This is a genomic window from Streptomyces sp. NPDC002076, from assembly GCF_053593835.1.
The window spans coordinates 419,366-475,248 of sequence record NZ_JBSFDI010000004.1 but is presented as its reverse complement, the minus strand read 5'-3'; the positions used below and the strand labels follow the sequence as shown (position 1 = coordinate 475,248).

Annotated in this window: 54 protein-coding genes and 1 riboswitch (2 of these 55 running past the window's edge); of the genes, 29 read left to right on the top strand and 25 right to left on the bottom strand. The window is 72.5% G+C overall.

From position 1 onward, the window contains the following. The 3 genes from ACWCQS_RS11885 to fabG all read right to left on the bottom strand — a co-directional run. Positions 1 to 329: the 5' portion of a hypothetical protein gene (locus ACWCQS_RS11885; RefSeq protein ID WP_451004280.1), read on the bottom strand. 22 nt of this gene lie to the left of the window's left edge; the window shows 329 of its 351 coding nt (coding positions 1-329); it begins with the start codon at positions 327 to 329; its stop codon lies off the left edge, out of view. 154 nt (positions 330 to 483) lie between these two features. Then, entirely contained in the window at positions 484 to 1,251 is a 768-nt protein-coding gene (fabI, locus tag ACWCQS_RS11880) for an enoyl-ACP reductase FabI (RefSeq protein WP_365721999.1), read from the bottom strand. A gap of 5 nt (positions 1,252 to 1,256) precedes the next feature. Next, positions 1,257 to 1,976: a 3-oxoacyl-[acyl-carrier-protein] reductase gene (fabG, locus tag ACWCQS_RS11875; RefSeq protein WP_450984958.1), complete on the bottom strand. Its 720-nt coding sequence runs from the start codon at positions 1,974 to 1,976 to the stop codon at positions 1,257 to 1,259. A 247-nt stretch (positions 1,977 to 2,223) separates the two neighbouring features. Between fabG and ACWCQS_RS11870 the strand changes: the two genes are divergently transcribed. The 3 genes from ACWCQS_RS11870 (at position 2,224) to tyrS (ending at position 6,473) form a co-directional block, all read left to right on the top strand. After that, positions 2,224 to 3,747: a TldD/PmbA family protein gene (locus ACWCQS_RS11870; RefSeq protein ID WP_451004279.1), complete on the top strand. Its 1,524-nt coding sequence runs from the start codon at positions 2,224 to 2,226 to the stop codon at positions 3,745 to 3,747. After that, entirely contained in the window at positions 3,744 to 5,138 is a 1,395-nt protein-coding gene (locus ACWCQS_RS11865; RefSeq protein ID WP_451004278.1) for a metallopeptidase TldD-related protein, read from the top strand. Before ACWCQS_RS11870 ends, ACWCQS_RS11865 begins: the two co-directional genes overlap by 4 nt. A 66-nt stretch (positions 5,139 to 5,204) precedes the next feature. Next, positions 5,205 to 6,473, top strand: coding sequence for a tyrosine--tRNA ligase (tyrS, locus tag ACWCQS_RS11860; protein ID WP_451004277.1), 1,269 nt, complete (start codon positions 5,205 to 5,207; stop codon positions 6,471 to 6,473). A gap of 67 nt (positions 6,474 to 6,540) precedes the next feature. Here the strand turns inward: tyrS and ACWCQS_RS11855 are convergent, their stop codons facing one another. Beyond that, entirely contained in the window at positions 6,541 to 6,828 is a 288-nt protein-coding gene (locus tag ACWCQS_RS11855; protein WP_451004276.1) for a GlsB/YeaQ/YmgE family stress response membrane protein, read from the bottom strand. Positions 6,829 to 7,029: 201 nt separating this feature from the next. On the opposite strand from ACWCQS_RS11855, the gene ACWCQS_RS11850 reads away from it, so the two are divergent. Further along, complete coding sequence (locus ACWCQS_RS11850) at positions 7,030 to 7,422, top strand: DUF3099 domain-containing protein (protein ID WP_451004275.1); 393 nt, start codon at positions 7,030 to 7,032, stop codon at positions 7,420 to 7,422. 226 nt (positions 7,423 to 7,648) lie between these two features. Further along, on the top strand, positions 7,649 to 7,867 hold the full coding sequence (locus tag ACWCQS_RS11845) for a hypothetical protein (protein ID WP_388634825.1): 219 nt from the start codon (positions 7,649 to 7,651) through the stop codon (positions 7,865 to 7,867). Here the strand turns inward: ACWCQS_RS11845 and moaA are convergent. From moaA to ACWCQS_RS11830, 3 genes are all read right to left on the bottom strand, one after another. Continuing rightward, a complete protein-coding gene (gene moaA / locus ACWCQS_RS11840; RefSeq protein WP_451004274.1) occupies positions 7,864 to 8,853 on the bottom strand; it encodes a GTP 3',8-cyclase MoaA in 990 nt (329 codons plus the stop codon). The two genes, ACWCQS_RS11845 and moaA, sit on opposite strands and share 4 nt — an antisense overlap. A 155-nt stretch (positions 8,854 to 9,008) precedes the next feature. Beyond that, positions 9,009 to 10,628 (bottom strand): solute symporter family protein, encoded by a 1,620-nt coding sequence (locus ACWCQS_RS11835; protein WP_451004273.1) that lies wholly within the window; start codon positions 10,626 to 10,628, stop codon positions 9,009 to 9,011. Continuing rightward, positions 10,625 to 10,981, bottom strand: a complete 357-nt coding sequence (locus tag ACWCQS_RS11830; protein WP_451004272.1) for a DUF485 domain-containing protein — start codon at positions 10,979 to 10,981, stop codon at positions 10,625 to 10,627. Before ACWCQS_RS11830 ends, ACWCQS_RS11835 begins: the two co-directional genes overlap by 4 nt. A 260-nt stretch (positions 10,982 to 11,241) precedes the next feature. Between ACWCQS_RS11830 and ACWCQS_RS11825 the strand changes: the two genes are divergently transcribed. From ACWCQS_RS11825 to ACWCQS_RS11815, 3 genes are all read left to right on the top strand, one after another. Continuing rightward, the gene (locus tag ACWCQS_RS11825; RefSeq protein ID WP_451004271.1) at positions 11,242 to 12,771 is read left to right on the top strand and encodes a S8 family peptidase; all 1,530 of its coding nucleotides are present in this window, start codon (positions 11,242 to 11,244) and stop codon (positions 12,769 to 12,771) included. Between the two features lie 93 nt (positions 12,772 to 12,864). Further along, positions 12,865 to 14,244, top strand: a complete 1,380-nt coding sequence (locus ACWCQS_RS11820; protein ID WP_451004270.1) for a CoA transferase — start codon at positions 12,865 to 12,867, stop codon at positions 14,242 to 14,244. A gap of 124 nt (positions 14,245 to 14,368) precedes the next feature. Next, entirely contained in the window at positions 14,369 to 15,379 is a 1,011-nt protein-coding gene (locus ACWCQS_RS11815) for a CopD family protein (RefSeq protein WP_451004269.1), read from the top strand. 4 nt (positions 15,380 to 15,383) lie between these two features. On the opposite strand, the gene ACWCQS_RS11810 is transcribed toward ACWCQS_RS11815, so the two are convergent. From ACWCQS_RS11810 to ACWCQS_RS11785, 6 genes are all read right to left on the bottom strand, one after another. Next, positions 15,384 to 16,433, bottom strand: coding sequence for a zinc-dependent alcohol dehydrogenase family protein (locus ACWCQS_RS11810; RefSeq protein ID WP_450984947.1), 1,050 nt, complete (start codon positions 16,431 to 16,433; stop codon positions 15,384 to 15,386). 113 nt (positions 16,434 to 16,546) lie between these two features. Next, positions 16,547 to 17,257, bottom strand: coding sequence for a VIT1/CCC1 transporter family protein (locus ACWCQS_RS11805; protein WP_451004268.1), 711 nt, complete (start codon positions 17,255 to 17,257; stop codon positions 16,547 to 16,549). Between the two features lie 39 nt (positions 17,258 to 17,296). Then, entirely contained in the window at positions 17,297 to 18,526 is a 1,230-nt protein-coding gene (locus ACWCQS_RS11800; protein ID WP_451004267.1) for an amidohydrolase family protein, read from the bottom strand. Next, complete coding sequence (locus tag ACWCQS_RS11795; RefSeq protein ID WP_451004266.1) at positions 18,523 to 19,836, bottom strand: amidohydrolase family protein; 1,314 nt, start codon at positions 19,834 to 19,836, stop codon at positions 18,523 to 18,525. Before ACWCQS_RS11795 ends, ACWCQS_RS11800 begins: the two co-directional genes overlap by 4 nt. Before the next feature lie 17 nt (positions 19,837 to 19,853). Continuing rightward, a complete protein-coding gene (locus ACWCQS_RS11790) occupies positions 19,854 to 20,738 on the bottom strand; it encodes an SDR family NAD(P)-dependent oxidoreductase (protein WP_451004265.1) in 885 nt (294 codons plus the stop codon). Next, a complete protein-coding gene (locus ACWCQS_RS11785; protein WP_451004264.1) occupies positions 20,738 to 21,556 on the bottom strand; it encodes an acetoacetate decarboxylase family protein in 819 nt (272 codons plus the stop codon). The genes ACWCQS_RS11790 and ACWCQS_RS11785 overlap by 1 nt, the downstream gene beginning before the upstream one ends. 101 nt (positions 21,557 to 21,657) lie before the next feature. Here ACWCQS_RS11785 and ACWCQS_RS11780 point away from each other — a divergent pair, with 101 nt between their 5' ends. From ACWCQS_RS11780 to ACWCQS_RS11755, 6 genes are all read left to right on the top strand, one after another. Continuing rightward, a complete protein-coding gene (locus ACWCQS_RS11780; RefSeq protein WP_451004263.1) occupies positions 21,658 to 22,341 on the top strand; it encodes a TetR/AcrR family transcriptional regulator in 684 nt (227 codons plus the stop codon). Between the two features lie 71 nt (positions 22,342 to 22,412). After that, a complete protein-coding gene (locus ACWCQS_RS11775; RefSeq protein ID WP_451004262.1) occupies positions 22,413 to 23,405 on the top strand; it encodes a DEDDh family exonuclease in 993 nt (330 codons plus the stop codon). A 113-nt stretch (positions 23,406 to 23,518) separates the two neighbouring features. Then, complete coding sequence (locus ACWCQS_RS11770) at positions 23,519 to 23,752, top strand: hypothetical protein (RefSeq protein ID WP_055704294.1); 234 nt, start codon at positions 23,519 to 23,521, stop codon at positions 23,750 to 23,752. A 49-nt stretch (positions 23,753 to 23,801) separates the two neighbouring features. Beyond that, positions 23,802 to 24,596 carry an SURF1 family cytochrome oxidase biogenesis protein gene (locus ACWCQS_RS11765; protein WP_451004261.1) on the top strand — a complete coding sequence of 265 codons (795 nt, stop codon included), beginning with the start codon at positions 23,802 to 23,804 and terminating at the stop codon, positions 24,594 to 24,596. 103 nt (positions 24,597 to 24,699) lie between these two features. Next, positions 24,700 to 26,484, top strand: coding sequence for a glycoside hydrolase family 15 protein (locus tag ACWCQS_RS11760; protein WP_451004260.1), 1,785 nt, complete (start codon positions 24,700 to 24,702; stop codon positions 26,482 to 26,484). A 5-nt stretch (positions 26,485 to 26,489) separates the two neighbouring features. Beyond that, positions 26,490 to 27,245 carry an SDR family oxidoreductase gene (locus tag ACWCQS_RS11755; RefSeq protein WP_451004259.1) on the top strand — a complete coding sequence of 252 codons (756 nt, stop codon included), beginning with the start codon at positions 26,490 to 26,492 and terminating at the stop codon, positions 27,243 to 27,245. A gap of 15 nt (positions 27,246 to 27,260) precedes the next feature. Here ACWCQS_RS11755 and amaP read toward each other — a convergent pair whose 3' ends face one another. The 5 genes from amaP to ACWCQS_RS11730 are packed head-to-tail and all read right to left on the bottom strand — an operon-like array spanning position 27,261 to position 29,541. Beyond that, positions 27,261 to 27,842 carry an alkaline shock response membrane anchor protein AmaP gene (gene amaP, locus ACWCQS_RS11750; RefSeq protein WP_451004258.1) on the bottom strand — a complete coding sequence of 194 codons (582 nt, stop codon included), beginning with the start codon at positions 27,840 to 27,842 and terminating at the stop codon, positions 27,261 to 27,263. Between the two features lie 5 nt (positions 27,843 to 27,847). Continuing rightward, positions 27,848 to 28,462, bottom strand: coding sequence for a DUF6286 domain-containing protein (locus ACWCQS_RS11745; protein ID WP_451004257.1), 615 nt, complete (start codon positions 28,460 to 28,462; stop codon positions 27,848 to 27,850). Beyond that, complete coding sequence (locus tag ACWCQS_RS11740) at positions 28,462 to 28,818, bottom strand: Asp23/Gls24 family envelope stress response protein (protein ID WP_388634863.1); 357 nt, start codon at positions 28,816 to 28,818, stop codon at positions 28,462 to 28,464. Before ACWCQS_RS11740 ends, ACWCQS_RS11745 begins: the two co-directional genes overlap by 1 nt. 6 nt (positions 28,819 to 28,824) lie before the next feature. Further along, on the bottom strand, positions 28,825 to 29,019 hold the full coding sequence (locus tag ACWCQS_RS11735) for a hypothetical protein (RefSeq protein ID WP_388634865.1): 195 nt from the start codon (positions 29,017 to 29,019) through the stop codon (positions 28,825 to 28,827). A gap of 48 nt (positions 29,020 to 29,067) precedes the next feature. Continuing rightward, complete coding sequence (locus tag ACWCQS_RS11730; protein WP_451004256.1) at positions 29,068 to 29,541, bottom strand: Asp23/Gls24 family envelope stress response protein; 474 nt, start codon at positions 29,539 to 29,541, stop codon at positions 29,068 to 29,070. Between the two features lie 97 nt (positions 29,542 to 29,638). Between ACWCQS_RS11730 and ACWCQS_RS11725 the strand changes: the two genes are divergently transcribed. Beyond that, a complete protein-coding gene (locus ACWCQS_RS11725) occupies positions 29,639 to 30,358 on the top strand; it encodes a nucleopolyhedrovirus P10 family protein (RefSeq protein WP_451004255.1) in 720 nt (239 codons plus the stop codon). Positions 30,359 to 30,396: 38 nt separating this feature from the next. Here ACWCQS_RS11725 and ACWCQS_RS11720 read toward each other — a convergent pair whose 3' ends face one another. From ACWCQS_RS11720 to ACWCQS_RS11710, 3 genes are all read right to left on the bottom strand, one after another. Next, positions 30,397 to 31,200, bottom strand: coding sequence for an enoyl-CoA hydratase/isomerase family protein (locus tag ACWCQS_RS11720; protein ID WP_451004254.1), 804 nt, complete (start codon positions 31,198 to 31,200; stop codon positions 30,397 to 30,399). A 155-nt stretch (positions 31,201 to 31,355) separates the two neighbouring features. Continuing rightward, complete coding sequence (locus ACWCQS_RS11715; protein WP_017948860.1) at positions 31,356 to 31,577, bottom strand: helix-turn-helix domain-containing protein; 222 nt, start codon at positions 31,575 to 31,577, stop codon at positions 31,356 to 31,358. 323 nt (positions 31,578 to 31,900) lie between these two features. Then, entirely contained in the window at positions 31,901 to 33,499 is a 1,599-nt protein-coding gene (locus ACWCQS_RS11710; protein ID WP_388634873.1) for an ABC-F family ATP-binding cassette domain-containing protein, read from the bottom strand. A gap of 718 nt (positions 33,500 to 34,217) precedes the next feature. On the opposite strand from ACWCQS_RS11710, the gene ACWCQS_RS11705 reads away from it, so the two are divergent. Continuing rightward, positions 34,218 to 34,631, top strand: coding sequence for a VOC family protein (locus ACWCQS_RS11705; RefSeq protein ID WP_388634875.1), 414 nt, complete (start codon positions 34,218 to 34,220; stop codon positions 34,629 to 34,631). 16 nt (positions 34,632 to 34,647) lie between these two features. Here the strand turns inward: ACWCQS_RS11705 and ACWCQS_RS11700 are convergent, their stop codons facing one another. From ACWCQS_RS11700 to ACWCQS_RS11690, 3 genes are all read right to left on the bottom strand, one after another. Then, entirely contained in the window at positions 34,648 to 36,138 is a 1,491-nt protein-coding gene (locus ACWCQS_RS11700) for a hypothetical protein (protein ID WP_451004253.1), read from the bottom strand. Between the two features lie 267 nt (positions 36,139 to 36,405). Beyond that, positions 36,406 to 37,533, bottom strand: coding sequence for an alpha/beta hydrolase (locus ACWCQS_RS11695; protein WP_451004252.1), 1,128 nt, complete (start codon positions 37,531 to 37,533; stop codon positions 36,406 to 36,408). Between the two features lie 172 nt (positions 37,534 to 37,705). After that, on the bottom strand, positions 37,706 to 38,368 hold the full coding sequence (locus ACWCQS_RS11690) for a class II aldolase/adducin family protein (RefSeq protein ID WP_451004251.1): 663 nt from the start codon (positions 38,366 to 38,368) through the stop codon (positions 37,706 to 37,708). Between the two features lie 190 nt (positions 38,369 to 38,558). On the opposite strand from ACWCQS_RS11690, the gene ACWCQS_RS11685 reads away from it, so the two are divergent. The 10 genes from ACWCQS_RS11685 to cobI all read left to right on the top strand — a co-directional run bounded on the left by ACWCQS_RS11685 (position 38,559) and on the right by cobI (position 52,176). Further along, positions 38,559 to 39,317 carry a lysozyme gene (locus ACWCQS_RS11685; RefSeq protein WP_451004250.1) on the top strand — a complete coding sequence of 253 codons (759 nt, stop codon included), beginning with the start codon at positions 38,559 to 38,561 and terminating at the stop codon, positions 39,315 to 39,317. Between the two features lie 143 nt (positions 39,318 to 39,460). Further along, a complete protein-coding gene (locus ACWCQS_RS11680) occupies positions 39,461 to 40,711 on the top strand; it encodes an anion permease (protein ID WP_451004249.1) in 1,251 nt (416 codons plus the stop codon). Between the two features lie 34 nt (positions 40,712 to 40,745). Then, positions 40,746 to 40,973 (top strand): hypothetical protein, encoded by a 228-nt coding sequence (locus tag ACWCQS_RS11675; protein WP_451004248.1) that lies wholly within the window; start codon positions 40,746 to 40,748, stop codon positions 40,971 to 40,973. 141 nt (positions 40,974 to 41,114) lie between these two features. Next, positions 41,115 to 41,255, top strand: a riboswitch (cobalamin riboswitch). Positions 41,256 to 41,355: 100 nt separating this feature from the next. Next, positions 41,356 to 42,318, top strand: a complete 963-nt coding sequence (locus ACWCQS_RS11670) for a cobalamin biosynthesis protein (RefSeq protein ID WP_451004247.1) — start codon at positions 41,356 to 41,358, stop codon at positions 42,316 to 42,318. Then, positions 42,315 to 43,823 carry a cobyric acid synthase gene (locus ACWCQS_RS11665; protein ID WP_451004246.1) on the top strand — a complete coding sequence of 503 codons (1,509 nt, stop codon included), beginning with the start codon at positions 42,315 to 42,317 and terminating at the stop codon, positions 43,821 to 43,823. Before ACWCQS_RS11670 ends, ACWCQS_RS11665 begins: the two co-directional genes overlap by 4 nt. Beyond that, a complete protein-coding gene (cobN, locus tag ACWCQS_RS11660; protein ID WP_451004245.1) occupies positions 43,820 to 47,473 on the top strand; it encodes a cobaltochelatase subunit CobN in 3,654 nt (1,217 codons plus the stop codon). The genes ACWCQS_RS11665 and cobN overlap by 4 nt, the downstream gene beginning before the upstream one ends. Beyond that, a complete protein-coding gene (locus tag ACWCQS_RS11655; RefSeq protein WP_451004244.1) occupies positions 47,470 to 49,476 on the top strand; it encodes a putative cobaltochelatase in 2,007 nt (668 codons plus the stop codon). Before cobN ends, ACWCQS_RS11655 begins: the two co-directional genes overlap by 4 nt. Continuing rightward, positions 49,476 to 50,075, top strand: coding sequence for a cob(I)yrinic acid a,c-diamide adenosyltransferase (gene cobO, locus ACWCQS_RS11650; protein WP_388634897.1), 600 nt, complete (start codon positions 49,476 to 49,478; stop codon positions 50,073 to 50,075). Before ACWCQS_RS11655 ends, cobO begins: the two co-directional genes overlap by 1 nt. Continuing rightward, positions 50,072 to 51,448 (top strand): cobyrinate a,c-diamide synthase, encoded by a 1,377-nt coding sequence (locus ACWCQS_RS11645; protein WP_451004243.1) that lies wholly within the window; start codon positions 50,072 to 50,074, stop codon positions 51,446 to 51,448. Before cobO ends, ACWCQS_RS11645 begins: the two co-directional genes overlap by 4 nt. Continuing rightward, positions 51,445 to 52,176: a precorrin-2 C(20)-methyltransferase gene (gene cobI, locus ACWCQS_RS11640; RefSeq protein WP_451004242.1), complete on the top strand. Its 732-nt coding sequence runs from the start codon at positions 51,445 to 51,447 to the stop codon at positions 52,174 to 52,176. The genes ACWCQS_RS11645 and cobI overlap by 4 nt, the downstream gene beginning before the upstream one ends. A gap of 50 nt (positions 52,177 to 52,226) precedes the next feature. Here the strand turns inward: cobI and ACWCQS_RS11635 are convergent, their stop codons facing one another. Continuing rightward, positions 52,227 to 52,961: a ZIP family metal transporter gene (locus ACWCQS_RS11635; protein ID WP_451004241.1), complete on the bottom strand. Its 735-nt coding sequence runs from the start codon at positions 52,959 to 52,961 to the stop codon at positions 52,227 to 52,229. 117 nt (positions 52,962 to 53,078) lie between these two features. Here ACWCQS_RS11635 and cobM point away from each other — a divergent pair, with 117 nt between their 5' ends. The 3 genes in view from cobM to cobJ are tightly spaced (each overlapping or abutting the next) and all read left to right on the top strand, a layout consistent with a single transcriptional unit that may run on beyond the window. Beyond that, positions 53,079 to 53,897, top strand: coding sequence for a precorrin-4 C(11)-methyltransferase (gene cobM, locus ACWCQS_RS11630; RefSeq protein WP_451004240.1), 819 nt, complete (start codon positions 53,079 to 53,081; stop codon positions 53,895 to 53,897). After that, entirely contained in the window at positions 53,894 to 55,141 is a 1,248-nt protein-coding gene (gene cbiE, locus ACWCQS_RS11625) for a precorrin-6y C5,15-methyltransferase (decarboxylating) subunit CbiE (protein ID WP_451004239.1), read from the top strand. The genes cobM and cbiE overlap by 4 nt, the downstream gene beginning before the upstream one ends. Further along, positions 55,138 to 55,883 carry the start of a precorrin-3B C(17)-methyltransferase gene (cobJ, locus tag ACWCQS_RS11620; protein WP_451004238.1) on the top strand. Its footprint extends 949 nt past the window's final position, so 746 of the gene's 1,695 nt are visible here — the first part of the coding sequence; the start codon lies at positions 55,138 to 55,140; the stop codon falls past the right edge of the window. Before cbiE ends, cobJ begins: the two co-directional genes overlap by 4 nt.

The following is a 55,883-nucleotide window of genomic DNA, read 5'->3' as shown; positions in this document are numbered from 1 at the left end:
ATCCACACCGAGCGGACTTCCTTCCAGCACCGGCCCGTCAGCCGTACGGTCATGGCGGGTCCGGTGTCCACCGGTGCGCTGTCGGTGTCTATGTCCCACCAGCGGGCGCACTCGATGTGCAGACGCACGCGATCGGTGTCGACATAGGGATTGTGGCAGTACGCCACCACATGAGAGCCGTGGACGGTCGTACGGCAGGTGGCCCCGAAGAAGCTGGGCGCGGGGGGCTTTCCGTGGTCCACGCGCGCGTAGGGCATCGCGTCGTACGGCAGGAGGAGCACGAGGGCCACGGCCGCGGTCACCGGGGCCAGGCTTCGGGACAGGCGCACAACGGGACCTCCTCGGCCGGGCTGGGGAGGGACGCGTAGGGTGAACGCTCAATCCAGGGTGAGCCGCCCGGGCCGCGCGGCGCCCGGCAGGTGGGCCGAACGGGTGACGCCCCGCTCCCCGCGCTGCGGGAAACGGGGCGTCAGGGTACGAGGATCAGGCGCCGATGGCGTGCAGACCGCCGTCGACGTGGATGATCTCGCCGGTGGTCTTCGGGAACCAGTCGCTCAGCAGGGCGACGATGCCCTTGCCGGCCGGCTCCGGGTCCTTCAGGTCCCACTCCAGCGGGGCGCGGGTGTCCCAGACAGAGGCCAGCTCGCCGAAGCCCGGGATGGACTTGGCGGCCATGGAGCCGATCGGGCCCGCGGAGATCAGGTTGCAGCGGATGTTCTGCTTGCCCAGGTCACGGGCGATGTAGCGGCTGGTGGCCTCCAGGGCGGCCTTGGCCGGGCCCATCCAGTCGTACTGCGGCCAGGCGAACTGCGCGTCGAAGGTGAGGCCGACGACCGAGCCGCCGTTCTGCATCAGCGGCAGGCAGGCCATGGTGAGCGACTTCAGGGAGTACGCCGAGACGTGCATGGCGGTGGCCACCGACTCGAACGGCGTGTTGAGGAAGTTGCCGCCGAGCGCGTCCTGCGGCGCGAAGCCGATGGAGTGCACGACGCCGTCGAGACCGCCCAGCTCCTCGCCGACGACGTCGGCCAGCCGGCCCATGTGCTCGTCGTTGGTGACGTCCAGTTCGATGACCTTGGTGGGCTTCGGCAGCTTCTTGGCGATGCGCTCGGTCAGCGTGGGCCGCGGGAACGCCGTCAGGATGATCTCCGCGCCCTGCTCCTGGGCCAGCTTGGCCGCGTGGAAGGCGATGGAGGACTCCATCAGCACGCCGGTGATCAGGACGCGCTTGCCCTCGAGGATTCCGCTCATGGTGATCAGTGACCCATTCCCAGTCCGCCGTCAACGGGGATGACGGCTCCAGTGATGTACGAGGCGTCGTCCGAGGCGAGGAACCGCACCGTCGCGGCGATCTCCTCCGGCTGCGCGTAACGGCCGAGCGGCACCTGCGAGACGATGTTCTGGCGCTGCTCGTCGCTGAGCACCTTGGTCATGTCGGTGTCGACGAAACCGGGCGCGACGACGTTGAAGGTGATGTTGCGCGAGCCCAGCTCACGGGCGAGGGAGCGCGCGAAGCCGACCAGAGCGGCCTTGGAGGCGGCGTAGTTCGCCTGGCCCGCCGAGCCGAGCAGGCCGACGACGGACGAGATCAGGATGACGCGGCCCTTCTTGGCGCGGAGCATGCCGCGGTTGGCGCGCTTCACCACACGGAAGGTGCCGGTGAGGTTCGTGTCGATGACCGAGGTGAAGTCCTCCTCGGACATGCGCATCAGGAGCTGGTCCTTGGTCACGCCGGCGTTGGCGATCAGTATCTCGACCGGGCCGTGCTGCTCCTCGACCTCCTTGTAGGCCTGCTCCACCTGCTCCGGGTCGGTGATGTCGCACTTGACGGCCAGGCAGCCCAGTTCCGTCAGGGCGGCCGGCGGCTCACCCGAGCGGTACGTGATCGCGACCTTGTCGCCGGCGTCGGCGAACGCGCGGGCGATGGCGAGGCCGATGCCCCGGTTTCCTCCGGTGACGAGAACCGAGCGGCTCAACGGATCACCCTTTCGATAGCGGTCTGCAGATGTCGGACAACCCGCCCGGACACCTGGATGACAGGCGGCTTCATCGAAAACCTATCGGTACGGCGGGGCCCGTGGGCAATCGGGCACCGACAGTGGCGGGCGGGAGTCACTGTCGGATCCCTACAGAACCGCTCGGTCCGGGCGCGAAACGTGTGGTCCGCCGGGCCGCTCCCGCGACATGATCGGACCGACAGGCCACGACAGCAGGGAGACCTCCGTGCCTCATTCCATCGACGAAGCCTTCACGGCGCTTCCGCTAAGGTCCCTCGCCGACGCCGCTCTGGCACGCGCGCGTGCGCTCGGGGCCGAGCACGCGGACTTCCGGTTCGAGCGGGTGCGCAACGCGTCCTGGCGGCTGCGGGACGCCAAGCCCGCCGGGTCGTCGGACACCACCGACCTCGGGTACGCGGTGCGGGTCGTGCACAGCGGTACGTGGGGCTTCGCCTCCGGTGTGGACCTGACCATGGACGCGGCCGCCAAGGTGGCCTCGCAGGCGGTGGCCATGGCCAAGCTGTCCGCGCAGGTCATCAAGGCGGCCGGGTCGGATGAAAGGGTGGAGCTGGCCGACGAGCCGGTGCACGCGGACCGCACGTGGGTGTCGTCGTACGAGATCGACCCGTTCTCCGTGCCGGACGAGGAGAAGGCCGCGCTGCTGGCCGACTGGAGCACGCGTCTGCTGGCCGCGAAGGGCGTCAACCACGTGGACGCCTCCCTGCTCACCGTGCACGAGAACAAGTTCTACGCCGACACCGCCGGGACCGTGACGACCCAGCAGCGGGTGCGGCTGCATCCGCAGCTGACCGCGGTGTCGGTGGACGAGTCCAGCGGCGAGTTCGACTCGATGCGGACCCTCGCGCCGCCGGTCGGCCGGGGCTGGGAGTACCTGACCGGCACCGGCTGGGACTGGGACCAGGAGCTGGAGCGGATCCCGGAGCTGCTCGCCGAGAAGATGCGGGCGCCGAGCGTGCAGCCGGGCCTGTACGACCTGGTCGTCGACCCGTCCAACCTGTGGCTGACCATCCACGAGTCCATCGGGCACGCGACGGAGCTGGACCGGGCGCTCGGCTACGAGGCCGCCTACGCCGGCACCTCCTTCGCCACCTTCGACCAGCTGGGCAAGCTGCGTTACGGCTCCGAGCTGATGAACGTCACCGGCGACCGCACCGCCGAGCACGGCCTGGCGACCGTCGGGTACGACGACGAGGGCGTCGAGGCGCAGTCCTGGGACCTGGTGAAGGACGGCACGCTGGTCGGCTACCAGCTGGACCGGCGGATCGCCCGGCTCACCGGGTTCGACCGGTCCAACGGGTGTGCATACGCCGACTCCCCCGCGCATGTGCCGGTGCAGCGCATGGCCAACGTCTCGCTCCGGCCGGACCCGGCGGGGCTGTCCACGGAGGACCTGATCGGGAGTGTCGACCGGGGCATCTACGTGGTCGGCGACCGGTCCTGGTCGATCGACATGCAGCGGTACAACTTCCAGTTCACCGGGCAGCGCTTCTTCAGGATCGAGAACGGGCGGATCACCGGGCAGCTGAAGGACGTGGCGTACCAGGCGAACACGACCGACTTCTGGGGCTCGATGACCGCGGTCGGCGGTCCGCAGACCTACGTCCTCGGCGGCGCCTTCAACTGCGGCAAGGCCCAGCCGGGGCAGGTGGCCTCGGTGTCGCACGGGTGCCCGTCCGCCCTCTTCAAGGGCGTCAACATTCTGAACACCACGCAGGAGGCCGGTCGATGAGCGCCCGTACGAACAAGCCGCACGAGATCGTCGAGCAGGCGCTCGCGCTGTCCCGGGCCGACGGCTGTGTCGTCATCGCCGACGAGTACTCCACCGCCAACCTGCGCTGGGCGGGCAACGCGCTCACCACGAACGGCGTGACCCGCGGCCGTACGCTCACCGTGATCGCGACCGTGGACGGCAAGGAGGGCACCGCCTCCGGTGTGGTGTCGCGCTCGGCGGTCACCGCTCAGGAGCTGGAGCCGCTGGTGCGGGCCGCCGAGACCGCGGCGCGCGGAGCGGGGCCCGCCGAGGACGCGCAGCCGCTGGTCGGCGGGGTGGCGCAGTCGCCGGACTTCACGGACGCGCCCGCCGAGACCTCCTCCGCGGTGTTCGCCGACTTCGCCCCGGCGCTCGGCGAGGCGTTCGCACGCGCGCATGCGGGCGGCCGTGAGCTGTACGGCTTCGCCAACCACGAGCTGGTGTCGACGTACCTGGGCACGTCCACCGGGCTGCGTCTCAGGCACGACCAGCCCACCGGCACGCTGGAGGTGAACGCCAAGTCGCCCGACCGCACCCGCTCGGCGTGGGCGGGCCGCTCCACGCGGGACTTCAAGGACATCGACCCGGGTGCGCTCGACGCCGAGCTGGCGGTACGGCTCGGCTGGGCCGAGCGGCGCGTGGAGCTGCCCGCCGGCCGGTACGAGACGCTGCTGCCGCCCACGGCCGTCGCGGACCTGCTGATCTACCAGCTGTGGTCGGCGTCCGGCCGGGACGCGGCCGAGGGCCGGACGGTGTTCTCGAAGCCGGGCGGCGGCACGCGTGTCGGCGAGAGGCTCACCGAGCTGCCGCTGACCCTGCGCAGCGACCCGAACGAGCCGGGCCTGGAGTGCCCGCCCTTCGTGGTCGCCCACTCCTCCGGCGGGGACCAGTCCGTGTTCGACAACGGGCTGCCGACCCACACGACGGAGTGGATCGACGAGGGTGTGCTCAAGCACCTGACGACCACCCGGCACAGCGCGGACCTGACCGGGCTGCCGGTCGCCCCGGTCCTCGGGAACCTGATCCTGGACGGCGGGAACGACCGCTCTCTGGAGGACATGGTCGCGGGCACCGAGCGCGGGCTGCTGCTGACCTGCCTGTGGTACATCCGCGAGGTGGACCCGGCCACGCTGCTGCTCACCGGTCTGACCCGGGACGGCGTCTACCTCGTGGAGAACGGCGAGGTGACGGGACAGGTGAACAACTTCCGGTTCAACGAGTCGCCGGTCGACCTGCTGCGGCGGGCCACGGAGGCGGGCCGTACGGAGAAGACGCTGCCGCGCGAGTGGAGCGACTGGTTCACCCGGGCCGCGATGCCGGCGCTGCGGATCCCGGATTTCAACATGAGCTCTGTCAGTCAGGGCGTATAACCTCGTAGGCGTTCGTGGTCGGGTGTCACCCGGCTGCCCGAAGATCATCAAGGAGACACGAGAACCGTGACGGACATCGTCGACGAGCTGAAGTGGCGTGGGCTCATCGCCCTCTCCACGGACGAGGACGCACTGCGCAAGGCGTTCGCGGACGGCCCCGTCACGTTCTATTGCGGCTTCGACCCGACCGCGCCCAGCCTGCACCTCGGCAACCTGGTGCAGATCCTCACGATGCGTCGCATCCAGGAGGCCGGTAACCGGCCGCTGGCGCTGGTCGGCGGTGCCACGGGTCTCATCGGCGACCCGAAGCCGACGGCCGAGCGCACGCTGAACGCGCCGGAGACCGTAGCGGGCTGGGTGGACCGGCTGCGCGCCCAGATCGAGCCGCTGCTGCACTTCGACGGGCCGAACGCCGCTGTCATGGTCAACAACCTGGACTGGACCCAGGGCCTGTCGGCCATCGAGTTCCTGCGGGACATCGGCAAGCACTTCCGGGTCAACAAGATGATCGCCAAGGAGGCCGTCTCCCGGCGGCTGAACTCCGATGCGGGCATCAGCTACACCGAGTTCAGCTACCAGATCCTGCAGGGCATGGACTTCCTGCAGCTCTACCGGCGGTACGGCTGCGCCCTGCAGACGGGCGGCAGCGACCAGTGGGGCAACCTCACGTCGGGCACGGACCTCATCCACCGGGTCGAGCAGGACGCCGTGGTGCACGCGCTCGGTACGCCGCTGATCACCAAGGCGGACGGGACCAAGTTCGGCAAGACCGAGTCCGGCACGGTCTGGCTCGACCCCGAGATGACGACGCCGTACGCGTTCTACCAGTTCTGGGTGAACGCGGACGACCGTGACGTCTCGAAGTTCCTGCGCATCTTCAGCTTCAAGTCCCGGGAGGAGATCGAGGAGCTGGAGCGCCAGACGCAGGAGCGGCCGCAGGCCCGGGCCGCGCAGCGTGCGCTCGCCGAGGAGCTGACGACGCTGGTGCACGGCGCGGACCAGACGGCCGCGGTGATCGCCGCGTCGCGTGCCCTGTTCGGGCAGGGCGAGCTGTCGGAGCTGGACGGCCGGACGCTGGCGGCAGCGCTGTCCGAGGTCCCGCACATCCAGGTCGCCGAGCTGGGTCCGGTGGTCGACCTGTTCGCCGAGGTCGGGCTCGTCGCCAGCAAGTCCGCTGCGCGGCGGACCGTGAAGGAGGGCGGGGCCTACGTGAACAACGCGAAGGTCGGCTCCGAGGACGCGGTGCCCTCGTCCGAGGATCTGCTGGACGGGCGGTGGCTGGTGCTGCGGCGGGGGAAGAAGAACCTGGCCGCGGTGGAGGTCGTTTCCGTTTAGCGCCGTGGGGGCGGGGGGTGGAATACACCCCCGCGCCCCTTTCGGGGCGCCCCCACTCAGCGAGATCTCACGCCCCGGCCCTCTCCTGCTTCCGCTTGCCCAGCGTCGCCATGTACAGGGCGTCCACCGCTGCGACGATGATGATCGCCGCCACGAGCTGGAAGGCGTGCCGGGTCCAGTCGATGCCGGGGGTCGCGGCCACGCCGACGGCGCGGGCGACCGCGTTGCCCACGATGGCGCCGAGCATGCCGCAGATGGTGGTCAGCCAGAGCGGGCTGTGCTGCTTGCCCGGGATGACCGCCTTGGCGATCAGGCCCAGCACGAATCCCACGATGATCGCCCACAACCAGCCCATGGCTGCCTCCTCGTACGGCTCGACGTGAGCATTACGGCAAGTGTGGGTCGGTGGTCCGTACGGCGCATGTCGGGTTCCCCCGTGCGCGGTACGGCCGGTGGCGTTACCGCAGGCAGCGGGCGACCCGGTCTCGTGGGCTGCGCAGCCGCGGCGTAACGTAAAAGGCCGGGGCGAGCCGATGTGGGCGGATGGTGGAATGTGATGCGGAAACAGCACGGCGGCAACGTCCAGGTGTTCCGGATCACCGGCGCCCGGACGGGACTCGCCGAGGACGTACGGGGCCGGCAGCGCAGGTACGTCATCTCGATGACGATCCGCACGGTGTCGGTGATCCTCGCGGTCTCCCTGTGGAACGTCGAGCGGTACGTCGCCGTCGTGGCGCTCGTCGCCGGAGCGCTGCTCCCCTATATCGCCGTGGTGATCGCGAACGCCGGCCGGGAGCGGCCGCCGTCCCTGCCGTCCACGTTCATCACCGCGCCGACGCGGCCGATGATCACGCCGCCGCGGGCGGAGGAGGCGCAGGCGGAATCCGTTGCGGAGGATGCGGCGGCTCGTCCGACGGCGGCGGGCGGTGAGCGGTCGGACCCGATGTGACCGTTGCGGACCCGCCGGAAGCGGAACGCCGTCGCCCGTCAAGCTCAAGAAAAGCTCAGATGGATCGTGCAGTTCCAGTGCCGGGCGGCGGGGTGTCCGTGACATACTGCGTACGCGCTCCGCATCCCCCGTCGGAGCGACGGACCGACGCCGGGCAGCTCCCCCCGTGGCTGCTCGGCGTCGCCTTGTTCAGGCCCCTTCTGTACGACGAACCCGAGACGAACCCGTGAGTGACGAGACGCCGATCTGCTCCGCCAAGGGCTGCCGTGCCGCCGCCGTGTGGGTGCTGGCGTGGAACAACCCGAAGATCCACACGCCGGAGCGGCGCAAGACGTGGCTCGCGTGCGAGGAGCATCGCGAGCATCTTTCGCAGTTCCTCGGGGTGCGGGGTTTCCTGAAGGACGTCGTGAAGTTCGCCGACTGGCAGGATCCCGAAGACGCCTAGCCGCCGATCGCCGACATCGGCCGGTCCGGCTGGACGAACGACGGGTCGTCCAGGCCCGCTCCCGCCTTCTTCCCCCACATCGCCAGCTTCCAGATGCGGGCGATCTCCTCGTCGAGGGCGTCGCTGCGCAGCGCTGCCCGCAGGTCCGTCTCCTCCGTCGCGAAGAGACAGGTGCGTATCTGCCCGTCGGCCGTGAGGCGGGTGCGGTCGCAGGCCGCGCAGAAGGGGCGGGTGACCGAGGCGATGACGCCGACCCGGTGCGGGCCGCCGTTCACCAGCCAGCGCTCCGCCGGGGCCGAGCCGCGCTCGTCGGCGCCCTCGGGGGTGAGGTCGAAGCGGGTGCGCAGGGAGGCCAGGATGTCCCCGGCGGTGACCATGCCCTCGCGCTTCCAGCCGTGCTGGGCGTCCAGGGGCATCTGCTCGATGAACCGCAGTTCGTAGTCGTGCTCCACGGCCCAGGCCAGCAGGTCGGGGGCCTCGTCGTCGTTCATGCCCGGCATCAGGACCGAGTTGACCTTGACGGGGGTCAGACCGGCCTCGCGGGCGGCCTCGAGGCCTTCGAGTACGTCCTTGTGGCGGTCGCGGCGGGTCAGGGTCTTGAAGACGGCGGGACGGAGGGTGTCCAGGGAGACGTTGACCCGGTCCAGGCCGGCCGCCTTCAGCGCGGTCGCGGTGCGCTTGAGGCCGATGCCGTTGGTGGTGAGGGACGTCTGCGGGCGGGGGGTGAGGGCCGCGACGCGCTCGACGATGCCGACCAGGCCGGGGCGCAGCAGGGGCTCGCCGCCGGTGAAGCGGACCTCCTCGATGCCGAGCATGCGCACGGCGATGTCGACGAGGCGGACGATCTCGTCGTCGGTGAGCAGATCGGGCTTGGCCAGCCACTGCAGGCCCTCCTCGGGCATGCAGTACGTGCAGCGCAGATTGCAGCGGTCGGTCAGCGAGACCCTCAGGTCGGTGGCCACCCGGCCGTAGGTGTCGATGAGCACGTGGGCCCCCTCCCTCGATCCCGGATCACTCATTTTCCGTCACCTGCGAGCCTACGTGACACCACTGACAACGACAGCGGCCCGATCCGACGAGGTACGACACGGCCGCGTCGTAGGACCGTACAGCCCCGCACGACGCGGCCGTCGTACGAATCTCAGTGTGCTCCGGTGCCGGTCAGGGACCGCACCTCCAGTTCGGCGTACTTGCCGGCGTCCGGGACCTCCTTGGACAGCAGGGTGCCCACGACGCCGAGCAGGAACCCGACGGGGATGGAGATGATGCCGGGGTTCTCCAGCGGGAACCAGTGGAAGTCGACGCCGGGGAACATCGAGGCCGGACTGCCGGAGACCACCGGGGAGAACAGCACCAGGCCGACCGCGGTGACCAGGCCGCCGTAGATCGACCACAGGGCGCCCGAGGTGGTGAACCGCTTCCAGAACAGGCTGTAGAGGATGGTCGGCAGGTTGGCGGAGGCGGCGACCGCGAAGGCGAGGGCAACCAGGCCGGCCACGTTCAGGTCGCGGGCCAGGGCGCCGAGGACGATCGAGACCGCGCCGATGCCGACGGTCGCCCAGCGGGCCGCGCCGACCTCCTGCTTCTCGGTGGCCTGCCCCCTCTTGATGACGTTGGCGTAGATGTCGTGGGCGAAGGAGGACGACGAGGCCAGGGTGAGGCCGGCGACGACCGCGAGGATCGTCGCGAAGGCGACGGCCGAGATGGTGGCGAGCAGGATCGCGCCCCAGTTGGAGTCGACGCCGCCCAGATGCAGCGCCAGCAGGGGTGCCGCGGTGTTGCCCGCCTTGTTGGAGGCGATGATCTCGTCCGGTTTGATCAGCGCGGCGGCGCCGAAGCCGAGGGCGAGGGTCATCAGGTAGAAGGCGCCGATCAGGCCGATCGCCCAGATGACCGACTTGCGGGCGGCCTTTGCGGTCGGGACCGTGTAGAAGCGGATGAGGATGTGCGGCAGACCGGCGGTGCCCAGGACCAGGGCGAGACCGAGCGAGATGAAGTCCAGCTTGGTGGTGCCGGTGGCGCCGTACTTCAGACCGGGCTCCAGGAACGCCGAGCCCTTGCCGCTGTTGTCGGCGGCCTTGCCGAGCAGGTCGGAGACGTTGAAATGGAACTTCAGCAGGACCAGGAAGGTCAGCAGCAGAGCGCCCGCGATCAGCAGCACCGCCTTGACCATCTGGACCCAGGTGGTGCCCTTCATGCCGCCGATGGTGACGTAGACGATCATCAGCAGGCCGACCAGGGCGACGATGCCGATCTTGCCGCCGTCGCTGGTGATGCCGAGCAGGAGCGAGACGAGGACACCGGCGCCCGCCATCTGGGCCAGCAGGTAGAAGATCGAGACCACGATGGTGGAGGTGCCGGCGGCCGTGCGGACCGGGCGCTGGCGCATGCGGTAGGCCAGCACGTCGCCCATGGTGTAGCGGCCGGAGTTGCGCAGGGGTTCGGCGACCAGGAGCAGGGCGACGAGCCAGGCGACGAGGAAGCCGATGGAGTACAGGAAGCCGTCGTAGCCGAACAGGGCGATGGCGCCGGCGATGCCGAGGAAGGACGCGGCGGACATGTAGTCGCCGGAGACGGCGAGTCCGTTCTGGAAGCCGGTGAACTGGCGTCCGCCGGCGTAGAAGTCGGCGGCGTTCTTCGTCTGGCGGCCGGCCCAGACGGTGATGACGAGGGTCGCGGCGACGAACACCGCGAACAGGGTGATGATCAGCGTCCGGTGGTCGCTCGCCTCGCCGGCGGCCAGCGTGATCGCGGGGCTCATGCGCCGCCCTCCATCCGGGACTTGATGGCCTCCGCCTTGGGGTCGAGCCGGGTGGCGGCGTGCCGTGCGTACCACCAGGCGATGAGGAAGGTGGTGAGGAACTGGGCGAGGCCCAGGACGAGGGCCACATTGACGTTTCCGGCCACCTTGGTGCCCATGAAGCCGCTCGCGTAGTTGGAGAGCAGCACGTACAGCAGGTACCAGGCGGTGAAGGCGACGGCCAGCGGGAAGGCGAACGAGCGGTGGGCGCGGCGCAGTTCGCCGAACTCCGCGCTCTGCTGCACCTCGGCGAACTCCTCGGTGGAGGGAAGTGGGGCCCCCGGTGTGGCGGGGGGCGGTGTCTCGGTGGCCACGGGGTCTCCTCGCGTTGCGGAAGCAATGACGAACGGGGAGCTCGATCGTGCTGGCGCTCCCTGCCCAAGGTCCACGGCGCCACGCGAGGACCGGTTCAAGTCCTATGAGTTCTTTCGCAAGCGGTCTTGTCGAGCCATTGCCAAGTCATTGCCGAGCGGTGAGCCGTGGGTTAGCTTCTGCCTGCACCACTCGCCATGCACCTGCCCGAGCACCACCTGTGTCTCGGGCGGTTTTCGTATCCGGATGATGTGGAGATCCCATGGTTCATCTGCGTTCCAGACGCCGGCTCGCGCTCGCCGTGCCCGTCGTGCTGTCGCTGACCGCCTCGCTCGGCTTCCTGCCGACGGCGGCCTCCGCGGCGCCCGCCGCGGCCAGGGCGGCGCGGGTGGCGGACGACGGACCGAACCTCGCGTACGTGGTCAACACCCGTACGGATCACGGCACGATCGAGTCCGTGCAGCGGGAGATCCTGCGCAACGGCGGCTCGGTCGTGGCCAGTTACGACAGGATCGGCGTGATCGTCGCCCACTCCGCGAAGGCGGACTTCGCCGCGCGGATGCGCGCGGTGCGCGGGGTGGACTCGGCGGGCGCCACGCGTACCGCGCCGCTGAGCGCCGCGGGGACGACCGACGAGGGCGCGGTGCAGGTCCTGTCGAAGGCGGAGGCCGCGAGGCTCACCCAGGCCGCGGCTCCGGGCGAGGAGCCGCTGGAGGCGGACCAGTGGGACCTGCGGGCGATCGGCGCCGACCGGGCCGCGCGGATCAACCCGGGCAGCAGCAGTGTGACCGTCGGTGTCATCGACACGGGCGTGGACGACACCCATCCGGACATCGCCCCGAACTTCTCCGCCTCCCAGTCGGCGAACTGCGTGAGCGGCAAGGCGGACACGACGTACGGCGCCTGGCGCCCGGCGGACGCCGCCCACTACCACGGCACCCATGTGGCCGGCGAGATAGCCGCGGCCCGCAACGGCATCGGCGTGGCCGGCGTGGCACCGGGCGTGAAGGTCGCGAGCATCACCGTGGCCCAGCCGGACTCTACGCAGCTGTTCTACCCGGAGAGCGTGGTCTGCGCCTTCGTGTTCGCCGCCGACCACGGCATCCAGGTCACCAACAACAGCTACTACGTTGATCCGTGGCTGTACAACTGCATGGACGATCCGGATCAACGGGCCATCGTCGACGCGGTCAACAGGGCCCAGCTGTATGCACAGAGCAAGGGCACGCTCAATGTGGCCTCCGCGGGCAACTCCAACGACGACCTGGACTCGCACGCCCTTGTGGACGCCTCCAGCCCCGACGACTCGACGGCCACGACCCGCACGGTCGATCCGCACGAGTGCTTCGACGTGCCGACCCAGCTGCCCGGTGTGGTGACGGTGAGCGCGGTGGGCGTGAAGGGCGCCAAGTCCTACTACTCCAGCTACGGCCAGGGCGTGATCGACGTGGCGGGGCCGGGCGGCGACAAGTACCAGATCCCGGACACGCCGTCGAAGAACGGCCGCATCCTGTCCACGCTGCCGAACGGCCAGTACGGCTTCCTCCAGGGCACCTCGATGGCCTCCCCGCACGTGGCCGCGGTGGCCGCGCTGCTGAAGTCCGCCCATCCGAACGCCACTCCGGCCCAGCTGCAGGCCCTGCTGAAGGCCGAGGCGGACAACCCGGGCTGCCCGAGCGAGCCCTACGACGGCAACGGTGACGGGGTCGTGGACGCGACCTGCGTCGGCGGCAATCGCGTCAACGGCTTCTACGGCTTCGGCGTCGTCAACGCACTGCGCGCAGTCAAGTAGCCGGCCGAGTCACCACGCGGTGACCAAGCACCCGCCCGTTCTGCATAAGTTGATTCAATCAACATTGATCAATCAATAATGCATAGTGTGGTCATGACTGCTGACATCGAGGTGGCATGGTCCGCACTGGGCGGCGACTCCGCCCTCGTCTCCCGGGCGACGACGGTCGGACGCCCCGGCGCGCTTCCGGCGCGGCTTCCCGTGCGGGAGCTGGCGCGCGCGTGTGTCAGGGCCTGTGCGCTGGCCGCCGCCGAACTGGCGGCTCGCCGGGCCGGGCTCGCCGAGGTGCCCGGCGTCCGGGTGGACGACGGTGCCGTGGCGGCCGCCTTCCACAGTGAACGGCACCTGCTGGTCGACGGGCGGGCACCGGTCGTCTTCGCGCCGCTGTCGCGGTTCTGGCGGACGGCCGACGGCTGGGTGCGCACCCACGCCAACTACCCGCACCACCGAGCCCGGTTGCTCCACGCGCTGGGCCTGCCGACGGACGCCATGCCGGAGACGGTGGCCGGCCGGCTCGCCGAGCGGTCCGCGGTGGCGGTCGAGCAGGCGGTGTACGGCGCCGGCGGCCTCGCGGTGGCCCTGCGCACCCCGAAGGAGTGGGCGGCCACCGAGCAGGCCGCCGAGGTCGCCGCACGCCCGCTGGTCGAGCGCGAGCGCCTCGGCTCCACGCACGCGCGCGTGCTCACCCCGCTCGATCCCGCCGCCGCTCCCCTGCTGCCCGCCGCCGGGCTGCGCGTGCTGGACCTGACCCGGGTCCTCGCCGGCCCGGTCGCCACCCGCACCCTCGCCCTGCTCGGCGCGGACGTGCTCCGTGTGGACGCCCCCTGGCTGCCCGAACTCCCCGACCAGCACGCCGACACGGGCTTCGGGAAGCGGTCGGCGACGCTCGACCTCACCGCCGACCGCGCCGCCTTCGAGGAGCTGCTGACCGCGGCGGACATCGTCGTCACCGGCTACCGGCCGGGCGCCCTGGACCGGTTCGGGCTCTCGCCGCAGGCACTGGTCGCGCGCCGGCCCGGACTGGTCGTGGCGCAGGTCTCGGCGTGGGGCGGGTACGGTCCCTGGGGCGGGCGGCGCGGCTTCGACAGCCTGGTGCAGGTCGCGGCCGGCATCGCCGCGACCGAGGGCTCGGCCGAGGCGCCCGGCGCACTGCCCGCGCAGGCGCTGGACCACGGCACCGGCTATCTGCTGGCGGCAGCCGTCCTGCGGGCGCTCACCGAGCAGTCGTACGACGGGGGCGGCCGCCTCGTGCGGCTGGCGCTGGCCAGGACCGCGCACTGGCTGACCGACGGGATCCGGCCGACCGCGGCCACGGGTGCGCCGTACGCGGGGCCGGACGCCTGGCTGGCCGAGACGGACAGCCCGCTCGGCCGGCTGCGGCACGCGCTGCCGCCGGTGTCCTTCGCCGGCGGCCCCGCCGACTGGGCGCGGGCTCCGGTGCCGTGGGGGTCGGACAGCGCCCGCTGGCGGTGAGCGCTCGCGGCCCGGAACAGGTGAGTGCACGGGCGGCCGGAAACGTATGTATGCATGGAATTCCGTACTGCCAGTTGTTTTCCGGGACTTGCCCGGTTCTGCGGCGACTGGCGAAGATCACGGGGTGAGCTTGATACGACCGACCGCCGAGGCGAGCGGCGAAGAGGGCCCCGCCCGGCGGTTGGGCACCGGCCGGGCCGTCGCCCTCCTGGTCCTGGTAGCGCTGGGCGCCCTGATCCCGCTGCTCGGGCCGTCGGCGGCGCTGCACGGCACCGGGGAGGCCGCCGCGCCGGGGGCCGGCGGCATCGGGCTGCTGCGCGCGGTGCTGTTCGCGGCCCTGAGCGTGCCCCTCGGCGAGCTGTTCGTGCACCGGCTCGCCCGGCGCCTGCCCGGTGTTCCGCCCGAACGGCCGCGCAGCTGGACCCCGTTGGCCGCCAGCGCAGGCTTCGTCGCCGCGCTGGCGCTCGCCTCGGTGGTGTCCGCCGGCAATCTGATCCCGCACCGCCTCGGCCAGATCGACGTCGGCGGCCTGTACGGCTCCCGCGACGGCAGGCTGGCCCTGCTGGAGGTCAACGCCTTTCTGCTGGCGGCCCTGTGCGCGTTCCTGCGCCGTCCGGCGGCCCAGGTGTGGCCGCCGGCCGCGGTGGTGGTAGCGGAGGCACTGCGCGCCCACCCCGCGACCGAGCAGAGCCCGCTGATCGGCTCGGCCCTGACACTGGTGCACCTGACGTGCGCGGCACTGTGGACCGGCGGTCTGCTGCACACCCTGCGGCTGATCGGGCTGTGGCGCGGCAGCCCCGCCGGTGCCGCGCTGCTCGGCCGCTACGCGCGCGTGGCGGCCGTCCTGCTCGCCGCCATCACCGCGACGGGCGTGTGCAGTTCGCTGCGCCGCATGCCGTCGGCCACGATCCTGGACCAGCTGACGACGACGGCGTACGGACGCACCCTGCTGGCCAAGGCGCTCCTGGTCACCGCCGTCGCGCTGCTCGCCCTGTGGGCGCGGATCCGGCTGCGCCGCGCCGCCGACCCGCTGACCGCGTACCCGCCCGCGCGGGCCGAGCTGATCGCGCTGGGCGCGGTGGTCGCGGTCTCGGGTCTGCTCACGGCGCTGCCACTGCCGATCCGCTGGACCTAGCGGTTCACCGGTCGCCCGTGACCAGGACCTTGAGGGCGGTGCGCTCGTCCATCGCCTTGTAGCCCGCGGGCACGCCCTCGATGTCGACGGTCATGTCGAACACCGGCGACGGGTCGATCGTGCCGTCCAGGACGTCGGGGAGCAGGTCGGGGATGTAGGCGCGGACCGGGGCGACGCCGCCGCGCAGGGCGATGTTCCGGTCGAACATGACGCCGAGGTCGAGGCCGGTGCCGCTGCCGTGCGGCACGCCCACGAAGCCGATCGCGCCGCCGTCGCGCGTGATGTTGACGGCGGTCCGCATGGACTGCTCGGTGCCGACGGCCTCGACGACGGCGTGCGCGCCCTGGCCTCGGGTGAGCTCACGGACGGCCTCGACGGCCGCGTCCCCGCGCTCGGCGACGACGTCGGTGGCGCCGAAGCGGCGCGCGATGTCGGTACGGACCTCGTGCCGGCCGAGCGCGATGATCCGCTCGGCGCCCAGCCGCTTGGCGGCGAGGACCGCGCACAGGCCGACCGCGCCGTCGCCGACGACGGCGACCGTGGCGCCGGGGCGGGCCCCCGCGCCGAGGGCGGCGTGGTGGCCGGTGCCGAGGACGTCGGAGAGGGTCAGCAGGGCGGACAGCAGGTGGTCGTCGGAGGCCGCGTCCTTGGGGAGCTGGACGAGGGTGCCGTCGGCGAAGGGCACGCGCACGGCCTCGCCCTGGCCGCCGTCGTAGCCGACGGAGCCCCAGAAGCCGCCGTGTTCGCAGGACGTCGTCAGGCCCTCGCGGCAGTAGTCGCAGACGCCGTCGGACCACATGAACGGCGCGACCACCAGGTCACCGCGCCTGACGGTGCTCACCTCGGAGCCGGTCTCCTCGACGATCCCGAGGAACTCGTGCCCGATGCGCTGCCCCGGCTGCCGGGCCGCCTCGCCCCGGTAGGCCCACAGGTCGCTGCCGCAGATGCAGGCGCGCAGCACCCGTACCACGGCGTCGGTGGGCAGCTGCGCCACGGGCTCGGGAACGTCCTCCACGCGCATGTCGTACGGGGCGTGGATGGTGGTGGCGCGCATGGCGAGGGTCCTTCTCGTGCGGTTCGGTGCGGGGCGCTCAGGGGGTTGTCGAGCGCACCTCACGGTACGCCGTCGCCGGCCCGGCCCGCGCGCCCAGGGTCCCCGGCCGCATGTCAGACCCCCACCGCACCCAGCAGGCTGCCCGCCGCGTAGGTGACCCCCATCGCCAGCGCCCCGCCCACCACATTGCGCAGCACCGCGCGTTTCGGGTCGGCCGCGCCGAGGCTCGCGCTCTTCCAGCCGGTGAGGACGAGCGCGGCCAGGACGGAGACGACGGTCACGCCCAGCCGCCAGCCGGCCGGGGGCAGGACGATGGCCAGCAGCGGCAGCAGCGCGCCCACCGTGAAGGCCAGGAAGCTCGCCCAGGCCGCGTGCCAGGGGTTGGTGAGGTCCTCCGGGTCGATACCGAGCTCCACGCGCGCGTGGGCCCTGAGCGCGTCCCGCGCGGTGAGCTGTTCGGCGGCCTCCCGGGCCACCTCGTGGGACAGCCCACGCTCCTCCAGCAGCGTGGTCAGCTCCTGCAGCTCGGCCTCCGGCTGCTCCCGCAGTTCCCGTTTCTCCACGGCCAGCGCGGCCACCTCGGAGTCGCGCTGGGTGGACACGGAGACGTACTCGCCGGCCGCCATGGACATCGACCCGGCGAGCAGGCCGGCCAGTCCGGCGGTGAGCAGGGCGGACCGGCTCTGGGTGGCGCCCGCCACGCCGACGACGATGCCCGCGGTGGAGACGATGCCGTCGTTCGCGCCGAGCACCGCGGCCCGCAGCCAGTTCAGCCGCGAGCCGAGCGCGGCCCCGTGGGCCTCTTCGTGGGTGGGTTCCGTCACAGCAGGGAGGATCGCACTCGCGGGACTGCCGCCTCCACATCACCACACCCGCAGTGAGGCCCCCCGGGCGAACACCGGACTGGTCGCGTCCGCCGGTGGCTGTGTCAGGGGCTCGGCGACCTCCGCCACCGTGGGCCCCACCTTCGCCGCGACGGGGTCGAGGTGGGCGAGGTCGAAGCCGTAGACGCGGGCCGCGTTGCCGCCGAGCATGGCCGCGACCTCCTCGCGCGGCACGCCCGCGTAGGCGCACCGCAGGGCCTCGCGGGTGTAGGGATGGGTGCCCTCGTCGTGCGGGTAGTCGCTGCCCCACATGATCTTGTCGACGCCGATGCGGTCCCGCAGCGGCACCTCGTGCGGGCGCATGAAGCTGGCGCCGACGAAGCAGTTGTCCTGCCAGACCCGGGAGGGCGGCGCGCCCATGCCCGCGGCGAGTCCGGTCCCGAACTTGGCCTCCGCCGTGCCGGCCTTCGTGGCCGCGGCGACCAGGCGGCCGTGGTAGTAGTCCAGCATGCCGAGCACTCCGGGGATCCAGCCGGAGCCCTGCTCGGTCAGGACCAGTTTCAGCTCGGGGTGCCTGCGGAAGGCGCCGCCGAAGACCAGGTGCCACAGGGCGCGGTGGGAGAACCAGGTCGTCTCCACCATGAACACCGCGCGGGCGGCCGGCTCCTCGCCGAGCGGCGGGGAGGCCGAACCGGCGTGGTGGTTGACCGGGACGCCGAGTTCCGCGCAGGTGGCCCAGATCGGGTCGTACGTCCGCGAGTACAGCTCGGGCAGCCCCGAGCCGGGCGGGGTGCCCGGCAGCATCAGGCCGCCCTTCAGGCCCGCCGAGGCGGCCCACCGGATCTCCTTGACGGCCTCCTCGACATCGCCCAGCAGGATCTGGAAGACACCCGCCCGGCGGCCCGGCGCGGCGGCGCAGAAGTCGGCGAGCCAGCGGTTGTGCGCGCGCAGGCCCGCCCAGCGGCGCTCGAAGTCCTCGGCGCCGGGCGGCGGGGCCATCAGGGAGCCCGACGGGAAGAACGGCGGGATGGTGTTCGGGAAGATCACCTCCGCCACGATCCCGTCCGCCTCCAGCTCCGCGAGGCGCCGCGCGGAGTTCCAGTTGCGGTCGGCGGAGTCGGCGAGCAGGTCCTCGTAGGGGTTGACGTAGGTGGCGGCCCAGACGTCGAAGTCGTCGTGGTACCGCTTCTCCAGGTAGGGCCGGTAGTCGAGGAGGTCGGCGCCGGCGTGGCAGTCGGCGGAGATGACGGTGTACCGGTCGTCGGTCATGCGGACCCTCCCGCCGCGAACAAGCTGGGGTCGGTGCCCAGCACCGGGAAGTCCCGGTCGGTCAGCCAGTGCCGGCCCGTTTCGCGCGAGCGCGCCCAGGACGCCTCGACGGCCGGCTGGTCGGCGGGCTGGCCGAGGTCGGCGGGGGTCGGCCCGATGCGGCGGGCCAGGGGCCTGAGCTTGCCGAGGTCGAAGCCGAAGACCTCGGCCGCGGCGAGCCCGAGCATGCGGCGGGTCTCGGTGACGGGGATGTCGTGGAAGGTACGGCGCAGCCACGCGCGCGTGTCGGGCCAGGTGCCCTCGGGGTGCGGGAAGTCGCTGCCCCACAGGATGTTGTCGACGCCGATCTCGTAGCGCTGGGCCAGCTCGCGCCGCTTGGTGTTGGTGGCGCAGACGAACACCTGCCGGTCCAGGTACTCGTGCGGCGGGCGCTTGAGCTCCTCGAACGGGGAGAGCTTCTTGCCGCCGTGCGCGCCGAGGTAGAGGCGGTCCATGAACCACAGCAGGTTCGGCAGCCACCAGCAGCCGGACTCGGCGACGCCGAAGCGCAGGCCGGGGTGGCGTTCGAAGACGCCGGACCAGAGCAGGAACCACAGCGGCCGGGCCGGCCACCAGGTCACCTCGCTCACATAGATGCCGAGGTGGTCGCCGTACTCCTGGCGCGGGGCTGCGCCGGAGTGGGTGAGCACCGGCATGCGGCACTCGGCGGCGGCCGCCCACACCGGGTCGTAACGGCGGTCGTGGTAGGGCTCCTTGTCCGCCCACATGGCCGGGATCATCAGCGCGCCGAGGCCGGACTCCCGGGCCCGGTGGATCTCGGCGACCACCTGCTCGACGTGGGCCGTGACCGGTAGCAGGGCGACTCCGCAGTGCCGTTCGGGGTGGGCGGAGACGAAGTCGGCGAGCCAGCGGTTGTGCGCCCGGGCGCCCGCCATGCCCAGCTCCGGGTCCTGGTCGCCGCTCAGGCCGAGGCCCACGCCGAAGGGGGCGGCGGTGCGGCTGTCGACGGCGTCGGCGTCCGGGAACACCACCTCGGCGGCCACGCCGTCCCCGTCCAGTTCCTTCAGCCGCTGTGCGGTGTCCCAGCCGCCGCGCAGGCCTTCGGCGTTGTCGTGGAACCACCGGTCGGCGAAGGCCTCGTTGCGGACGCCGAGCCGGGTCATCTCCTCGCGGCGCCGGTCGCGACCGGCGAGGAACTCGTCGAAGTCCCGGTGGAAACGGGACTCCAGATAGGGCCGGTACTCCTCGGTGGGCAGCCCGGCGTGGCAGTCGGAGGAGATGATCAGGTACGGGTCGTCGTATGCGCTCACCAGGGCCTCCTCTCGGTTCAGTCCAGGACGAAGCTTTCGAGGTACGACGGGTTCGCCCGGTCCAGCATCGACCGGGCCCGGGCGCGGATCTGCGCGTCGCTGTGCTCGCTCTGAGGCAGCAGCCAGAAGCGGTCGGCGCGGATGCCGGCCACGACGAGGCCGGCGACGTCCTCGACCGGCGTGAAGCGGACCTCCTGGCCGGCCGCGCGCATCGCCGCCTCCCACTGGTCGAGGCTGCGGTACGGCGTCCTGCGCGGGCGCTGTTTGGCATAGCGGGCGGGGCGGTTGCGGTGCGACTCCCACAGGCCGGTGCGCAGCATGTGCGGGCCGGGGAAGAGCACCGAGGCACCCACGCGGGCGTGCTCGGCCTTCAGGTGGGCGTACAGGGACTCGGTCAGGGTGACGACAGCCGCCTTGGTGACCGCGTAGACGGAGGCGGTCGGGAGGGGTGCGATACCGCCGTCGCCGGAGGATGTATTGACCACATGACCGGGTTGACCCGACTTGATCATCCTGGGGACGAACGCCTGGACACCATGGAAGACGCCCCACACATTGACGGCGAAGGCCCACCGCCAGTCGTTCGGGTCGTGCTCCCACATCCGGCCCTCGGCGCCCGAGCCGACGCCCGCGTTGTTGCACAGGACGTGCACGGCGCCGTAGGTGTCGTACGCCGCGTCGGCCAGCTCCATGACCTGGGCGCGTTCGCCGACGTCGACCACGCGCGCGTGCACGTCGGCGCCCTCGGCCCGCAGCCCGGCCGCGGCCTTGTCCAGGGCGGCCTCCTCCACGTCGGCGAGGACGACCTTCAGGCCCTCGGCGGCGAACCGCCGGGCCATCGCGAGCCCGATCCCGCTCGCGGCGCCGGTGACGACCGCGACCTGTCCGGCTTGGAGGTCCATCACGCACTCCCCTCGGGCGAGGCGGACTCCGGTGGCCCGTCGAGGATCTGCAGCGGATCGTCGTAGCGCTGGTGGACGTACGGCAACAGGGCCTGGGCGTCGACCCGTTCGACGACCCGGCCGCTCTGGTCGCTGGTCTTCTCGCCGACCGTGATCTCGCGGAGACGCAGCACCGGAAGGTCGGCGACGGGGTCGTACGCAGACTCGCGCAGGACGACCTCCCCGGTGACCCGCTCCAGCCGGCGCACCCGCTCGTGGCGGACGCAGTGGACCAGCACCGGGTCGAGGTCGAAGCCGGAACCGTCCACGGCGGGAAGGAACTTGAAGTAGAAGTCGGTCTTGCGGCTCGGCTCCGGCAGCGGCAGCTGGGCGCCGACCGTGCCGCGCACCTCGACGAACGCGATGCCGTGCCGGCTCAGCGCCGCGCGCACGCCGGGGCCGTCGCGTTCGACAGTCACCTCGCCCAGCTTCTTGGGCTCGCCGAAGACCTCGCGCCCGCCGGTGAGGGCGCGCTCGTGGGTCATCGGCATGACCAGCGGGTACCAGCCCTCGACCGTGCCATGGGCGGCGGCGACCGCGACCGAGCCCGCGCCGAGCGGATACCCGGGCAGGTCGACCTTGCTGATGTTCACTCGGACGAGCGGACTGCCGGTGGGTTTCAGGGGTGGCGGCAGGACCGCGGCTACCGCGTCCGGGTCGGTCTCCCAGACGGCCACCACCCCGGTGGACCAGATGTCGGGAAGCCGCGCGCCCGCGGTGCGCGTCGCGGTGATCTCCCGCTCGGTCCGTGCGCCGTACCGTACGCGTGCGTGTGCCATACGCCGTACCGCCCTTCTTCTGACGGGCCGTCATCTGTAACACAGTTACAGCAGACTCGATGAGGGGTAAACCCACGGGGGCGGACGGGAGTTGGGGGATCATGCCGAGCGGGTCGAGGAGTGCGCTGAGCCGTCGGACGGTGCTGGATGCGGCCGCGGGACTGGTGAAGCGGCACGGTCCGGACGCGCTCACCATGCGGGGGCTGGCAGCGGAGCTGGGCACCGCCGTGACGTCGATCTACTGGCATGTCGGGGGCCGGGAGGCGCTGCTCGACGCGCTCGTGGAGCGGACCGTGGCCGAGCTCGGCGAGATCCGGCCGTGCGGGCGCACGCCCGAGCAGCGGGTGGTCTCCGTGGCACGCGCCCTGCGCCGGCAGTTGCGCGACCATCCGCATCTGGTGGCCCTGGTGCACGAGCGGGGGCTGACCGAGCGGATGTTCCTGCCGGCGCAGCGGGTCCTGGTGCGCGAGGCGCACGCGGCCGGTCTGCGCGGCGCCCGGGCCGCCGAGTTCGTCCGGGCGGTGCAGTTCCAGGTCGTCGGGCATGTGCTGGTCGAGCGCAACCGAGAGCGGGCCCCCGTGCAGTGCCCCGGCGAGGAGGAGCTGTGGAGCGCGGAGGCCGCCGGGGGCGACGCCGCGCTGGCGCGTGTGCTGGCCCGGCCGGTGGACACCGAGCGGCTGTTCGTGACGGCCGTACGGGCGCTGGTGCGGTCGCTTCTGGCCGACCACTTGCCCACCCACTCGTCCGACTCGGCACGCACGCGTGTGCGGCGGCCGAGCGGCTGAGCGGCAAGCCGGCGAAGCCTCCGGCACCTGCCGGACCGCGCTGTCAGTCGTGGCCCGTATCCTCAGTGACCATGCTCGAAGACCGTGCGACCGCAGTGTCCTCCCCCACCCAGTGGCCGGCCGCGTATCCGAAGGGATACGCGGTCGTTGACGTGGAGACCACCGGCCTTGCCCGGGACGACCGGATCATCTCGGCGGCCGTGTACCGGCTGGACGAGCGCGGCGAGGTCGAGGACCACTGGTACACGCTGGTCAACCCGGAGCGCGATCCGGGACCGGTGTGGATACACGGTCTGACGAGCGAGGTGCTCGAAGGGGCGCCGCTCTTCACGGACATCGCCGAGGAGTTCGCGGCCCGGCTGGACGGCCGGGTGCTGGTCGCGCACAACGCCGTCTTCGACTGGCAGATGATCGCGCGCGAGTACGCGCGCGCGGAGCGCGAGGCGCCGGTGCGTCAGCGGCTGTGCACCATCGCACTGTCGAAGGAGCTGGGGCTGCCGCTGCCCAACTTCAAGCTGGAGTCGCTGGCGGCGCACTACGGCGTCGTACAGCAGCGGGCGCACCACGCGCTGGACGACGCGCGCGTGCTGGCGGAGGCGTTCCGGCCGAGCCTGCGGGCCGCGGCGGCGGGCGGCGTACGGCTGCCGCTGCTGGAGTGCCGGCCGCTGACGGAGTGGTCCGACCGCCCGGTGCCGCGGCAGTCGTCGGGCGGGTACGGGGGCTACGGCGGCTACCGGACGACCAGTTGGCGACCCTCCCGCAAAAGGCCTGCATGCCCCTATCTCAACCCGGGTCGCTATGAAGACGGCAAACGCCTCAAACAGGGCATGCGGGTGGCATTCTCCGGGGACACCTCCGTCGAGCGCGAGCTGCTGGAGGACCGGGCCACCGAGGCCGGTCTGCACGTGGCGTCCAGCATCTCCCGGCTGACCAGCCTGCTGGTGACCAACGACCCCGACTCGGGCACGTCCAAGGTGGTCAAGGCGCGGCAGTTCGGCACGCCGATCGTGGACGAGGCCGCGTTCGGGCAGCTGCTGCGGGACGTCGAGCCCGCCGACGGATAGCGGCACGCAAGACCGTCCCCGAACCGGCAGGAAATCGTACGAACGGGTGGTTGCCGGACGACTCACCCGGCGACCGCTCGCCGCGCGCCGGTGACGGGCTCACCCTGTGGCGCATGGCGAAATGCGAAGTTTGCGGCAATGACTATGGAATGACCTTCGAGGTCCACGCACAGGGCGCGGTGCACGTCTTCGACTGCTTCTCCTGTGCGATCCACCGGATGGCCCCCATCTGCGAGCACTGCCGGGTGCAGATCATCGGCCAGGGCGTGGAGGCCGACGGCCGGTTCTACTGCGGGGCACACTGCGCCCGCGCCGAGGGGAAGGTGGGAATCGTCGACCGGGTGTGACCCGGTACCCGCCTGAATGCACCCCACGGCCCGGATGTACCGTCGTGGGGTGCACCGCTACCGCTTCCTGTCGTCCCGCCAGTGGGTGATCCTCAGCATCGTCGCGATCGCACTGATCCCGACGATGATCAGGCTGGGCTTCTGGCAGAAGCACCGGTACGAGGAGCGCACCGCGCGCAACGACCTGGTCTCCTCGGCGCTGCACGCCAAGCCGGTTCCGGTCGAGCGGCTGACCTCTCCCGGGCACACGGTGACCCGCACCGAGAAGTACCGCACGGTCACCGCGACGGGCACCTTCGACACCGCCAGGGAGGTCGTGGTCCGGCGCCGGACCAATTCCGACGGCGAGGTCGGCTTCCATGTGCTCACCCCGCTCGTCCTCACGGACGGCAGGGTCCTCCTCGTCAACCGCGGCTGGATCCCGGCGGACGGCGTCCAGACCGCCTTCCCCAAGATCCCCGCCCCGCCGTCCGGCCGCACCACCATCACGGGGCGGCTGATGGCCGACGAGACGACCGCGGCGAGCGGCATCAAGAACGTCAAGGGCCTGCCAGACCGGCAGATCATGCTGATCAACAGCACGGAGGAGGCGCACCGGCTCGGCGCGCAGGTGCTCGGCGGCTATGTCGAGCAGACGGCGCCCACGCCCAAGGGCGGCCCGGAGCAGATCTCCGACCCCGGCAGCGAGGACGCCCCGCTGAACTACGCGTACATGATCCAGTGGTGGCTGTTCGCCGCGGGCGTCCCGGTCGGCTGGTGGTTCCTGGTCCGGCGGGAGATCCGCGACCGGGAGGAGGCCGCGGCGACCGTGAAGCCGGAGGAGAGCGCACCGGCCACGGTCTGACCGGGCACCACGGGGAAGCGTAACGGGAAGCATCGCGCGGGCTGCGTCACTCCCCCGGCGCACCACCTGATTGGCCCTCTGGCCCGCCGGGAAACCGGATCCCGTGAACGCGCGCATCGAGGACTACGCACTCATCGGTGACGAGCAGACCGCGGCGCTGGTCGGCAAGAACGGCTCGATCGACTGGCTGTGCCTGCCCCGCTTCGACTCCGGCGCCTGTTTCGCCCGGCTGCTGGGCGACGAGGACCACGGCTACTGGCGGATCGCCCCGAAGGGAGCGGACACCTGCTCGCGCCGTGCCTACCGGCCCGACACCCTGGTCCTCGACACCGAGTGGGAGACCCCGGACGGCGCGGTCCGGGTCACCGACCTGATGCCGCAGCGCGACCGAGCCCCCGACGTCGTACGCATCATCGAAGGCGTCAGCGGCCGGGTCACCGTCCGCAGCACCCTCCGGCTGCGCTTCGACTACGGCTCGATCATGCCGTGGATGCGCCGCGCGGACGGGCACCGGGTGGCCGTCGCGGGCCCGGACTCGGTCTGGCTGCGCTCCGAGCCGTCCGTGCGCACCTGGGGCGAGGACTTCGGCACCCACTCCGAGTTCACCGTCGCCGAGGGCGAGCGGGTCGCGTTCGTGCTCACCTGGCATCCCTCGCACGAGGAGCGCCCGCCGCTCAACGACCCCTTCGATGGCCTGGAGTGCAGCGTCGCCGACTGGCAGGGCTGGAGTCGGCAGTGCCGTTACCGGGGGCCCCACCGGGACCTGGTCGTCCGCTCCCTGATCACCCTCAAGGCCCTCACCTACATCCCGACCGGCGGGATCGTCGCCGCGGCGACCACCTCGCTGCCGGAGAAGCCGGGCGGGGTGCGCAACTGGGACTACCGGTACTGCTGGCTGCGCGACTCCACCCTCACCCTCGGCGCACTGCTCAACGCCGGCTACCACGACGAGGCCTCGGCCTGGCGCGACTGGCTGCTGCGCGCGGTCGCGGGCGACCCGGCCGACCTGCAGATCATGTACGGCGTCGCGGGCGAGCGGCGGCTGCCGGAGATGGAGCTGTCCTGGCTGCCCGGCTTCGCCGACTCCGCCCCCGTACGCATCGGCAACGGCGCGGTCGAGCAGCTCCAGCTCGATGTGTACGGCGAGGTGATGGACTCGCTCGCCCTGGCCCGCAACTCGGGTCTGTCCCCGCGGCCCCACATGTGGGCGATGCAACGCGCCCTCATGCAGTTCCTGGAGTCGGCATGGCGGCAGCCCGACGAGGGCCTGTGGGAGGTGCGCGGCGGCCGGCAGCAGTTCGTGCACTCCAAGGTGATGGTGTGGGTGGCCGCCGACCGGGCCGTGAAGACCCTGGAGCAGTACAAGGACCTCAAGGGCGACCTGGAGGGCTGGCGCAGGTTCCGCGACGAGGTCCACCAGGAGGTGTGCGAGAAGGGCTACGACCACGAGCGCGACACCTTCACCCAGTACTACGGCTCCCGCGAACTCGACGCGTCGCTGCTGCTCATCCCGCGCGTCGGTTTCCTCCCGCCCGACGACCCCCGGGTGGTCGGCACGGTCGACGCGATCCGCCACACCCTCGGGCACGGCGGCTTCCTGCGCCGCTACGACACCGAGGACTCGGTGATCGACGGGCTGCCGAGCGGCGAGGGCGCCTTCCTGGCCTGCTCGTTCTGGCTGGCCGACGCCCTGTATCTGACCGGCCGGAAGGACGAGGCACGGGAGCTGTTCGACCGGCTGGTGGGCCTGGTCAACGACGTGGGGCTGCTGGCCGAGCAGTACGACCCGATCGACGGCCGCCATCTGGGCAACTTCCCGCAGGCCTTCAGCCACATCGCGCTGGTGAACACCGCCCTCACGCTCTTCGGGGACGACCAGGCAGGATAGGGGCCATGGATCTTGGACTGAAGGACCGGGTGTACGTCGTCACCGGGGCGACCCGCGGGCTGGGCAACGCCGCCGCGCGGGAACTCGTCGCGGACGGGGCGAAGGTCGTGATCACCGGCCGGGACGAGAAGCGGGTGGCCGACGCCGCCGCCGAACTGGGCCCGAACGCGGTGGGCGTGGGCGTGGACAACGCCGACCCCGAGGCCCCGGAGCGGCTGATCGCGGCCGCGCGTGCGCACTTCGGCGGCTTCCACGGCGTCCTGGTGAGCGTGGGCGGGCCGGCGCCGGGGTTCGTCGCGGACAACACCGACGAGCAGTGGCGTGCCGCGTTCGAGTCGGTGTTCCTCGGTGCGGTCCGGCTCGCTCGCGCGGCGGCGGCCGAGCTGGAGCCGGGCGGCGTCATCGGATTCGTGCTGTCCGCGTCGGTGCACGAGCCGATTCCGGGGCTGACCATCTCGAACGGGCTGCGGCCCGGGCTCGCCGGGTTCGCCAAGTCGCTCGCGGACGAGCTGGGGCCGCGCGGGATCCGGGTGCTGGGGCTGCTGCCGTCGCGCATCGACACCGACCGCGTGCGCGAGCTGGACGCGTTGTCGGCGGATCCTGAGGCCACCCGGACCGCGAACGAGGCCCGCATTCCGTTGCGGAGGTATGGGACTCCGGCGGAGTTCGGGAAGGTGGCGGCGTTCCTGCTGTCTCCGGCCGCGTCCTATCTGAGCGGAGTCATGTTGCCCGTGGACGGGGGCATGCGGCACGGTTTCTGAAGTCGCCGTTCGCGGTCAAGTGACCCTTTCCGCGCGGTACCTGACCGACCCGAGCCGCACTTCCGCCGGAAGCGCAGGCAGGCGGGCCGACTGGCGGGCGCGGGTCAGGGCCTTGGCGGTGAACTCGTTCAGGGCCGTTGCCGGGTCGACGTGCGGCTCCAATTGGAGCCACACCCTTGCCGCGGGCGCCGTACGGCGGCCCCGCAGCAGGATCTCCGCGTGCGCCACGCCCTCCTGCTGTACGACGTCCTGGGCGAGGGCCGACTCCAGGGCCCTGGCGCGCAGGAGGGCGGACTCGTCGTCGCCGGTGTCGATCAGGATCTCGGTCAGCCGGCGGCGGCGCAGGACCGTCGTGAGCCACCACAGGGCGAGCAGGACGACGAGGGCCAGGGCGGCGATGACCGTCGGCCACCACCACCCGGCGGCCCGCCAGTGGGTGCGCTCGGCCCGCGTGAGCAGGACGTCGTGCGGGCCGGTGTGGATCCACCAGGAGGGCGGCGGCGCCCCCAGGCCGACGGCCAGCACGGCGCCGCCGAGCGCGAGCAGGAGCAGGCCGACCAGGGCCAGCAGGACGCGGTTGAGGCCGCCGCCGCGCATCGCCGTCACCCCTTCCGTCCGGGCCGGGCCACCTGCAAGGACAGCACGGGCGGCCGGGCCAGGCCGAGGCCCCGGATCGCGTCGGTGAGCACGGTGTCCAGGTCGGCGCGTACCTCGTCGAGATCACGGAAGTGCGAGACGGCACGGACGTCGGCCTTCGTGCGGCGCATCCGCACCCGGACCGACCGGACCCCGGAGATGTCCATGGCCCGGTCGCGGAGCAGGAGCGCCGCCGCGTCGCGCCGGAGTGCGGCGCGGACATCGGGGTGCGGGCGCCGCATGGACAGCAGCCCGCGCAGGCCGGGTGTGACCGCGAGGACGATCAGCCACAGGCCGAGTGCGACGGCGACGGCCGCGCCGGTCAGCACCCAGACGTCGTCCAGGGGCCGTTCGGCCAGTTGCCGGGCGAGTGCGCGGCGCCAGTGCATCGCGGGGTGGTGGGCGCGTACGGCGGCGATGTCGTACAGCAGCACGCCCGCGCCGGCCAGCAGCAGGAGCGCGACGACGGCGGCCGGCACGCGGCGCGGGGACCAGAAGCGGCCGCTGCCCTCGGCGGGTGCGGACGGGGTGGTGCCGGGGTCCTTGTCGAGGGTCGGTGCAGTCGACTGGGGTTCGCTCATCACGCCCTCCCGTGCGGTGCCGGGTGCAGCCGTTCGACCTGGACGGCGACCTCGGGCACCGCCATGTCCACCAACGCGCCTACCCGCTCGGCGACATGACGACGCACGGCGGCGCAGTGGGCGCCGATGTCGCAGGGGTAGCCGAGTTCGAGATACAGGCTCACGCGGGCCGTCTCCTGGTGGACGACGACCGTGGCGTGCGGGGCCGCCGCGTCGGCGGGCAGCGGAGGCAGCGCCTCACGGGCGGCCTGCGCGGCGATCTTCGCCACGACCCGGTCGGCGATCCGGGTGGCGCCGCGCTCGCCCGGCGGCACGAGGGCCGACGGCGGGCGCACCGCGCCGGACTCGGCACTCACCGTCGGTCACCGCCGCCGTTCGCGCCGGCCGTCGCGGGTGCGGAAGAAGTCACCCAGTTCCAGGTCGCCCTCCGCGAACCGGCCGACGACGAACCCCAGCGCACCCAGCGCCGCCACCAGCAGAAAGGCACCGAAGCCGCCGAAGTACCCGGCGAAGCCCAGCGCCATTCCGGCGATCATGCCGACCACGGCCATGCTCATGCCTCGCTCCTCAGCTCGTCGGGAGTGCGGTGTCGGGTCGCCGGGGCCTCACTGGATCCGGGGCGGCTCGGGCTCCTCGTCCTCTTCCTCGGGCAACTTGACATCGCTGACGGCGATGTTGACCTCGACCACCTCAAGTCCGGTCATGCGTTCCACGGCGGCGACCACATTCTCCCGCACGGCGCGGGCGACATCGGCGATCGAGACGCCGTAGTCCACGACGATCTCCAGGTCGAGCGCCGTCTGCACCTCGCCGACCTCGGCCTTCACGCCCCGGGTGACCGCCTTGGAGCCGCCGGGCACCCGGTCGCGCACGGCGCCCAGGGTGCGGGCCAGGCCGCTGCCCAGGGCGTGTACGCCGACCACGTCCCGGGCGGCCAGAGCGGCGATCTTCTCCACGACGCCGTCGGCGATGGTCGTCCGTCCGCGGGCCGCGGGATCACCACCGCCGCGCCGGGTCGTCTTGCGGGTCGAAACCTGCGGCTCGTGTTCGCCCTCGGGGGTCGTCGTCATGTCGGTCATCGCGGTACGTCCCTTTCGGTCGTCCCCTTCGATCGTCCTCCGCCCACCGTAAGCAAGGTTCCCCGACCGCGCCCCGGTGATACGGCAGGCTGGAGGAATGACGGCTGACCGGTGGACACAGGTAGTCCGGCGCCAGGTCGGGCTGGGACGGCTGCTGCCGCTCGGCGGGCCGCGCGACGGCGTGTGGATCGCGGAGGCCGCTGCCGCGGCGGTACTGGAACGCGCGGCGGCGGAGGGGATGCCCGGGGTGCGGCTCGGCACCCTGCGGCTCGCGCTCGCCGATCCGGAGGCGGTTCACGAGCCTGTCGTACCGGCGCCGCCGAGTGCGCTGTCGCCGGGCCCGCTGCGGCTGACGGCGGACTTCGCCGCGACGGCCACCGAGCCGCTGCCGGCCGTCGCTTCCGAGCTACGGCTGACACTGGCGACGGCCGCGGCGGAGCGGCTCGGGCTCGCGGTGACGGAGGTGGACCTGCGGGTCACCGACCTGCTGGCGGCGGAGTCGCCCGCGGAGGTGCGTGCACCGCGGCCGGTGCCCGCGCGGGAGCCCTCGGACCCGGACGAGATCCGGGTGGCCGCAGCCGCGCTGTCCGTCCCCGGTGTGACCGGGCTGACGGGTTCCCTCGGCGGGGTGGGCCGGGGGGTGCACCTGGCGGAGCGCACGGCCGGTACGGCGCTGGCGCACCGGCACGCGCGCGTGGAACTGACGACGAGCACGGACTGCCGAGCCATCGACGTGGCTCGGCGGGTCCGGACGGCCGTGAGGGATGCGCTGGAGGACCGGCCGACGGTGGCCGTGCTGGTGACGGCGGTCGGCTGAGCGGCCCGCTCGCGCAGGGTGCCTCACCGGCGCAGGGCTCATTCGCCGAGGCCGGCCAGCTCCCGAAGTCGCCGTGCCTGGGCGGCACGCTCGGCCGCACGCTGCGCCTCGTAGTCGCGGCCCAGCGCCCCGCGCAGCAACGCCTTGGTCTCGACGACGGCGTCCCGCGGCGCAGCCAGCAGCGCAGCCGCCAAGTCCTGCACCGCCGCATCGAGTTCGGTTGCCGGCACGGCGACGTTGGCCAGCCCGGACGCCACCGACTCCGCGGCGCCGACAAACCGTCCGGTCGCGCAGATCTCGAGCGCGCGGGCGTAGCCGACGAGACCGACCAGCGGGTGCGTGCCGGTCAGGTCGGGGACCAGGCCGAGGCTGGTCTCGCGCATGGCGAACTGCACGTCGTCCGCAACGACCCGCAGATCGCACGCGAGCGCGAGCTGGAAGCCGGCCCCGATGGCATGCCCTTGGACAGCGGCGATGGACACGATGTCGTTCCGCCGCCACCAGGTGAACGCCTCCTGGAACTCGGCGATGCTCTTGTCGAGCCCGGCGTCGTCACGGCGCGCGAGTTCGATGAAGGTCGCCTCGCCCGGGATCCCCTCCGGGGTGAACATCTGCCGGTCCAGCCCGGCGGAGAAGGACCTGCCCTCGCCGCGCAGCACCACGACACGGACGGAGCCCGGCAGCAGCCGGCCGGCCTCGGTGAGCGCGCGCCACAGAGCGGGGCTCTGCGCATTGCGCTTGGCCGGGTTGGTCAGCGTCACCGTGGCGAGCGCGTCGTCGACGGTGAGCCGTACGCCGTCCTTGTCGAGTACAGGAGCGAGGTCCTGGTCGGGCGAAGCCATGGGGCGCCTCCGATGGGTGCGGTCATCCGGGCATGCCTACGGCATGCTTAAGTGACTGCACAGTAACCACCCGGCTGAGCTGGGGTCCCCCCTGGGCCCCATAAGAGCCCAGGGGGACCGGGTGGCCCACCATCGAAGCCGATGGCCGCCCGGCGTCAGGTCGATGCGGCCTTCTTGCCCCGGGTCGCTCCGCCACGCCCACGAAGCGTGACGCCCGACTCACTGAGCATCCGGTGTACGAAGCCATACGAGCGGCCGGTCTCCTCGGCCAGCGCCCGGATGCTCGCACCGGAGTCGTACTTCTTCTTCAGGTCTGCCGCGAGCTTGTCGCGCGCGGCGCCGGTCACCCGGCTGCCCTTCTTCAGAGTCTCGGCCACCCGTGCCTCCTCATGGGAAGTGCGCTCTGGTCCCCTCATGATCACCCCTCTTGGGCCTGATGGCCACCCATTCGGCAAGGTCCGTGAGACATCGTTGTGACGACAGGAGTCGATCCCCACAAGCGGAATCAAGGATTCCATGGGGTGGTGTCGAGGGGGCCGAACGGGTGGATTCGCGAAGTGCCAGGTCAGGGACGCGCGGCGGCCGATCCCTTGGTACGCAAGGGATCGGCCGGGAATTCCGTGTACGACACACCTCGATACGAGGAGATCTCACACAGATGATGGATCACGGATGAGCCGAATGATCCATACGCAGTGGATCACGCCAGGGCGACGAGATCCGCGTAGTCGGAGCCCCACAGATCCTCGACGCCGTCGGGCAGCAGGATGATCCGCTCCGGCTGGAGCGCCTCGACGGCGCCCTCGTCGTGGGTGACGAGGACGACCGCGCCCTTGTAGGTGCGCAGGGCGCCGAGGATCTCCTCGCGGCTGGCGGGGTCGAGGTTGTTGGTCGGCTCGTCGAGGAGCAGCACGTTCGCCGCGGAGACGACCAGGGTGGCCAGGGCGAGGCGGGTCTTCTCGCCGCCCGAGAGCACGCCGGCCGGCTTGTCCACGTCGTCGCCGGAGAAGAGGAACGAGCCCAGCACCTTGCGGACCTCCACCAGGTCCATGTCGGGGGCGGCCGAGCGCATGTTCTCCAGGACCGTGCGGTCGGCGTCCAGGGTCTCGTGCTCCTGGGCGTAGTAGCCGAGCTTGAGGCCGTGGCCGGGGACGACCTCACCGGTGTCGGGCTTCTCGACGCCGGCGAGCAGGCGCAGCAGCGTGGTCTTGCCCGCGCCGTTGAGGCCGAGGATGACGACCCGCGAGCCCTTGTCGATGGCGAGGTCGACGTCGGTGAAGATCTCCAGCGAGCCGTACGACTTCGACAGGCCCTCCGCCATCAGCGGGGTCTTGCCGCAGGGCGCGGGCTCCGGGAAGCGGAGCTTGGCGACCTTGTCGGACATTCGGACCTCTTCGAGGCCGGAGAGCAGCTTCTCGGCCCGGCGGGCCATGTTCTGCGCGGCGACCGTCTTGGTGGCCTTGGCGCGCATCTTGTCGGCCTGGGCGTTGAGGGCGGCGGCCTTCTTCTCGGCGTTGGCCCGCTCCCGCCTGCGGCGCTTCTCGTCGGCCTCGCGCTGCTGCTGGTAGAGCTTCCAGCCCATGTTGTAGATGTCGATCGTGGACCGGTTGGCGTCCAGGTAGAACACCTTGTTGACCACGGTGTCGACGAGATCGACGTCGTGGGAGATCACGATGAAGCCGCCGCGGTAGGTCTTCAGGTAGTCCCGCAGCCAGATGATCGAGTCCGCGTCGAGGTGGTTGGTCGGCTCGTCGAGGAGCAGGGTGTCCGCGTCCGAGAAGAGGATGCGGGCCAGCTCGATACGGCGGCGCTGACCGCCAGAGAGGGTGTGCAGCGGCTGGCCGAGCACGCGGTCGGGCAGGTTCAGCGCGGCGGCGATGGTGGCAGCCTCGGCCTCGGCGGCGTACCCGCCCTTGGTGAGGAACTCGGTCTCCTGGCGCTCGTACTGCTTGAGGGCCTTCTCGCGGGTGGCGCCCTTGCCGGTGGCGATGCGCTCCTCGTTCTCGCGCATCTTGCGGATCAGTACGTCGAGGCCGCGCGCGGACAGGACGCGGTCGCGGGCGAGGACGTCCAGGTCGCCGGTGCGGGGGTCCTGCGGGAGGTAGCCGACCTCGCCGGAGCGGGTGATCTGGCCGGCGGCCGGGATGCCCTCGCCCGCGAGGCACTTGGTGAGGGTGGTCTTGCCGGCGCCGTTGCGGCCGACGAGGCCGATGCGGTCGCCCTTGGCGACACGGAAGGTGGCGTTCTCGATGAGGACGCGCGCACCGGCGCGCAGCTCGATACCGGAGGCGGAGATCAAGGACAGACTCCAGGGCGTACAGGGGTTGGCGGGTGGGCGGCTGAGGACGTTCCCGCCGTCTAATGCGCGAGGAGAATGGCCATGAGACAAAGTCTAACGGGGCCATGCAAGCGGTTTTTCTACGTCCGCGCGTTCGGTCCGCGCCGCGGAGACCGCCGCTGAAGATCGTTGCCGAGCGGTGTGCGGCCCGGGACGATCCGCCCGAGGCCGTCCAGGGCCAGGCACCCTGCGCGCACGGCAGGGCGATCAACAGGACCGTGCCGCGCAGGTACGACGCCCGCGGACCGGAACACACAGCTCTCGTCGGCGGGCATCACCGCGCAGCACACCGGCGCCGCCCCGCGGGGGGCATCCGGCCGCATCGGGCAGGACCCGGTGCCGGCGCACCGAGTGGGGGACCGGACGCATGTGAGGGGCGACACCCTCGGCGCCCGGCGGTTCAGCACACGCCACTCCCCGCCGGGCAGGATCGGCGGACCGCCCGCACAAGGCCCCGGACGACCCAGCGTCCCCCACCCCGAGCACGCTGCCAGGCGCCGCGGGTGACGGCCGGACCGAGACGGCGAGTAGGTGGGGAGTTGCCCGTTCGGGGGTGCCTCGGTGGTGGGGCCGGGCCGACGGCAGCGGGCCGTGGGGCACGTTTCGCTGAGGCGTTGTCAGTGGTGGCTGCAAGACTGAACGAGACGCCACAGAACCGACGCACGAAGGAGTGATCGGCATGGCAGGCACGGGCGGCGGACGGCCGAGCCTCTACCCCACGCTGCTGTACGGGGACGCGAAGGCGGCGATGAGACAGCTCACGGAGGCCCTCGGCTTCACCGAGCTGTCGGTGTACGAGACGGAGGGCGGCAAGGTGATGCACGCCGAGCTGGTCCAGGGCAACGGCGCGGTGATGATCGGCTCCAAGGGCCGGGGCGGCCTCTTCGACGCGGCGATGAAGGACGCCGGGCCCGCGGGGGTGTACGTCGTCGTGGACGACGTGGACGCCCACCACCAGCGGGCCCTGGAGCACGGCGTGGAGATCCTGATGCCCCCGACGGACCAGGACTACGGCTCGCGGGACTACATGGCCCGGGACATCGAGGGCAACATCTGGAGCTTCGGGACGTACGCCCCCGAGATCGGCGCCTGAGCGACCCCCGCGCCGCTCATCCTCCGGTGTGCACCTGGAAGGCGGCCCGGCGCACGGCCTTGGCCAGCGCCGGGTCGGGATGCGCGGCGGCGAGCGCGACCAGGACCTGCACGGTGCGCGGGTGCCCGACGGCGCGGACCTCGTCGAGCAGCTGGGGGACGGTGGGCTGCACCGCGGACTCCAGATGCCGGACCAGCATCGGCGACTCGCCGTGGTCGGCGACGGCGGCGGCCGTGTCCACCCACAGCCAGGTCGCCTCCTCCCTGGTGAGGACCTCGTGGGCGTCCTCCGGGTCGATCCCGTCGTGCTCGGCGAGCCACAGCAGGGCGTAGGGCCGCAGGGCCGGCTCGTCCACGACGGCGCGTACGTCGGGCTCGGCGGGGGCGCCGACGACGCGCAGCGCCTCGAAGGCCAGGCCGCGCAGCAGCGCGTCATCACCGCGCGCGGCGTGGATCAGCTCGGTGATGGCATCGCCGACGGTGCGGGCGGCGAGCCAGGCGCGGTATTCGGCGCGGGCGGCGTTGGGGCGCAGCTGGGCGCAGCCGCGGAGCATGTCCTCGGCGGACTGCTCGATGTTGCCGGCCGGGCTCTGCGCGGCCACGCAGATCTGCTCCAGCTTGACCCACACCGCCCAGCTGCCCAGCGGGGTGAGGGTGGCCTGGCCGTCGCCGTAGGTCAGCGCGCCGACCGAGGCGAGGGCCCGCAGCGCCCAGTCGAGGAGGGGGTCGAGCGGGGCGTCGCCGGTGGGCGCGGCGTCTTCCGGGACGGCGGCCGCGAGTTCCGCCGGGCTCGGGGAGTCGGCGGCCGGGAGCGCGTGTCCCGGCTCGGACGGCCGCTCCGCCCCGGGCGCGGCGGGCTGTGCGGACCGGGGCTCGGACGGCGGCCGGGCCGCCGGCACGGTCGGCCGCGCGGGCCCGGGCCCGGCCGGCTGCTGGGTGCCGGGCTCGTAGGGCACCTCGCAGCGCTCGGTGCGCAGTTCGGTGACCCGCTGCTGGAGCAGGTCGAGGAGCTGCTCGACCGGGACGGGCCCGGCGGACAGCTGGAGGAAGGAGAGCACCTGGGGCATGGCCGAGACGACCTCGGCGACGGCGGCCGGCTCGTGCCCCTCGGGTTCCGGGGAGGCGAGCGACCAGGCGTCGAACAGGGCGACCCAGCCACGCAGTACGGCGCTGTCGTCACGGTCCCAGGCGCGCAGCCGCCAGCCGGGGCGCGCGCTGTCGCCGTGCACCTCTACGAGTCCGGCGAGGCGTGCGGTGTCCCAGTCGGTGCGGATCTGCGTGACGCTCAGGCCCAGGTCGGCGGCGGCGCGCCGGGCGGTGGCGTCGGACAGGGTGGCCTTGCCGTCGGCGGTGGCGCCGTCGCTGCCGGGGCCGAGTGCGGCGTCGGCCCAGCGGGCGACCCGGACCGGGCCGGCCAGTCCGGTGCGGGCGATTCCGGCCAGTTCCGCGGGGGCGGGGGTGCCCTCCGGCGGCCGGGGTGCGGGGCGGCGCGGGCGCCGCTGGTTCACAGCTCTGGGGGCGGCGGCCAGGGGTCGCGGTCGGACGAGTCGGAGCCTGGAGTCGCGCGGGATACGGGACGTCACGGGTGCAGTCTTCCGGTTGACGGTCCGAAAACCCAAACGGAATGTCACGGCGGGCGACGGGGCTGGCCAAGGCACCGGGTTCGGGTCGGGGCGAGGAGGGGTGATCAGGCCAGTCGTACGGCCTCGGCACGCATGAAACGGAATGCCCGGCGCCGGGACTTCCTGCACCTGCGGGCGGGCCGGGGAGCGCCCTCATACCAGCGGGGTCAGGAAGCGGCGCAGCCGCTCCTCGTACTCCTTCGGGTCGGCGTTCCACATCGCCGCGTGCGGGGCCTGCGGGACGGTGTGCAGGGCGACCAGATCCGGACGGCGGCGGGCGAGCCGGCGGGAGAACTCCCAGGGGGCCACCTGGTCGTCGGGCCCGTGGAAGATCAGGGTCGGTACGGTGAGCACGTCGGGGTCGGTGATCTCGGGGACCCGGTCGGCGTGCAGGCCGGCCCGGCCCTGGGCGGCGCGCACCGCGAGCGGCAGCAGCGGCTGCGGGGTGCGGCGGGCCCGGGCGAGGGCGCGCAGCGTGGCCTCCCAGCTGAGCACCGGCGAGTCGAGGACCAGTCCGGCGATGCGCTCGCGCACCGGGGAGTGCTCGGCGGCGCGCAGGGCCATCGTGGCGCCGGTGGACCAGCCGAGCAGGACGACCCGGCGGGCGCCGCGGCGGACGGCGTGGCGGATCGCCGCGTCCAGGTCGCGCCACTCGGTCTCGCCGAGGTGGCTCAGGCCGTCCGGCGGGCGGGGAGCGCCGTGGTCGCCCCGGTAGGCGAGCGCGAGGACCGGCACCCGGCGGGCGTGCAGGGGGGCCATGAGGTTCATGGCCTGTTCCCGGGTGGTGCCGAGGCCGTGCACGGCGATCACCCAGGTGTCCCGGGCTCCGGGCACGAACCAGGCGGGCAGCTCGCCGAGTTCGCCGGGCACGTCGATGTCGGTGTGGTCGAGGCCGAGGGCGGTGCCGGGATTGCCGACGTACAGGTTCGGGGTGAGCCACACCGGGTCGCCGGGGGCGAGGGTGCCGTGGGTGACGCGTTCCAGGCGGCGTACGACAGTGTCGGCCGCGTGCCGGGCCGCCTCCAGGACGGGGCCGACGACCGCGTGCGAGCCGTCGCCGGCGAGGCCGTAGGTGCCGGGGCGCAGCGAGGCCAGGTCGCGGGTGAGGGTGATCCGGCCGGCGGCGGTGCTGTGCACGGTGAGGCGGGGTTCGGTGGGCAGGGGGCGGCCCGCGGGCGCCTTCAGGGCGGCGTCGCTGGCGATCCGGCCGGCGGCGACGGACGCCGCGCCGGCGGCGAGGACCGCGGTCAGTGCGGTGGCGGTCGCTTTGACTGGGCGCACGGGTCCAGTGTCGTGGGGGTTGGGCCTACCGGCCAGTGGAAAGGCGGGGCGGCGAGGAGCGTCGGGGCGCGGTGGGTTGGGCGCGGCCGGACACGTGCGTGGTGGCTGAGCGCCGCCGCGGCGGACACCAGGGACGAGAAGACGCCGGAGCGAAGGGCTGGGCAGCACGGGGTCACCTCCGTTGGCCGTACCCCTTCAAACGTTCCCCGACCTCCGCCAGTTGTGCCTCCGTCAGCAGGGACGGGGTCAGGCCCGGTACCGAGGACGCCGTCAGCCACAGGCGGCACATCCACTCCAGTTGGGCGGTGCGGTCGTAGGCCTGGTCGAGGGTGGTGCCGTAGGTGATCGTGCCGTGGTTCTGCAGGAGGCAGCCGGAGCGGCCGGTCAGGGCACGGAGCATGTGCTCGGCGAGCTCGTCGGTGCCGTAGGTGGCGTAGGGGGCGACCCGGACGGGGCCGCCCAGGGCTGCCGCCATGTAGTGGACGAGCGGGAGTTCGGGCACGAGGGTGGAGACCGCCGTCGCGTGCACGGCGTGGGTGTGGACGATCGCGCGGGCGTCGGTGGTGCGGTAGACGGCGAGGTGCATGGGCAGCTCGCTGGTCGGCACCAGCGTGCCGAGCACCTGGCGTCCGGTGAGGTCGACGCCGGTGATGTCGTCCGGGGTGAGCCGGTCGTACGGCACGCCCGACGGGGTGACCAGGACGAGGTCGCCCACGCGCGCCGAGACGTTCCCGGAGGTGCCGACCACCAGCCCGTCGGCCACCGTCCGCCGTGCCGTCGCGACCAGTTCCGCCCAGATCCGTTCCTGTTCCATGTCCCGCCGCTGTCCAGCCATGCCGCGATCCTGCCAGCCGGGCCCACGGGAGGAGGGACGGACGGTCGCCTCCGGCCGGAAGCGCATGCCCCCGAACGGGCGAAAGACCAGGTGAATCGCCGTGAAGAGGCGCTGATTCGGCGATCAGCGGACCTTCAATGGTCTCCCTTGCCCACGGGACGTTCTCTCGTCCGCCGACCCGGGGAGACACATGGCCGACAAACGCACCCCTCTCCGTCACCGCGCCGGTGCCCTCGCGGCGGCCATGGCGGCGCTCGCCCTCACGGGCACCGCGTCCGCGGCGGCCGATCCTTCGGCACCGGCGGCCTCGGGCCTGCCCCGGGGACACGACGTCTCGTCCCACCAGAAGCCCGTCGACTGGGCGACCGCCCGGTCGACGGGCGCGCGGTTCGTCTACGTCAAGGCGACCGAGTCCACGGACTACCGCAACCCCTACTTCTCCCAGCAGTACGACGGCGCGCGCGAGGCGGGCCTGTACCGGGGCGCGTACCACTTCGCCCGGCCGGACAGGTCCTCCGGCGCCCGGCAGGCCGAGTACTTCGTGCGGAACGGCGGGGACTGGGTGGCGGACGGCCGGACCCTGCCGCCCGCGCTGGACATCGAGGACAACCCGTACAGCAAGAAGGACGAGTGCTACGGACTGGACAGGACGCGGATGGTCCGCTGGATCCGGTCCTTCAGCGACGAGATCGAGCTGGAGACCGGCCGCCGTCCGGTGATCTACACGACGACCGAGTGGTGGCGGCTCTGCACCGGCAACAGCCATGCCTTCGCCGGGAGCCACGCCCTGTGGATCGCCCGGCACGGCACCTCACGGCCGGGGCCGCTGCCGGGTGGTTGGCGGCACTGGATGTTCTGGCAGTTCGACGCGGACGGCCGGCTGCCGGGTGACCAGAATCTCTTCAACGGGTCCGCGAGCCGGCTGCGGACCTTCGCCCGGGGCTGGTAGCCAAGGGGCGCCTGGGCCGCCGGAGCCGAGCGGAACCTCGAACTCCCTCCCTGGACACTCTGACGCCCACCCCAGTTCACCTTTTGTTCACTCAGGTTGCCTACGGTCATCCAGCCAATGACCTCGAACGATTGCCTGGGTAAATGGAAAGCTTCTCGCTGATCCTCGCGATAGTGGTAGTAACCGCTCTCGCGTTCGATTTCACGAACGGTTTCCACGACACCGCCAACGCGATGGCGACCGCCATCTCGACAGGCGCCCTGAAGCCCAAGATCGCGGTGGCCATGTCCGCCGCCCTCAATCTGGTGGGCGCCTTCCTCTCCGTGGAGGTCGCCAACACGATCTCCAAGGGTCTCGTCGACGAGACCGGCATCCGTCCCGAGGTCATCTTCGCCGCCCTGGTCGGCGCGATCCTCTGGAACCTGCTGACCTGGCTGGTGGGCCTGCCCTCCAGCTCCTCGCACGCCCTGATGGGCGGTCTGATCGGCGCCACCGTCGCCTCCGCCGGCTTCGGCGCGGTGCACGGTGACGTCCTGGTCACCAAGGTGCTGCTCCCCGCGGTGGCCGCCCCGATCGTGGCAGGCGTCGCCTCGATGCTGGCCACCCGGTTCTCCTACGGCATCGGCGGCAAGGCCGAGGGCGAGGCCACCCGCAAGGGCTACCGCGCCGGCCAGATCGCCTCCGCCGGCCTGGTCTCCCTCGCGCACGGCACCAACGACGCCCAGAAGACGATGGGCATCATCACCCTCGCGCTGATCGCGGGCGGCGCCATCGCCCCGGGCTCGAACCCTCCCACTTGGGTCATCCTCTCCGCGGGCCTGGCCATCGCGCTCGGCACCTACATCGGCGGCTGGCGGATCATCCGCACCATGGGCAAGGGCCTGACCGAGCTGGAGCCGCGCCAGGGCTTCGCCGCCCAGACCAGCGCCGCGACCGCCATCCTGGCCTCCTCGCACCTGGGCTTCTCCCTGTCCACCACGCATGTCGTCTCCGGCTCGGTGATGGGCGCGGGCCTCGGCCGCAAGGGCGGGGTGGTCCGCTGGTCCACCGCGACCCGCATGGCCGTCGCCTGGGTGCTCACCCTCCCGGCCGCCGCGCTGGTCGGCGCGGGCGCCGAGTCCGTCACGGACCTGGGTGACTGGGGCACCGCGGTCGTCGCCGTCTTCCTGGTCGCCGCGAGCGCCACGATCTGGAAGATCTCCCGCCGCGAGGTCGTCGACCACACCAACGTCGTCGACGTGCCCGAGGAGCCGGCCGGCGTGGTGACCACCGCCATCGCCGCGGTGACCCCGCCCCCGGCGGGCACGATCACCGCGGACCTGACGGCCACGATCCCCTCCCCGGCCGCCGCCGAGGCCGCGCCCGAGGCCGCCCCGCCGGCCGCCACCGTCTGACCCCGGCCACACCGGTAACCAAGGAAGCAACCCCATGAAGATCGACTGGTCGGCCCTCGGCTCCGTCTTCGGCGTCAGCCTCGTGTTCACGGTGGGCCTGGTGGCCCTGTTCACCCTCGGCGTCAACGGTCTGGCCCGGCGCGAGAAGGCCGCGGCCCAGGGCGACTCCGCCGCCCTCGCCGTCACCGGCGCCTACCTCTGCTTCGCCGCCTGTGCCGCGGCGGTGTCGTACGGCATCTACCTCATCGTCTCCAAGTCCTGACCGAGCAGCACGAACCGGGCAATCCGAAGGCTCCTCTCCGTCCCTGACGGAGAGGAGCCTTCGCCATGCCCAGGGGTCACGGGCGCCCCAGGATGTGGGGATCGGCACACTCTCCCCTCGCAGGTCAACGGCAAGTTGACGGCCGTTCGGAGCGCGTGGTGGACTGCCCAGGCCATGTACGGCGGCAGGAGAGGAAGCCGGTGCGAATCCGGCGCGGTCCCGCCACTGTCACCGGGGAAGAACCCCCGGGAGCCAGGAACTCTCACCGCCGAATCTCGTCGAACCAGGGCGCGGACACCCTGAGTGAGGACACAGATCGCCATGCCCGGCTGCCGAAGGACCAGTACCAGGCCCGCTCCTGTACCCACGGCCGGCTGAGCCGATGGGTGCCGATCGCACTTACGCGTACGGCGCCGCCGCCGGCCTTCTCGGTGACCTGCTCCTCGGCGATCCGCGCCGCGGGCATCCGGTCGCCGCGTTCGGGCGTGCGGCCGCCGCCGTGGACCGCGCGTTGTGGCACGACCACCGCGGCTGGGGCGCCGTGCACACCGTCGTGTGCGCCGGTGGCGCCGTCGCACTCGGCACGCTGGCCGCACGCGCCGTACGCCCCTCCCCTGCCGCCTCCGTCGCACTGACCGCCGCCGCCACCTGGGCGGTCGTGGGCGGTACTTCGCTCGCCCGGGAGGCCCGCACGATCGGGCGCGCCCTGGAGTGCGGGGACGTCGAGGCGGCGCGGGCGCGGCTGCCGCATCTGTGCGGCCGGGACCCGCAGGCGCTGGACGCCGACGGGATCGCCCGGGCCGTGGTCGAATCGGTCGCCGAGAACACCTCCGACGCCGTCGTGGGCGCCCTGGTGTGGGGCGCCGTGGCCGGGGTGCCCGGGCTGCTGGGGTTCCGGGCCGTCAACACCCTGGACGCGATGGTCGGTCACAGGTCCCCCCGCTACCGGCGCTACGGCTGGGCCTCCGCCCGGCTGGACGACCTGGCCTGCTGGCCGGGGGCCCGGCTGACTGCCGTGCTCGCCGCCGCGGCCGGACCCGACCCGCGGGGCGCGCTGCGGGCCTGGAAGGCCGACGCCCACCGGCACCCGAGCCCCAACGCCGGGCCCGTGGAGGCCTCGTTCGCGGGCGCTCTCGGCGTCCGGCTGGGCGGAACGCTCTCCTACGGCGGCCGGGTCGAGCACCGGCCCGTGCTGAACGGGGGCACCGGCCGGGCCGTCCGGGTCACCGACATCGACCGGGCCGTACGGCTCTCCCGCCGCGTCGGCGTGCTCGCGCTCGGCGGCACGGTCGCCGCGCGCCTCCTCGTCAAGAGCGTCAAGGGTCTGAAGGGACGTGGGAAGTGAACGGGGGACTCCTCGTCGCCGGCACCACCTCCGACGCCGGAAAGAGCGTCGTGACGGCCGGGATCTGCCGGTGGCTGGTGCGACAGGGCGTGAAGGTCGCGCCGTTCAAGGCGCAGAACATGTCGCTCAACTCGTTCGTCACCCGCGAGGGCGCGGAGATCGGGCGGGCCCAGGCCATGCAGGCCCAGGCGTGCCGGATCGAGCCGACCGCGCTGATGAACCCCGTGCTGCTCAAGCCGGGCGGCGAGCAGAGCAGCCAGGTGGTGCTGCTGGGCAGGCCGGTGGGCGAGTTGAGCGCACGCGGTTATCACGGCGGGCGGCAGCAGAGGCTCCTCGGCACGGTGCTGGACTGCCTGGCCGAGTTGCGGGGCACGTATGACGCGGTGATCTGTGAGGGCGCGGGCTCGCCTGCGGAGATCAATCTGCGGCGGACGGACATCGTGAACATGGGGATCGCGCGGAACGCGCGGCTGCCCGTGCTGGTGGTCGGGGACATCGACCGCGGAGGCGTCTTCGCCTCCTTCTTCGGAACCGTCGCCCTGCTCTCGCCGGAGGACCAGGAACTGGTCGCCGGGTTCCTGGTGAACAAGTTCCGTGGCGACGTCTCGCTGCTGGAGCCGGGGTTGGACATGCTCCGGGACCTCACCGGGCGGCGGACGTACGGTGTCCTTCCGTTCCGGCACGGGCTCGGCATCGACGAGGAGGACGGGCTTCGGGTGTCGCTGCGGGGCACGGTCCGCGAGTCCGCCGTGACCCCGCCCGTCGGCGAGGACGTGCTGCGGGTCGCCGTGTGCGCGATCCCGCTGATGTCCAACTTCACGGACGTCGACGCCCTGGCCGCCGAACCGGGGGTCGTGGTGCGGTTCGTGGACCGGCCGGAGGAGCTGGCGGACGCGGACCTGGTGGTGATTCCGGGGACCCGGGGCACGGTCCGGGCGCTGGAGTGGCTGCGGGAGCGGGGCCTCGCGGACGCCGTCGTCCGGCGGGCCGCCGAGCAGCGGCCCGTCCTCGGCATCTGTGGCGGCTTCCAGATCCTCGGCGAGCGCATCGAGGACGAGGTCGAGTCGCGGGCCGGCGAGGTCCCCGGGCTCGGTGTGCTGCCCCTGCGGGTGCGGTTCGCCCCCGAGAAGACCCTGACCCGGCCGTCCGGGGAGGCCCTCGGCGAGCGGGTCGAGGGGTACGAGATCCACCACGGGGTCGCCACGATCGACGGCGGCGAACCCTTCCTCGACGGCTGCCGGGTCGGCCAGACCTGGGGCACGCACTGGCACGGCTCCCTGGAGTCGGACGGCTTCCGCCGGGCCTTTCTGCGCGAGGTGGCCGCCGCCGCGGGCCGCCGCTTCGCGCCCGCGCCGGACACCTCCTTCGCCGCGCTGCGCGAGGAGCAGCTCGACCGGCTCGGCGACCTGATCGAACAGCACGCGGACACGGACGCGCTCTGGCGGCTCATCGAGTCGGGCGCGCCGCAAGGACTGCCTTTCATTCCACCGGGAGCGCCCGCATGAGCACAGTGTTGTTGTTGTCGACCGCCGACACGGATCTGCTGGCGGCCCGGGCCTCCGGTGCGGACTACCGCATCGGCAACCCGACGCGGGTGGATGTCGCCGGTGAACTCCCGGGCCTCGTCCAGGGCGCGGACCTCGCCGTCGTACGGCTGCTGGGCGGCAGGCGCGCCTGGGAGGAGGGGCTGGCCGTGCTGCGGGCGTCCGGCGTCCCGACCGTGCTGCTGGGCGGTGAGGCCGTACCGGACGCCGAATTGATGGCCGAGTCGTCGGTGCCGGCCGGTGTGGTGGCGGAGGCGCTGAAGTACCTGGTCGAGGGCGGGCCCGCGAACCTGCTGGAGCTGTCCCGGTTCCTGTCGGACACCGTGCTGCTGACCGGTGAGGGCTTCGAGGAGCCGCGCAAGATGCCGGAGTACGGCGTCCACGGCGACCGCCCTCTCGTCGACGGCCGGCCGACGGTGGGCGTGCTCTTCTACCGGGCGCACGAACTCAGCGGCAACACCGCCTTCGTGGACACCCTGTGCGCGGCGATCGAGGCGCAGGGCGCCAACGCCCTGCCCGTCTACTGTGGTTCGCTGCGCGGCGCGGACGCCGGGCTGTACGAGCTGCTGGGGCGGGCCGACGCGCTGATCGCGACCGTGCTCGCGGCCGGCGGCACCCACGCCTCGCAGGCCTCGGCGGGCGGTGACGAGGAGTCCTGGGACATCGGCGCGCTCGCGGACCTGAACATCCCGGTGCTCCAGGGCCTCTGCCTCACCTCCTCGCGGTCCGCGTGGCAGGAGTCGGACGCCGCCCTCTCCCCCATGGACGCGGCGATGCAGGTCGCGATCCCGGAGTTCGACGGCCGGCTGATCACCGTGCCGTTCTCCTTCAAGGAGCAGGGCCCGGACGAGGTCCCGGTGTACGTCGCCGATCCGGAGCGGGCCGCGCGGGTGGCCGGAATCGCCCTGCGGCACGCGCGGTTGAAGCACAAGCCGAACGCGGAGAAGAAGATCGCGCTGGTCTTCACCGCGTACCCGACCAAGCACTCCCGGGTCGGCAACGCGGTCGGTCTGGACACGCCCGCGTCGGCGGTCCGGGTCCTGGACGCCCTCCGGGAAGCCGGCTACGGCCTCACCGAATACCCCTCCGGTGGCGATGAGTTGATCCACCGGCTGATCGAGGCCGGCGGCCACGACGTGGAATGGCTGACCGAGGAGCAGCTGGCGGCGGCGCCCGCGCGGGTCCCGCTGGCCGACTACCGGGCGTGGTTCGAGAGGCTGGACCCGGAGCTCAGGGAAGCCATGGTGGAGGCGTGGGGCGAGCCGCCGGGCAGCCTGTACGTCGACGGCGAGGACATCGTGCTGGCGTCCCTGCAGTTCGGGAACGTCGTGGTGATGATCCAGCCGCCGCGCGGATTCGGGGAGAACCCGATCGCGATCTACCACGACCCCGACATGCCGCCCTCGCACCACTACATGGCGGCCTACCGCTGGCTGGAGAACAGTTTCGGCGCCGACGCGATCGTGCACATGGGCAAGCACGGCACGATGGAGTGGCTGCCGGGCAAGGGGCTGGGACTGTCGCGCGGCTGCGCGCCGGACGCGGTCCTCGGCGAGCTGCCGCTGATCTACCCGTTCATCGTCAACGACCCCGGCGAGGGCACCCAGGCGAAGCGGCGCGGGCACGCCACGGTGGTCGACCACCTGGTGCCGCCGATGGCCCGCGCCGACACCTACGGCGACCTGGCCAAACTGGAGCAGCTGCTGGACGAGTACGCGCTCGTCTCCGACCTGGACCCGACGAAGGCCCCGGCGGTCCGCGCCCAGATCTGGACGCTGGTCAAGGCGGCCGAGCTGCACCACGACCTGCATGTGGACGAGCAGCCGGACGACGAGGCGTTCGACGAGTTCGTCATGCACATCGACGGCTATCTGTGCGAGATCAAGGACGTGCAGATCCGCGACGGCCTGCACATCCTGGGCGGCGGCCCGGTCGCTGAGCCGCGGGTGAACCTGGTGCTGGCGGTGCTGCGGGCGTCGCAGGTGTGGGGCGGGCAGGCCAACGCCCTGCCGGGTCTGCGTGCGTGTCTGGCCACCCATTTCGGGCTCGTCGAGAAGGAGCTGCTGGCCGAACCCGGTGCCCCGGTGAAGGTGCCGGTGGAGCTGACGGACCTGGTGGACGGGCCGGCTCGTACCGCCTCCGACGCGATCGACCTGCTGGAGCAGCTGTGCCGACGGATCGCGGAGGGGATGGAGGCGCGGGCCTGGGACCGTGCGGTCGTCCCCGCCGTCCTGCGGGGCGTGCTCGGTGGCGAACTCACCGATGCCATCGCCGTGTTGGAGTTCGCCTGCGACGAGGTCGTGCCGCGGCTCGCCCGCACCACCGACGAGATCGGGCACATCCTGCGGGCCCTGGACGGCGGTTACGTCCCGGCCGGCCCCTCCGGCTCCCCGACCCGTGGTCTGGTCAACGTGCTGCCGACCGGCCGGAACTTCTACTCGGTGGACCCCAAGGCCATTCCCTCGCGGCTGAGCTGGGAAGTCGGCCAGTCGCTCGCCGACTCGCTGGTGCAGAGGTATCTGCAGGACACGGGCGAGTACCCGAAGTCCGTCGGGCTGACGGTGTGGGGCACGTCGGCGATGCGCACCCAGGGCGACGACATCGCCGAGATCCTGGCGCTGCTGGGCTGCCGTCCGGTGTGGGACGACGCCTCGCGCCGGGTGACGGGATTCGAGGTGGTCCCGCTGGAGGAGCTGGGCCGACCGCGCATCGACGTCACGGTCCGCATCTCCGGCTTCTTCCGGGACGCGTTCCCGCACGTCGTCGGGCTGATCGACGACGCGGTGCGGGCCGTGGCCGAGCTGGCCGAGCCCGCCGAGAGCAACTTCGTGAAGGCGCACGCCGACGAGGACACCGCCGAGCACGGTGACCGGCGGCGGGCGACGGCCCGTGTCTTCGGCTCCAAGCCGGGGGCGTACGGCGCCGGTCTGCTGCCGCTGATCGACGCCCGCAACTGGCGCTCCGACGCCGACCTCGCCGAGGTGTACGCCGTCTGGGGCGGCTACGCGTACGGGCGCGGGCTCGACGGGCGGGCGGCGCGCGGGGACATGGAGACGGCGTTCCGGCGGATCGCGGTCGCCGCGAAGAACGTCGACACCCGCGAGCACGACCTGGTCGACGCCGACGACTACTTCCAGTACCACGGCGGCATGGTCGCCATGGTCCGGCACCTGACCGGCGCCAACCCCGAGGCGTACGTGGGCGATTCGGCCGTACCGGACCAGGTGAGGACGCGCACGCTCGGCGAGGAGACGCACCGTGTCTTCCGGGCCCGGGTGGTCAACCCGCGCTGGATGGCGGCCATGCGCCGGCACGGCTACAAGGGCGCCTTCGAGATGGCGGCCACCGTGGACTACCTGTTCGGCTACGACGCCACGGCGGGCGTGGTCGACGACTGGATGTACGAGAAGTTGAGCGCGGAGTACGTCTTCGATCCGGAGAACCGGGACTTCATGAAGAGGTCCAATCCCTGGGCGCTGCGCGGCATTACCGAGCGCCTGCTGGAGGCGGCGGACCGGGGGCTGTGGGCGGAGCCGGACGCGGACACGCTGGAGCGGCTGCGCGCCACCTACCTGGAGCTGGAAGGCGACTTGGAGGGTGACGACCAGTGACAACCCCCTTTCCTTTCACGGCCGTTGTCGGCCAGGACGATCTGCGGCTCGCGCTGCTGCTGAACGCCGTCTCGCCGGCGGTCGGCGGCGTGCTGGTGCGCGGCGAGAAGGGCACCGCCAAGTCGACGGCCGTACGGGCCCTTTCGGCGCTGCTGCCGGAGGTGGCCGTGGTCGCCGGGTGCCGTTTCTCCTGTGACCCGGCGGCGCCGGACCCCTCCTGCCCGGACGGTCCGCACGAGCCGGGGGCGGGCGCTCAGCGGCCTTCGCGCATGGTCGAACTCCCCGTCGGCGCCTCCGAGGACCGCCTCGTCGGCGCGCTCGACATCGAGCGGGCGCTGGCCGAGGGCGTAAAGGCGTTCGAGCCGGGCCTGCTGGCCGACGCGCACCGCGGGATCCTGTACGTGGACGAGGTCAACCTCCTCCACGACCACCTGGTCGACCTGCTGCTCGACGCGGCGGCGATGGGCGCCTCGTACGTCGAGCGCGAAGGCGTCTCCGTACGGCATGCCTCGAAGTTCCTGCTCGTCGGCACGATGAACCCCGAAGAGGGCGAGCTGCGGCCCCAGTTGCTCGACCGGTTCGGGCTGACGGTCGAAGTCGCCGCCTCGCGGGAGCCGGACCAGCGGGTCGAGGTGGTGCGGCGCCGACTGGCGTACGACGACGATCCGGCCGCCTTCGCCGCGCGGTGGGCTAAGGAGGAGGCCGCCGTACGGCAACGGATCGTCACGGCACGGAAGCTGCTGCCGCAGGTGCGGCTGGGCGACGGGGCGCTGCGGCAGATCGCGGCGACCTGTGCCGCCTTCGAGGTGGACGGCATGCGGGCCGACATCGTGATGGCACGTACGGCGACCGCGCTCGCCGCGTGGGCCGGGCGGACGGACGTGCTCGCCGAGGACGTCCGGCAGGCCGCGCTGCTCGCGCTGCCGCACCGACGGCGGCGGAACCCGTTCGACGCGCCGGGTCTCGACGAGGACAAGCTGGACGAGACGCTGGAGCAGTTCGGCGGTTCCGAGGACGAGGACCCGGACGACGATCCTGGCCCCGACGGGCCTGGTGGCGGCGGTGGGCAACCGGCGCCCGAGAGCGGTCCCCAGGGCGACGGCGGCAGCGCCGCGCAGCCCGAGGCCGGTGAGGGCGGGCAGCCGCAGGCCTCCGGCGGACAGGAGCAGTCGCCGGTACGGGCCGCGGAGCCGTTCCGTACGAAGGTGCTGAGCGTGCCCGGCATCGGTGAGGGGGCGGCGGGGCGGCGTTCGCGCGCCCGCACCGAGCACGGGCGGACCACCGGCGCCCGGCGGCCCCGAGGGGTGTTGTCCAAGCTGCACCTGACGGCGACCGTGCAGGCCGCCGCCCCGCATCAGCGGGCGCGCGGGCGGTCGGGGCCGGGGCTGGTGATCCGGCGGGACGATCTGCGCCAGGCGACGCGGGAAGGCCGCGAGGGGAACCTCGTTCTCTTCGTCGTGGACGCCTCCGGTTCGATGGCGGCCCGGCAGCGGATGGGCGCCGTGAAGGGTGCCGTGCTGTCCCTGCTGCTGGACGCCTACCAGCGGCGGGACAAGGTGGGCCTGGTGACCTTCCGGGGCGCCTCGGCGGACGTCGCTCTGCCGCCCACGTCCTCCGTGGACGCGGCGGCGGCCCGGCTGGAGCGGCTCCCCACCGGTGGCCGTACGCCGCTGGCCGCCGGGCTGCTCAAGGCGCACGAGGTGCTGCGCGTGGAGCGGCTGCGGGATCCGGCGCGCCGGGCGCTGGTCGTCCTGGTGACGGACGGGCGGGCCACCGGCGGCCCGGAGCCCGTCGCCCTCGCCGGACGTGCGGCCCGGCTGTTCGCGGCCGAGGGGGTCGCGTCGGTGGTCGTGGACTGCGAGTCGGGGCCGGTGCGGCTCGGGCTCGCCGGGCAGCTCGCCGGTGAGCTGGGCGGCACGGCCGTCACGCTGGACGAGCTGCGGGCCGACTCGATCGCCGGGCTGGTCAGGGATGTGCAGGGGACGTCGAGGAGGGCCGCGTAATGCCGCAGGGACAGCCGAGTGTCGTACCCGATGACGGTCTGACGACCCGCCAGCGACGCAACCGTCCGCTGGTCGTCGTGCACACCGGTGTCGGCAAGGGGAAGTCCACCGCCGCGTTCGGGCTCGCGCTGCGCGCCTGGAACCAGGGGTGGCCGATCGGGGTGTTCCAGTTCGTCAAGTCGGCGAAGTGGAAGGTCGGCGAGGAGAACGCCCTGCGCGTGCTCGGCGCCTCCGGTGAGGGCGGGACCGTCGCCTGGCACAAGATGGGTGAGGGCTGGTCCTGGGTGCAGCGGGACGCCCAGATGGACAACGAGGAGAAGGCCCGGGAGGGCTGGGAGCAGGTCAAGCGGGACCTGGCCGCCGAGACCTACCGGCTGTACGTGCTGGACGAGTTCGCCTACCCCATGCACTGGGGGTGGGTGGACACCGACGAGGTCGTGGACGTGCTGCGGAACCGGCCCGGTACGCAGCATGTGGTGATCACCGGGCGGAACGCGCCGGAGAAGCTGGTGGACTTCGCCGACCTCGTCACCGACATGTCCAAGGTCAAGCACCCCATGGACGTGGGGCAGAAGGGCCAGAAGGGCATCGAGTGGTGACGACGTCGGTGCCTCGGCTGGTCATCGCCGCGCCCTCCTCGGGCAGCGGCAAGACCACCGTCGCCACGGGGCTGATGGCCGCGTTCGCCGCGCGGGGCCTCGCCGTGTCCCCGCACAAGGTCGGGCCGGACTACATCGACCCCGGGTACCACACGCTCGCGACCGGGCGGGTGGGGCGCAACCTGGACGCGTACCTGTGCGGGCCGGAGCTGGTCGCTCCGCTGTTCCTGCACGGGGCGCGGGGGTGTGACATCGCCGTCGTCGAGGGTGTGATGGGCCTGTACGACGGGGCGGCGGGCGAGGGTGAACTCGCGTCCACCGCGCATGTCGCCAAGCTGCTGCGGGCGCCGGTGGTGCTGGTCGTCGACGCGTCGTCGCAGTCTCGGTCGGTGGCGGCGCTGGTGCACGGGTTCGCCTCCTGGGATCCGGAGGTGCGGGTCGGGGGCGTGATCCTGAACAAGGTCGCCTCCGACCGGCATGAAGAGCTGCTGCGGGACGCGTTGGACTCGGCGGGGGTGCCGGTGCTGGGTGCCTTGCGGCGGGCCGAGCAGGTGTCGACGCCCTCTCGGCATCTGGGGTTGGTGCCGGTCGCCGAGCGGGGCGCTGCCGCGGTCGGCTCCGTCGGGGTCATGGCGGCGCAGGTGGCCCATGGTTGCGACCTGGCTGCGCTGGAAGGACTTGCCCGTAGCGCAGGTGCCCTCCCAGGGGGCTCCGCCCCGTGGACCCCCGCCTCGGCCACCGACCACCCGGCTCGCTCGGCCGAAAGGCGAAGGCCAGTAGTCGCCGTAGCCGGTGGGTCCGCGTTCACCTTCTCCTACGCCGAGCACACCGAACTGCTCACCGCCGCCGGTGCCGAGGTCGTGACCTTCGACCCCCTGAGGGATGAGCAACTCCCCGACGGCACTGCCGGGTTGGTCATCGGCGGCGGCTTCCCCGAGGTGTACGCGGCCGAGCTGTCCGCCAACGAGCCGCTGCGCAAGGCCGTCGCCGAGCTGGCGCTGAGCGGTGCCCCGGTGGCCGCCGAATGCGCCGGACTGCTGTACCTGTGCAAGGAGCTGGACGGGCAACCGATGTGCGGCGTGCTGGACGCCACCGCGCGGATGACGGAACGGCTGACGCTCGGCTACCGGGACACCGTGGCCGTCGGGGACAGTGTGCTGGCCGTCGCGGGGACGCGGATGCGGGGGCATGAGTTCCATCGGACCGTGGTCGAGCCCGGCGCCGGGGCCGCTCCGGCGTGGGGTGTGCGGGCGCCCGTCCGGCGCGTCGAAGGTTTCGTACGGCAGGGCGTGCACGCGAGTTATCTGCACACGCACTGGGCGTCCGAGCCCGGTGTCGCCCGTCGGTTCGTGGAGAGGTGCCGGACGTCATGAGCAGCAGGCTGGTCGGAGTCGGGGTCGGTCCCGGTGATCCGGAGCTGGTGACCGTCAAGGGGGTCAACGCACTGCGGGCCGCCGAGGTGGTCGTCGTGCCGGTCATGGACACGGGGGAGCGCGGGCGGGCCGAGGCGACCGTGTTGCACTACGTGCCCGAGGACAAGGTCGTCCGGGTGGTGTTCGCGCTGAACGAGCGGACCGACCGGGCGCGCCGGGAGGCCGCCTGGGACGCGGCGGGTGCCGCGGTCGCCGGGCTGCTGGAGCGGCACGGGTCGGTCGCCTTCGCCACCATCGGCGATCCCAATGTGTACTCGACGTTCACGTATCTCACGCAGACGATCTCCGGGCTGGTGCCCGGTGTCGTCGTGGAGACCGTGCCCGGGATCACCGCCATGCAGGATCTGGCGGCCCGGTCCGGCGCCGTGCTGACCGAGGGCACCGAGCCGCTGACGCTGGTGCCGGTGACCGCCGGGTCCGCCGTGCTCAAGGAGGCGCTGGCCGGGCCGGGGACCGTCGTCGCGTACAAGTTCGGGCGGCAGGCCGCCGAGGTCGCCGAGGCGCTCGCGGAGACCGGGCGGCTGGCCGGTGCCGTGTGGGGTTCGGCGCTGGGGCTGCCGGAGGAGTCGGTGCGGCCGGCCGCCGAGCTGGACGGGACGCCGTTGCCGTATCTGTCGACGCTGATCGCGCCCCCGCGGCGGGACGGCGGACGGGGCGGGAAGCTGTGAGGCGGACGAGCCGGCCGGCCCCCCGGGACGCGTGCCGCCGGCCGGACGGGTCAGCCGCCGGACAGACCCACCACCAGCCAGATGAAGGCCGCGCCCGCCACCGTGCAGAGCAGGGTGGAGCGCGCGGGGTGCTCGTGGTGGGCCTCGGGCAGGATCTCTGCGGCGGCGAGGTACAGCAGGACGCCGCCGAACAGGCCCAGGTAGCCGCCGAGCGCCGGCTCGGGGATGTGGAAGAAAGCGGTCGACAGCGCGCCCAGCACGGGTGCGCAGGCATCGGCCACCAGCATCGCGATCGCCCGGCGGCGGGCGTTGCCGTACAGGCTCGTGATGGTGAAGGTGTTGAAGCCGTCGGCGAAGTCGTGCGCGATCACGGCGAGCGCCACGGCGGCACCCATGCCGCCGCCCACCTGGAAGGCCGCGCCGATGGCCACACCGTCCATCGCGCTGTGGCCGACCATCGCGGCGGCCGCCACGAGGCCCACCTCGGGCGCCCGGTGACCCTGCCCCTCGGCGCCGCCGTGCGCGGCCTGGCGGGCGGCCAGGGTGCGTTCCACCAGGTGGGCCAGGAGAAAGCCGGCCACGAACAGCAGCAGGGCGGCGGGTACGCCGAAGATCTCGCGGCCGGCGGCGTGCAGTGCCTCCGGCAGCAGGTCCAGGCCGACCACGCCCAGCATCAGGCCGCCGGCCAGTCCCAGGACGAGATGGCGACGGTCGGTCACGCGCTGTGCCGTCCAGCCGCCGGCCAGCGTCATCAGGAACGCGCCGAGCGCGACGAAGACCGCCATAGGCCCTTGCTATCCGATGGAGGCGCCTTCGCGCACATCCGGCGCCGATCACATCCCGCCACACCCTGACATTTCACCCGCTTTTGATGTGTGTTTCCGTACGAGAGGACCCTTCCCATGGCCGATGCCCCCACCGGCAAGGTGACGTTCGTCGGCGCCGGCCCCGGCGCCGCCGATCTGCTGACGTTCCGCGCCGCGCGCGCCATCGCGGAGGCGGACGTGGTGATCTGGGCGGCGAGCCTGGTCCAGGCGGAGGTCCTCGAACACGCGCGTGCGGACGCTGAGGTCCTGGACTCGGCGACCATGCCCCTGGAGGAGGTCGTCGCCGTCTACCGGCGCGCCCACGCCGAGGGTCTGAAGGTGGCACGGATCCACTCCGGCGACCCGGCGCTGTGGGGCGGCACGCAGGAGCAGCTGGACCGGTGCGCCGAGATCGGGATCGAGACCGAGGTCGTACCCGGGGTGTCCGCCTTCTCCGCCGTCGCCGCGCTCGCACGCCGTGAGCTGACCATCCCCGAGGTCGCGCAGTCCGTCGTCCTCACCCGGCTGGGCGGCGGCAAGACGCCGATGCCGCCCGGGGAAGAGGTGCGGGAGTTCGCCCGGCACGGTACGACGATGGCGATCTTCCTCTCCGCCGCACGCAGCGGGCAGCTGGTGCGCGAGCTGCTGGAGGGCGGCTATCCGACGGACACCCCGGTGGTCGTCGCCTACCAGGCGACCTGGCCGGAGGAGCTGGTGGTGAGGTGCACGGTCGGCACGCTGGAGGAGACGGTCAAGGAGCACAAGCTCTGGAAGCACACCCTCTTCCTGGTCGGCCCCGCGCTGGACGCGCACGGCACCCGCTCGCACCTGTACCACCCCGGCCACTTCCACGGGTACCGCAAGGCCGACCCCGAGGCCCGGCGGGCCCTGCGCGAGCGGGGAGCGAGCAGTTGATCACGGTCGTCGGCACGGGGACGGGGGCGCCGGTTCCGGAGGATCTCCCCGCCGGGGCCGCCCTCGTCGTCGGCGGGCGCCGGCACCTGGACGCGGTACGGCTGCCGGAGGGCGCCGAGCGGATCGTGCTCGGGCCGCTGGCGCCAGCCCTGGACACGATCGCCGAGTATGTCGGCAAAGAGCTTCCGGTGGTGGTGCTGGCCTCCGGCGACCCGGGGTTCTTCGGGATCGTGCGGGCGCTGGCCGAGCGGTTCGGGTCGCGGCGGCTGGAGGTGCGGCCCGGGGTCTCGTCCGTCGCCGCCGCGTTCGCGCGGGTGGGGCTGCCGTGGGACGACGCCGTGGTGGTCAGCGCGCATGGCCGAAAGCTGCGTACGGCGGTCAATGTGTGCCGGGCGCGGCCGAAGGTGGCGGTGCTGACGGGGCCCGGGGCGGGGCCGGCGGAACTGGGCGCGGCGCTGCTGCACGGCCCGGGTGTGCCCGGGCGGGTCCTCGTCGTCGCCTCCGCCCTCGGCTCCGCGCAGGAGCGCGTCGAACGGGTCACGCCCGCCGAGGCCGCCGCCCGGGACTGGGGAACGGCGGTGAGCGTGGTGCTGTGTCTGGACGAGGCGCGGGCGCTCGGGCCGGTGCGTACGGTTGCCGGGGCTCCCGCGCGGCCTTCCCGGTGGGCCCTGGACGAGGACGAGTTCGCGCACCGCGACTCGATGATCACCAAGTTCGAGGTACGGGCGCTGGCCCTGGCCCGGCTGGGGCCGCGCCTCGGCGACCTGGTGTGGGACGTGGGCTCGGGTTCCGGCTCCGTGGCCGTCGAGTGCGCGCGGCTCGGCGCGGCCGTCGTCGCCGTGGAGAAGGCGGCGGACGGGGTGGAGCGGATCCGCGCCAACGCCCGCGCGCACGGCGTGGACGTGGATGTGGTGCACGGCTCGGCGCCGGAGGCCCTGGCCGGGCTCGCCGGCGATCCCGACGCCGTGTTCGTCGGCGGCGGAGGGCGTGAACTGCCCGCCGTCGTGAGTGCGTGCGCGCGGCGGGCCCGGCGTACGGTCGTCGTCGCCATGGCCGCCGTCGACCGGGTGCCGGCGGCCCGCGAGGCGCTCACGGCCGCCGGGTTCACCTGCGACGGGGTGCTGCTGCAGTCCTCGCGCCTGGCGCCGCTCCCCGGGGACGTGACCCGGCTCGCGGCGACCAATCCTGTGTTTCTGCTGTGGGGCGTCAGAACCCCGGTGCCTAGTGAAGGAGTTCTCCAGTGATCGGCCTGATTTCCGCCACCGCGGCGGGAGCGGCGGCACGGGACCGGCTGGCCGCGGCCTGGCCGGACCGGACGCGGGTGTACGAGGGACCCGTCAATGAGGCGGTGCGGTCCGCGTTCGCCGAGTGCGAGCAGCTGGTGTGCTTCCTGGCGACGGGCGCGGTGGTACGGCTGCTCGCACCGCTGCTCGGCGACAAGACGGCCGATCCGGGTGTGGTGTGCGTGGACGAGGGCGGCCGGTTCGCGGTGTCGCTGGTCGGCGGGCACGGCGGCGGCGCCAACGAACTCGCCCGCGAAGTCGGTGAGTTGCTGGGCGCCGAGCCGGTGGTGACGACCGCGACGGACTCGGTGGGGCTCGCGGGTCTGGACACGCTGGGACTGCCGTACGAGGGCTCGGTCGCGACCGTGTCCCGCGCCCTGCTGGACGGTGAACCGGTCGCGCTGGAGGCCGAGTTGGCCTGGCCGCTGCCACCGCTGCCGACCTCGGCGCAGGGGGCGTACACGATCCGGCTCACCGATCGGGCCGTCGAGCCCGGCGAGCGCGAGGTGCTGCTGAGGCCGCCGTCGCTGGTGGTCGGGGTCGGCGCGTCCAGGGGCGCGCCGGTGGAGGAAGTGCTGGGGCTGGTCGAGGGTGCGCTGCGGGAGGCGGGGCTCTCGCCGCGGTCCGTGGCCGAACTCGCCACCGTGGACGCCAAGTCGGAAGAGCCGGGCATCGTGGCCGCCGCAGCGCGGCTGGGGGTGCC

Coding starts and splice junctions, on each gene's coding strand:
- fabI (WP_365721999.1), bottom strand. CDS start 1,251: ATGAGCGGAATCCTCGAGGGCAAGCGCGTCCTGATCACCGGCGTGCTG.
- ACWCQS_RS11865 (WP_451004278.1), top strand. CDS start 3,744: ATGAGCGCCCGTACGAACAAGCCGCACGAGATCGTCGAGCAGGCGCTC.
- ACWCQS_RS11855 (WP_451004276.1), bottom strand. CDS start 6,828: ATGGGCTGGTTGTGGGCGATCATCGTGGGATTCGTGCTGGGCCTGATC.
- ACWCQS_RS11850 (WP_451004275.1), top strand. CDS start 7,030: ATGCGGAAACAGCACGGCGGCAACGTCCAGGTGTTCCGGATCACCGGC.
- ACWCQS_RS11835 (WP_451004273.1), bottom strand. CDS start 10,628: ATGAGCCCCGCGATCACGCTGGCCGCCGGCGAGGCGAGCGACCACCGG.
- ACWCQS_RS11825 (WP_451004271.1), top strand. CDS start 11,242: ATGGTTCATCTGCGTTCCAGACGCCGGCTCGCGCTCGCCGTGCCCGTC.
- ACWCQS_RS11820 (WP_451004270.1), top strand. CDS start 12,865: ATGACTGCTGACATCGAGGTGGCATGGTCCGCACTGGGCGGCGACTCC.
- ACWCQS_RS11810 (WP_450984947.1), bottom strand. CDS start 16,433: ATGCGCGCCACCACCATCCACGCCCCGTACGACATGCGCGTGGAGGAC.
- ACWCQS_RS11800 (WP_451004267.1), bottom strand. CDS start 18,526: ATGACCGACGACCGGTACACCGTCATCTCCGCCGACTGCCACGCCGGC.
- ACWCQS_RS11790 (WP_451004265.1), bottom strand. CDS start 20,738: ATGGACCTCCAAGCCGGACAGGTCGCGGTCGTCACCGGCGCCGCGAGC.
- ACWCQS_RS11785 (WP_451004264.1), bottom strand. CDS start 21,556: ATGGCACACGCACGCGTACGGTACGGCGCACGGACCGAGCGGGAGATC.
- ACWCQS_RS11780 (WP_451004263.1), top strand. CDS start 21,658: ATGCCGAGCGGGTCGAGGAGTGCGCTGAGCCGTCGGACGGTGCTGGAT.
- ACWCQS_RS11775 (WP_451004262.1), top strand. CDS start 22,413: ATGCTCGAAGACCGTGCGACCGCAGTGTCCTCCCCCACCCAGTGGCCG.
- ACWCQS_RS11770 (WP_055704294.1), top strand. CDS start 23,519: ATGGCGAAATGCGAAGTTTGCGGCAATGACTATGGAATGACCTTCGAG.
- ACWCQS_RS11755 (WP_451004259.1), top strand. CDS start 26,490: ATGGATCTTGGACTGAAGGACCGGGTGTACGTCGTCACCGGGGCGACC.
- amaP (WP_451004258.1), bottom strand. CDS start 27,842: ATGCGCGGCGGCGGCCTCAACCGCGTCCTGCTGGCCCTGGTCGGCCTG.
- ACWCQS_RS11745 (WP_451004257.1), bottom strand. CDS start 28,462: ATGAGCGAACCCCAGTCGACTGCACCGACCCTCGACAAGGACCCCGGC.
- ACWCQS_RS11735 (WP_388634865.1), bottom strand. CDS start 29,019: ATGAGCATGGCCGTGGTCGGCATGATCGCCGGAATGGCGCTGGGCTTC.
- ACWCQS_RS11730 (WP_451004256.1), bottom strand. CDS start 29,541: ATGACCGACATGACGACGACCCCCGAGGGCGAACACGAGCCGCAGGTT.
- ACWCQS_RS11725 (WP_451004255.1), top strand. CDS start 29,639: ATGACGGCTGACCGGTGGACACAGGTAGTCCGGCGCCAGGTCGGGCTG.
- ACWCQS_RS11720 (WP_451004254.1), bottom strand. CDS start 31,200: ATGGCTTCGCCCGACCAGGACCTCGCTCCTGTACTCGACAAGGACGGC.
- ACWCQS_RS11705 (WP_388634875.1), top strand. CDS start 34,218: ATGGCAGGCACGGGCGGCGGACGGCCGAGCCTCTACCCCACGCTGCTG.
- ACWCQS_RS11690 (WP_451004251.1), bottom strand. CDS start 38,368: ATGGCTGGACAGCGGCGGGACATGGAACAGGAACGGATCTGGGCGGAA.
- ACWCQS_RS11685 (WP_451004250.1), top strand. CDS start 38,559: ATGGCCGACAAACGCACCCCTCTCCGTCACCGCGCCGGTGCCCTCGCG.
- ACWCQS_RS11680 (WP_451004249.1), top strand. CDS start 39,461: ATGGAAAGCTTCTCGCTGATCCTCGCGATAGTGGTAGTAACCGCTCTC.
- ACWCQS_RS11675 (WP_451004248.1), top strand. CDS start 40,746: ATGAAGATCGACTGGTCGGCCCTCGGCTCCGTCTTCGGCGTCAGCCTC.
- ACWCQS_RS11670 (WP_451004247.1), top strand. CDS start 41,356: ATGGGTGCCGATCGCACTTACGCGTACGGCGCCGCCGCCGGCCTTCTC.
- cobN (WP_451004245.1), top strand. CDS start 43,820: ATGAGCACAGTGTTGTTGTTGTCGACCGCCGACACGGATCTGCTGGCG.
- cobO (WP_388634897.1), top strand. CDS start 49,476: ATGCCGCAGGGACAGCCGAGTGTCGTACCCGATGACGGTCTGACGACC.
- cobI (WP_451004242.1), top strand. CDS start 51,445: ATGAGCAGCAGGCTGGTCGGAGTCGGGGTCGGTCCCGGTGATCCGGAG.
- ACWCQS_RS11635 (WP_451004241.1), bottom strand. CDS start 52,961: ATGGCGGTCTTCGTCGCGCTCGGCGCGTTCCTGATGACGCTGGCCGGC.
- cobM (WP_451004240.1), top strand. CDS start 53,079: ATGGCCGATGCCCCCACCGGCAAGGTGACGTTCGTCGGCGCCGGCCCC.